General features: G+C 49.1%; 57 protein-coding genes, 2 tRNA genes and 1 pseudogene (2 of these 60 only partly in view). 38 read left to right on the forward strand and 22 right to left on the reverse strand.

Annotation, left to right across the window (positions count from 1 at the left end):
* The 5 genes from Mcas_RS16515 to Mcas_RS07305 form a co-directional block, all read right to left on the reverse strand.
* On the reverse strand, nucleotides 1-1210 hold the 5' portion of the coding sequence (locus Mcas_RS16515; RefSeq protein ID WP_052566981.1) for an Lcl C-terminal domain-containing protein. 593 nt of this gene lie to the left of the window's left edge; 1210 of the gene's 1803 nt are visible here — the first part of the coding sequence; it begins with the start codon at nucleotides 1208-1210; its stop codon lies beyond the left edge, outside the window.
* A 204-nt stretch (nucleotides 1211-1414) separates the two neighbouring features.
* A complete protein-coding gene (locus tag Mcas_RS07290) occupies nucleotides 1415-1819 on the reverse strand; it encodes a GxxExxY protein (RefSeq protein WP_040334867.1) in 405 nt (134 codons plus the stop codon).
* Nucleotides 1820-2126: 307 nt separating this feature from the next.
* A complete protein-coding gene (locus tag Mcas_RS16520; RefSeq protein ID WP_156033240.1) occupies nucleotides 2127-3905 on the reverse strand; it encodes a reverse transcriptase domain-containing protein in 1779 nt (592 codons plus the stop codon).
* A gap of 58 nt (nucleotides 3906-3963) precedes the next feature.
* Complete coding sequence (locus Mcas_RS07300) at nucleotides 3964-4272, reverse strand: four helix bundle protein (RefSeq protein WP_040334868.1); 309 nt, start codon at nucleotides 4270-4272, stop codon at nucleotides 3964-3966.
* 80 nt (nucleotides 4273-4352) lie between these two features.
* A complete protein-coding gene (locus Mcas_RS07305) occupies nucleotides 4353-4760 on the reverse strand; it encodes an Lcl C-terminal domain-containing protein (protein ID WP_162176274.1) in 408 nt (135 codons plus the stop codon).
* Between the two features lie 644 nt (nucleotides 4761-5404).
* Here Mcas_RS07305 and Mcas_RS07310 point away from each other — a divergent pair.
* Nucleotides 5405-5794 (forward strand): LA_3696 family protein, encoded by a 390-nt coding sequence (locus Mcas_RS07310; protein ID WP_040334869.1) that lies wholly within the window; start codon nucleotides 5405-5407, stop codon nucleotides 5792-5794.
* Between the two features lie 180 nt (nucleotides 5795-5974).
* On the opposite strand, the gene Mcas_RS07315 is transcribed toward Mcas_RS07310, so the two are convergent.
* The 3 genes from Mcas_RS07315 to Mcas_RS07325 form a co-directional block, all read right to left on the reverse strand.
* The gene (locus Mcas_RS07315; RefSeq protein WP_040334870.1) at nucleotides 5975-6364 is read right to left on the reverse strand and encodes a HEPN domain-containing protein; all 390 of its coding nucleotides are present in this window, start codon (nucleotides 6362-6364) and stop codon (nucleotides 5975-5977) included.
* On the reverse strand, nucleotides 6361-6687 hold the full coding sequence (locus tag Mcas_RS07320) for a nucleotidyltransferase domain-containing protein (protein ID WP_081853688.1): 327 nt from the start codon (nucleotides 6685-6687) through the stop codon (nucleotides 6361-6363). Before Mcas_RS07320 ends, Mcas_RS07315 begins: the two co-directional genes overlap by 4 nt.
* A gap of 187 nt (nucleotides 6688-6874) precedes the next feature.
* Nucleotides 6875-7372 (reverse strand): Lcl C-terminal domain-containing protein, encoded by a 498-nt coding sequence (locus Mcas_RS07325; RefSeq protein ID WP_052566985.1) that lies wholly within the window; start codon nucleotides 7370-7372, stop codon nucleotides 6875-6877.
* A gap of 490 nt (nucleotides 7373-7862) precedes the next feature.
* Here Mcas_RS07325 and Mcas_RS07330 point away from each other — a divergent pair, with 490 nt between their 5' ends.
* The 4 genes and pseudogenes from Mcas_RS07330 (at nucleotide 7863) to Mcas_RS07345 (ending at nucleotide 10963) form a co-directional block, all read left to right on the forward strand.
* Entirely contained in the window at nucleotides 7863-8252 is a 390-nt protein-coding gene (locus Mcas_RS07330) for an LA_3696 family protein (RefSeq protein ID WP_040334871.1), read from the forward strand.
* A 142-nt stretch (nucleotides 8253-8394) separates the two neighbouring features.
* A pseudogene (locus Mcas_RS07335) lies at nucleotides 8395-9825 on the forward strand (RtcB family protein).
* Between the two features lie 29 nt (nucleotides 9826-9854).
* Nucleotides 9855-10181: a nucleotidyltransferase domain-containing protein gene (locus Mcas_RS07340; protein WP_040334872.1), complete on the forward strand. Its 327-nt coding sequence runs from the start codon at nucleotides 9855-9857 to the stop codon at nucleotides 10179-10181.
* Complete coding sequence (locus Mcas_RS07345; protein ID WP_040334873.1) at nucleotides 10178-10963, forward strand: menaquinone biosynthetic enzyme MqnA/MqnD family protein; 786 nt, start codon at nucleotides 10178-10180, stop codon at nucleotides 10961-10963. The genes Mcas_RS07340 and Mcas_RS07345 overlap by 4 nt, the downstream gene beginning before the upstream one ends.
* Nucleotides 10964-11015: 52 nt before the next feature.
* Here the strand turns inward: Mcas_RS07345 and glnA are convergent, their stop codons facing one another.
* From glnA to Mcas_RS07365, 4 genes are all read right to left on the reverse strand, one after another.
* Nucleotides 11016-12428 (reverse strand): type I glutamate--ammonia ligase, encoded by a 1413-nt coding sequence (gene glnA, locus Mcas_RS07350; protein ID WP_040334874.1) that lies wholly within the window; start codon nucleotides 12426-12428, stop codon nucleotides 11016-11018.
* 42 nt (nucleotides 12429-12470) lie between these two features.
* On the reverse strand, nucleotides 12471-12809 hold the full coding sequence (locus tag Mcas_RS07355; RefSeq protein ID WP_040334875.1) for a P-II family nitrogen regulator: 339 nt from the start codon (nucleotides 12807-12809) through the stop codon (nucleotides 12471-12473).
* 68 nt (nucleotides 12810-12877) lie between these two features.
* Nucleotides 12878-12951: transfer RNA gene (locus Mcas_RS07360), tRNA-Arg, on the reverse strand.
* A gap of 30 nt (nucleotides 12952-12981) precedes the next feature.
* Nucleotides 12982-13054: transfer RNA gene (locus tag Mcas_RS07365), tRNA-His, on the reverse strand.
* A gap of 312 nt (nucleotides 13055-13366) precedes the next feature.
* Between Mcas_RS07365 and Mcas_RS07370 the strand changes: the two genes are divergently transcribed.
* Both Mcas_RS07370 and Mcas_RS07375 read left to right on the forward strand, forming a co-directional pair.
* Nucleotides 13367-13552, forward strand: coding sequence for a hypothetical protein (locus tag Mcas_RS07370; protein WP_040334876.1), 186 nt, complete (start codon nucleotides 13367-13369; stop codon nucleotides 13550-13552).
* Entirely contained in the window at nucleotides 13545-13727 is a 183-nt protein-coding gene (locus Mcas_RS07375; RefSeq protein WP_081853690.1) for a type II toxin-antitoxin system RelE family toxin, read from the forward strand. The genes Mcas_RS07370 and Mcas_RS07375 overlap by 8 nt, the downstream gene beginning before the upstream one ends.
* Nucleotides 13728-14077: 350 nt before the next feature.
* Here the strand turns inward: Mcas_RS07375 and ilvN are convergent, their stop codons facing one another.
* Both ilvN and ilvB read right to left on the reverse strand, forming a co-directional pair.
* Nucleotides 14078-14566 carry an acetolactate synthase small subunit gene (gene ilvN / locus Mcas_RS07380; protein WP_040334877.1) on the reverse strand — a complete coding sequence of 163 codons (489 nt, stop codon included), beginning with the start codon at nucleotides 14564-14566 and terminating at the stop codon, nucleotides 14078-14080.
* 19 nt (nucleotides 14567-14585) lie between these two features.
* Entirely contained in the window at nucleotides 14586-16319 is a 1734-nt protein-coding gene (gene ilvB / locus Mcas_RS07385) for a biosynthetic-type acetolactate synthase large subunit (protein WP_040334878.1), read from the reverse strand.
* A gap of 156 nt (nucleotides 16320-16475) precedes the next feature.
* Here ilvB and Mcas_RS07390 point away from each other — a divergent pair, with 156 nt between their 5' ends.
* Genes Mcas_RS07390 through mnmE form a run of 6 tightly spaced genes read left to right on the forward strand, consistent with a single transcriptional unit; the run spans nucleotide 16476 to nucleotide 22038 of the window.
* Nucleotides 16476-17672: a GAF domain-containing protein gene (locus tag Mcas_RS07390; RefSeq protein WP_040334879.1), complete on the forward strand. Its 1197-nt coding sequence runs from the start codon at nucleotides 16476-16478 to the stop codon at nucleotides 17670-17672.
* Entirely contained in the window at nucleotides 17642-18259 is a 618-nt protein-coding gene (locus Mcas_RS07395; protein WP_156033242.1) for a sensor histidine kinase, read from the forward strand. The genes Mcas_RS07390 and Mcas_RS07395 overlap by 31 nt, the downstream gene beginning before the upstream one ends.
* Nucleotides 18260-18261: 2 nt before the next feature.
* Entirely contained in the window at nucleotides 18262-18645 is a 384-nt protein-coding gene (locus Mcas_RS07400) for a response regulator (protein WP_052566986.1), read from the forward strand.
* A 15-nt stretch (nucleotides 18646-18660) separates the two neighbouring features.
* Nucleotides 18661-19752: an HD domain-containing phosphohydrolase gene (locus Mcas_RS07405; RefSeq protein ID WP_040334920.1), complete on the forward strand. Its 1092-nt coding sequence runs from the start codon at nucleotides 18661-18663 to the stop codon at nucleotides 19750-19752.
* Between the two features lie 5 nt (nucleotides 19753-19757).
* Nucleotides 19758-20591, forward strand: coding sequence for an HDOD domain-containing protein (locus tag Mcas_RS07410; protein WP_040334881.1), 834 nt, complete (start codon nucleotides 19758-19760; stop codon nucleotides 20589-20591).
* Nucleotides 20584-22038, forward strand: coding sequence for a tRNA uridine-5-carboxymethylaminomethyl(34) synthesis GTPase MnmE (mnmE, locus tag Mcas_RS07415; RefSeq protein WP_040334882.1), 1455 nt, complete (start codon nucleotides 20584-20586; stop codon nucleotides 22036-22038). The genes Mcas_RS07410 and mnmE overlap by 8 nt, the downstream gene beginning before the upstream one ends.
* A gap of 118 nt (nucleotides 22039-22156) precedes the next feature.
* Here the strand turns inward: mnmE and Mcas_RS07420 are convergent, their stop codons facing one another.
* The gene (locus Mcas_RS07420) at nucleotides 22157-23092 is read right to left on the reverse strand and encodes a chemotaxis protein (RefSeq protein ID WP_040334883.1); all 936 of its coding nucleotides are present in this window, start codon (nucleotides 23090-23092) and stop codon (nucleotides 22157-22159) included.
* Between the two features lie 448 nt (nucleotides 23093-23540).
* Here Mcas_RS07420 and Mcas_RS07425 point away from each other — a divergent pair, with 448 nt between their 5' ends.
* The 16 genes from Mcas_RS07425 (at nucleotide 23541) to Mcas_RS07495 (ending at nucleotide 36012) form a co-directional block, all read left to right on the forward strand.
* Nucleotides 23541-24491, forward strand: coding sequence for an energy transducer TonB (locus tag Mcas_RS07425; RefSeq protein WP_040334884.1), 951 nt, complete (start codon nucleotides 23541-23543; stop codon nucleotides 24489-24491).
* Between the two features lie 222 nt (nucleotides 24492-24713).
* Nucleotides 24714-25187: a methylated-DNA--[protein]-cysteine S-methyltransferase gene (locus Mcas_RS07430; RefSeq protein ID WP_040334921.1), complete on the forward strand. Its 474-nt coding sequence runs from the start codon at nucleotides 24714-24716 to the stop codon at nucleotides 25185-25187.
* Nucleotides 25188-25326: 139 nt separating this feature from the next.
* A complete protein-coding gene (locus Mcas_RS16525; RefSeq protein ID WP_052566988.1) occupies nucleotides 25327-26445 on the forward strand; it encodes a histidine kinase dimerization/phosphoacceptor domain -containing protein in 1119 nt (372 codons plus the stop codon).
* Between the two features lie 330 nt (nucleotides 26446-26775).
* Nucleotides 26776-27228: a hypothetical protein gene (locus Mcas_RS07440; protein WP_040334885.1), complete on the forward strand. Its 453-nt coding sequence runs from the start codon at nucleotides 26776-26778 to the stop codon at nucleotides 27226-27228.
* Nucleotides 27229-27244: 16 nt separating this feature from the next.
* Entirely contained in the window at nucleotides 27245-27427 is a 183-nt protein-coding gene (locus Mcas_RS17510) for an FmdB family zinc ribbon protein (RefSeq protein ID WP_162176275.1), read from the forward strand.
* A 34-nt stretch (nucleotides 27428-27461) separates the two neighbouring features.
* Nucleotides 27462-28685: an FprA family A-type flavoprotein gene (locus tag Mcas_RS07445; RefSeq protein WP_040334886.1), complete on the forward strand. Its 1224-nt coding sequence runs from the start codon at nucleotides 27462-27464 to the stop codon at nucleotides 28683-28685.
* Nucleotides 28686-28722: 37 nt separating this feature from the next.
* A complete protein-coding gene (locus Mcas_RS07450; RefSeq protein ID WP_200873654.1) occupies nucleotides 28723-28851 on the forward strand; it encodes a rubredoxin in 129 nt (42 codons plus the stop codon).
* A gap of 20 nt (nucleotides 28852-28871) precedes the next feature.
* A complete protein-coding gene (locus Mcas_RS07455; RefSeq protein ID WP_040334887.1) occupies nucleotides 28872-29246 on the forward strand; it encodes a class II SORL domain-containing protein in 375 nt (124 codons plus the stop codon).
* A 124-nt stretch (nucleotides 29247-29370) separates the two neighbouring features.
* Nucleotides 29371-29973 (forward strand): peroxiredoxin, encoded by a 603-nt coding sequence (locus Mcas_RS07460; RefSeq protein ID WP_040334924.1) that lies wholly within the window; start codon nucleotides 29371-29373, stop codon nucleotides 29971-29973.
* A 12-nt stretch (nucleotides 29974-29985) separates the two neighbouring features.
* Nucleotides 29986-30558 (forward strand): flavodoxin family protein, encoded by a 573-nt coding sequence (locus tag Mcas_RS07465; protein ID WP_052566989.1) that lies wholly within the window; start codon nucleotides 29986-29988, stop codon nucleotides 30556-30558.
* A gap of 37 nt (nucleotides 30559-30595) precedes the next feature.
* Nucleotides 30596-30853 (forward strand): glutaredoxin family protein, encoded by a 258-nt coding sequence (locus Mcas_RS07470; RefSeq protein WP_040334888.1) that lies wholly within the window; start codon nucleotides 30596-30598, stop codon nucleotides 30851-30853.
* Nucleotides 30854-30892: 39 nt separating this feature from the next.
* Nucleotides 30893-32089, forward strand: a complete 1197-nt coding sequence (locus tag Mcas_RS07475) for a beta-ketoacyl-[acyl-carrier-protein] synthase family protein (RefSeq protein WP_040334889.1) — start codon at nucleotides 30893-30895, stop codon at nucleotides 32087-32089.
* Nucleotides 32086-33396, forward strand: coding sequence for a nucleotide sugar dehydrogenase (locus Mcas_RS07480; protein WP_040334890.1), 1311 nt, complete (start codon nucleotides 32086-32088; stop codon nucleotides 33394-33396). The genes Mcas_RS07475 and Mcas_RS07480 overlap by 4 nt, the downstream gene beginning before the upstream one ends.
* Nucleotides 33393-34409: an NAD-dependent epimerase gene (locus Mcas_RS07485; RefSeq protein ID WP_040334891.1), complete on the forward strand. Its 1017-nt coding sequence runs from the start codon at nucleotides 33393-33395 to the stop codon at nucleotides 34407-34409. The genes Mcas_RS07480 and Mcas_RS07485 overlap by 4 nt, the downstream gene beginning before the upstream one ends.
* A gap of 52 nt (nucleotides 34410-34461) precedes the next feature.
* Nucleotides 34462-35436: a tetratricopeptide repeat protein gene (locus tag Mcas_RS07490; RefSeq protein ID WP_052566990.1), complete on the forward strand. Its 975-nt coding sequence runs from the start codon at nucleotides 34462-34464 to the stop codon at nucleotides 35434-35436.
* Between the two features lie 54 nt (nucleotides 35437-35490).
* On the forward strand, nucleotides 35491-36012 hold the full coding sequence (locus Mcas_RS07495; RefSeq protein ID WP_040334892.1) for a Uma2 family endonuclease: 522 nt from the start codon (nucleotides 35491-35493) through the stop codon (nucleotides 36010-36012).
* Between the two features lie 62 nt (nucleotides 36013-36074).
* Here Mcas_RS07495 and dapA read toward each other — a convergent pair whose 3' ends face one another.
* From dapA to Mcas_RS07525, 6 genes are all read right to left on the reverse strand, one after another.
* Complete coding sequence (gene dapA, locus Mcas_RS07500; RefSeq protein ID WP_040334893.1) at nucleotides 36075-36947, reverse strand: 4-hydroxy-tetrahydrodipicolinate synthase; 873 nt, start codon at nucleotides 36945-36947, stop codon at nucleotides 36075-36077.
* Between the two features lie 109 nt (nucleotides 36948-37056).
* Complete coding sequence (locus Mcas_RS07505) at nucleotides 37057-39738, reverse strand: response regulator (protein ID WP_052566991.1); 2682 nt, start codon at nucleotides 39736-39738, stop codon at nucleotides 37057-37059.
* Nucleotides 39726-40841 (reverse strand): SpoIIE family protein phosphatase, encoded by a 1116-nt coding sequence (locus Mcas_RS07510; RefSeq protein ID WP_162176276.1) that lies wholly within the window; start codon nucleotides 40839-40841, stop codon nucleotides 39726-39728. Before Mcas_RS07510 ends, Mcas_RS07505 begins: the two co-directional genes overlap by 13 nt.
* Nucleotides 40792-41169 (reverse strand): STAS domain-containing protein, encoded by a 378-nt coding sequence (locus Mcas_RS07515; RefSeq protein ID WP_040334895.1) that lies wholly within the window; start codon nucleotides 41167-41169, stop codon nucleotides 40792-40794. Before Mcas_RS07515 ends, Mcas_RS07510 begins: the two co-directional genes overlap by 50 nt.
* 20 nt (nucleotides 41170-41189) lie before the next feature.
* The gene (locus Mcas_RS07520; protein ID WP_052566992.1) at nucleotides 41190-42431 is read right to left on the reverse strand and encodes a PAS domain S-box protein; all 1242 of its coding nucleotides are present in this window, start codon (nucleotides 42429-42431) and stop codon (nucleotides 41190-41192) included.
* Between the two features lie 95 nt (nucleotides 42432-42526).
* Nucleotides 42527-44512 carry a tetratricopeptide repeat protein gene (locus Mcas_RS07525; protein WP_052566993.1) on the reverse strand — a complete coding sequence of 662 codons (1986 nt, stop codon included), beginning with the start codon at nucleotides 44510-44512 and terminating at the stop codon, nucleotides 42527-42529.
* Nucleotides 44513-45007: 495 nt separating this feature from the next.
* On the opposite strand from Mcas_RS07525, the gene Mcas_RS07530 reads away from it, so the two are divergent.
* The 5 genes from Mcas_RS07530 (at nucleotide 45008) to Mcas_RS07555 (ending at nucleotide 54159) form a co-directional block, all read left to right on the forward strand.
* Nucleotides 45008-46966 (forward strand): aconitate hydratase, encoded by a 1959-nt coding sequence (locus Mcas_RS07530; protein WP_040334896.1) that lies wholly within the window; start codon nucleotides 45008-45010, stop codon nucleotides 46964-46966.
* 278 nt (nucleotides 46967-47244) lie between these two features.
* Nucleotides 47245-48993, forward strand: coding sequence for a leucyl aminopeptidase (locus Mcas_RS07535; protein WP_052566994.1), 1749 nt, complete (start codon nucleotides 47245-47247; stop codon nucleotides 48991-48993).
* A 130-nt stretch (nucleotides 48994-49123) separates the two neighbouring features.
* Nucleotides 49124-49390: a UPF0175 family protein gene (locus tag Mcas_RS07540; protein ID WP_040334897.1), complete on the forward strand. Its 267-nt coding sequence runs from the start codon at nucleotides 49124-49126 to the stop codon at nucleotides 49388-49390.
* A gap of 260 nt (nucleotides 49391-49650) precedes the next feature.
* Nucleotides 49651-52959, forward strand: a complete 3309-nt coding sequence (locus Mcas_RS07545) for an FG-GAP repeat domain-containing protein (RefSeq protein ID WP_040334898.1) — start codon at nucleotides 49651-49653, stop codon at nucleotides 52957-52959.
* A 363-nt stretch (nucleotides 52960-53322) separates the two neighbouring features.
* Nucleotides 53323-54159, forward strand: coding sequence for an RpnC/YadD family protein (locus Mcas_RS07555; RefSeq protein ID WP_040334900.1), 837 nt, complete (start codon nucleotides 53323-53325; stop codon nucleotides 54157-54159).
* A gap of 298 nt (nucleotides 54160-54457) precedes the next feature.
* Here the strand turns inward: Mcas_RS07555 and Mcas_RS18475 are convergent, their stop codons facing one another.
* A complete protein-coding gene (locus Mcas_RS18475) occupies nucleotides 54458-54667 on the reverse strand; it encodes a hypothetical protein (RefSeq protein ID WP_162176277.1) in 210 nt (69 codons plus the stop codon).
* Between the two features lie 445 nt (nucleotides 54668-55112).
* Here Mcas_RS18475 and Mcas_RS18480 point away from each other — a divergent pair, with 445 nt between their 5' ends.
* The 4 genes from Mcas_RS18480 to purB all read left to right on the forward strand — a co-directional run.
* Nucleotides 55113-55511, forward strand: coding sequence for a tail fiber domain-containing protein (locus Mcas_RS18480; RefSeq protein WP_162176278.1), 399 nt, complete (start codon nucleotides 55113-55115; stop codon nucleotides 55509-55511).
* An 18-nt stretch (nucleotides 55512-55529) separates the two neighbouring features.
* Nucleotides 55530-56792 carry an FG-GAP-like repeat-containing protein gene (locus Mcas_RS17515; RefSeq protein ID WP_156033246.1) on the forward strand — a complete coding sequence of 421 codons (1263 nt, stop codon included), beginning with the start codon at nucleotides 55530-55532 and terminating at the stop codon, nucleotides 56790-56792.
* Nucleotides 56793-57035: 243 nt separating this feature from the next.
* Nucleotides 57036-57377 (forward strand): hypothetical protein, encoded by a 342-nt coding sequence (locus tag Mcas_RS07570; RefSeq protein ID WP_040334903.1) that lies wholly within the window; start codon nucleotides 57036-57038, stop codon nucleotides 57375-57377.
* A 147-nt stretch (nucleotides 57378-57524) separates the two neighbouring features.
* On the forward strand, nucleotides 57525-57671 hold the start of the coding sequence (gene purB, locus Mcas_RS07575) for an adenylosuccinate lyase (protein WP_040334904.1). Its footprint extends 1149 nt past the window's final position; 147 of the gene's 1296 nt are visible here — the first part of the coding sequence; it begins with the start codon at nucleotides 57525-57527; its stop codon lies beyond the right edge, outside the window.

Consider the following 57671-nt stretch of genomic DNA (forward strand, 5'->3'; position numbering starts at 1 on the left):
CGCCGCAGGGCGTCCCCCTGAACTTGCCGTTGCAGTCGAAGTCGTACCATCCGCTAGTGCCGTACTTTTTCACGTGATTGACGACAATCCCACGGGGCAGATAGAACTTCACCTGGTTGACCGTGCCAGTCTGGACACCCGTCAGTGTGAACGACAAAGTGCCCACGGGCAACTTTGTGCTCGCGTTGCCTGTAGTCAGGCCCAGGCCGCCGAGGTCGGGGGTTGTGACTGAGCTGATGGTGCTGATGTTGACGGATGGATCGGCTGCCACGGTTATGTACTGTGAGTTGGCCGCGTGGAATGACTCCACGTTGCCCTGTAGCCTGTCGGGGACGCCGTCGCCGTTGCCGTCGTAGTTGGGGTCGTTGCCGCCGGGGCCTTGCTCCTCTGTGGCTGTGTTAAACGTTGCTGTTACCTCCTTTGCTGCCGACATTGTTAGCGTGCAGGTTGAGGTTGTTCCGGTGCAGTCCCAGCTCCAGCCGGCGAATGTTGAGGGGGCGGTTGCGTTGTCGCTGGCCGTTGCGGTCAGGGTCACGGATGTGCCGGTGGCGAAGCTGGCGGAGCACGTTGCGCCGCAGTTAATCCCTGCGGGTGCGCTCGTGACGGTTCCGTCGCCTGTGCCGGAGATCGAAATGGCCAAATTGACCAAAGGATCAACATGTCCGCCCCGTACCGGCCACACGTAGTAGCCGTTGAAGGACTTACCGAAGGCGCCGACGTAGCCCCAGTGCATGTGGACGATCCACGCGCTGGACGTATTGTAAGCGCAGGACGTAGACGACCAGTAGTAGTCAGACTGCACATTAGTAAAGGGGTGGCCGGATGGAAGCGATGGGGCATACATTGCACGGTCAACCAGACTAAACAGCTCTTTCCGGTTTGGCAGCTGCCAGTCGGTATAGCCATACGTACCGGCTCCGGTGTTCATTGACGCGACATAGTCCAGGGCCTGCTGCCATATCCTGCTTCCGCCGGGAAGGTTGGCGTCCTTCGTCCACATCAGCCCCGTGAGGTTGTCGGTGACCGTTTGGTTGCCGTTGTCCGTGAAGCGCGGGCTGGGCCAGGCCACGCCCCTTTGTAATGCACCGTCATCGCCTGTGGCGTAACTTGTTGTCTGTCCCGTTTCGGGCAGGCTTACGGTAGCAGCCATGACTGCCACGGGCAAGATTAGAGAGAGAAGCAGTACTGCAAAAATAACCTTCTTCAACATTTGTTTCCTCCTTTTTTTATGCTCTACTTTGTTTGGTTGTTTTTTTGTCTGAACTAGGATTTAACGGATTCAAGGATTTACAGGATGTGTTAGAGAGGGCTTTATCCCTTTCTCCTGTTAATCCTTCCGTCCGGTTAAGACTGGTATAACCATCATGCTTCATCCTGAAAATCAATCCTGTATAATCTTGCATAATCAGTGTAATCAAGGTTCAGACAGTCTTTTATGGTTTGTGGATACATACTTCTTGTTATACAGGCGTTTAAACTCCAGGCTTCTACCACCGAAGTTTATCAATAAGCCTATTTCAAGATTATATGCTTCGAGATAATTTATCGCCTGTGCCATGTGAACCTTCTCCATTTCAATTATAGCCTTAAGCTCAACCATTATAAGGTCTGCAACTAAGAAGTCTACCCTACGTGTCCCTACCATATCTCCTTCGTAAAAGATTGACATCTCAAGCTCCCTCTGAAACGGAATCCCTTGCTTCAGCATCTCGATTTCCATACACCTTTGATAAATCACCTCTTGAAAACCGTTACCCATAATTGTGTGCACCTTCAGCGCACAACCAATTACCTTCTCCGTTATCTCACCATGCTTCATCTAAATTCTCTTGTCTGAACTAGGATTTAACGGATTCAAGGATTGACAAGATTTTCTTGAGAAGGCGTCATACCTTTTCCGTGGTAATCCTTCCGTCCGTTTGGACCTAATCTCACCATCATGCTTCATCCTAAAAATCAATCCTGCATAATCCTGTATAATCCGTGTAATCAAGGTTCATGCCTTTTTGTCTGAACTAGGATTTAACGGATTCAAGGATTTATAGGATTTGTTAGAGAAGGCGTCATACCTTTTCCGTGGTAATCCTTCCGTCCGTTTGGACCTAATCTCACCATCATGCTTCATCCTAAAAATCAATCCTGCATAATCCTGTATAATCCGTGTAATCAAGGTTCAGACACTTTGTTTCTACCCGGCGCACAGGCAGGCGATTTTTTATCCTGCCAATGTAACCTTCTGTCTCTTTCACTATAACTATCGACATTACCCCACTTTTCATGAGTTTTTGCAGATATACAGACTCATAACTCATCGGAAATCCATACTTCGTACCCCTTTGGTTATCTTTCATCCTTTTCAGACGCAAGGCATCTCGCACTTCAGTTATCGGTTCATCATAGAATTCATAGAAATAACCCACTTGGAAAAAGATCACCGAGTGTCTGAATATACCCGCGTAATAGAGGTACTGCATCTTTGAGGTCTTAAACAGGCCGGCAAACCGATAGGCCGGTAATATGCAGTCATACTCAAAGGAAAAGAACTCGTACAGGAAGCTATATCTCTCAAGTATGGCATTCCTCAAATCATGAGTATCGGCCCATTTTAGATGTCCAAAGTACGAGGCGAGCACACAGCGCAGACCTTCCAGCACATCGTAAGCGTATATGAACTGCCTCATTGTCTCATCTTCTATGACGAGCCGTCTTTCATACTCGTCAAGCCTTGCCATCAGGTTATTCACAACCCGCCTCCTTACAAGGGTATATTCTTGCCTGATTATGTATCCAAGGAAGTCTATCCCATTGGTTACCGGATGTACAACACCGTATCTCTCGTTTACAACAAGAGACAATCTGGTTTCAACAAATACCCTTACCTTATCTCTTACCTCCTCAAGCCATTGCCTGGACGTATGGAGGATCAGAAAATCATCGCAATACCGGACATAATACCTGCACTTGAGGGTGTGCTTTGCAAACTGGTCAAGCTCATTCAGATATACATTTGCAAAGAACTGACTCGTTAGATTACCCACCGGCAGACCTCTGTTTTCCGGGGCATGAAAGAGACTCTTATGGTGAGGCAAATGCCTCAATAGATTCACGTCGCCCTTTATCACGCAGTTTGAGGTAGGCTTATGGTGTATTATTGTGTATGCGAGATATAGCAGGTCATTGTCCTTTACCTTCTTTTGCAACATACTGTAAAGGATGTTCTTCTCGATAGTCATGAAGAAGTTCTTGATATCCATGTGCAGATAATAGAGCTTCCTATGTCCGTTGTCGCTCCCTTTACGTATGAAGGACTTGACCTTTGCAACTGCCCTGTGTACTCCCTTGTCTTTTCTGCACGCATAGGAGTCGTAGATAAAGATAGGCTCGTAGATCAGCTCAAGCCTTTCAACCAACACGTGATGTACAACCCTGTCCCTGAAGTCAGCCGCTATTATTTCCCTCATCTTGGGCCGCTCCAAAATAAAACAGACAGTGCGGGAGGGACTGTAGGTCTTTCCTGTTAATTCCTCAGAAAGATCAAATAGCTTTTCTTCTGCGTTTACCTCAAACCTCAGCGCATTCATCGTCTTTCTCTTATTACGCCTGCACTTGAGGTAACACCTGTAAAGGTCTTCAAAAGAAAAGAGAGGCGGTAACCATTCTCCGCTCCGTACCGGCCACACGTAGTTGTTGTTGGACTTATCGTTGGCGTTGACGTTGCCATCGTTCATGTTGACGATCCACGCGTTGGACGTATTGTTAGCGTAGGACGTAGACGACCAGTAGTTGTTAGACTGCACATTTGCCCATCCACTTGTGAGTATTTCACCAGGCAATCCACTGCGGTATGCCTGATTACCAGCCAATGCCTGTAAGGCGGGATGGGCGCACAATGATTTTCTATGCACACCCGACAATCTGTTTCGGCGGATGTTATACCGACAAAAAAGAAAGGCAGTTCCGGCATTATTTCTTACCTCTTACTGATTTCATCCACCCCTCGCACTGTCTGCTTAATGATATAGTGTCTTCAATGAGGCGCTTAAAGGCATCAAAATTCTTGAATGCCTTCACTTCCTTGCCCACCCTGAAAACAATCCTGAGTTCCTCGATCGTATCTCTTAGCACAGTGAGTGAGTTGATCTTGTCAACCTCTGAATTGGCCTTTATTATCAACCGTATAACCATTCGTGACAGGTCTCTCATATCACCTCCGATACTGTATTTATTGTATCGCGAAAAACCCCTCACCGTGTTATCAACGTATATCACCATGTCAAAGGCCCTCCTGTATATTGGAAGATGCTCATACTGTGCCATTGTAAAATATCCAAATAATCAAATTATCAAATGACCTATTGTCCGCTCCGTACCGGCCACACGTAGAGGCCGTACGACTTAACGTTGGCGTGGACGAAGCCAACGCCCATGTAGACGAACCACGCGCCGGACGTACTGTCAGCGAAGGACGTAGACGACCAGTAGTAGAGAGACTGCACATTGGTAAAGCCCTGCGAATTCAGCCATGTCGCCGGATTAGCTTGTTCGGCGTTGACAAGGCTCTCCAGTTCGTTGATGTTTGGCAACCGCCAGTCGGTATAGCCATACGTACCAGCTCCGGTGTTCATTGACGTGACATAGTCCAGGGCACCTTGCCATGTTACGGTTCCGGCAAGGTTGGCGTCTTTCGTCCACATCAGCCCCGTTAGGTTGTCGGTGACCGTGTTGGTAGCGGCGGTAAAGCGCGGGCTGGGCCAGGCCACGCCCGCCTGGATTGCGCCGTCGTCGCCCGTGGCGTAGGTGGTGGTCTGCCCCGTCTTGGGCAGCTCGATGGTACCGGCGTAGGCGGCTCCGGTAAGGCACGCGACTCCGAGTACCACGATTAACACCAGGGTGAGCAAGACCTTTACGCCGGGCGCGTTAAAGGTTTGGAGATGCTTCTTCCTTGGGTTGTTGTTTGTTTCAACCATAACTTCCTCCTAAAACAATTCTTGATTTTTGTCCCCTGCATGACCGGTAAAACCGGCCTGCTTATTCTATTAACGGATCGTGTTAAATGGCTAAAAGCAAGGAAATAGCCACAGGCAGCGATCAGGCAATATTCACGCGGCAAAAAAATAGGTATAAGGACGGACGTTGAAGGATTGGTGATAAGGAAACAGACTATTAAAGGATGCGTTATATGTGCTTGCTTGCTTGCTTGCTTGCTTGCTTGCTTGCTTGCTTGCTTGCTTGCTTGCAATAGGGATGCCAGAGGCCCTGGGCCTTTATATTTTTCTCCTCAGGTACGTTAAGTTTAAGCACTAGGATAGTTTAGCAATATATCGGGTGCAATTGTCAAGGGGTCGAAAAAATAAAACAATCCCCCGACTTGCGTTTTCGCAGGTACGGGTTGTATAATAAATCCATGAGCGTAATAACGATACCGCGGGTGTTAAGAGACAAGCTCGGCGAGGAGGCAACTGAGGCCTTCGTCAAGGTCATCAGCGAGGCGGGTCTGGACACCAGGAGAGACTTGGCTACTAAGGACGACTTGTTTAAGGTAGAGACCAGACTCAAGGAAAATATAGCTAAAGTTAAGGAAGACGTCAACAAGACAGAACTCAAACTCAAGGAAGAAATCGCAAAGACAGAGATCAGACTCAGGGACGAAATCGCAAAGGTCAAGGAAGACAGCGCCAAGATCAGGGAAGACGTTGCCAGGATTAGCGGTGAAATGGTCCTGCTCAAGTTGATGTTGGGCGGTATGCTGGCTGGCATGATATCCCTTATCGTTAAGACGTTTTTCATGCAGTAGCCGATTTTTTTCCCGCTGCATAACCGACCGACGTCCCACCCACAAACTCAAGGCTCTCGCAGGAAGGGGGCAAGGGGGGACAAAGCCCTTCTCTTCTTCGTTATTTCGGCTGCCAGTCGTCGGAGAGGCCAACCCACCGCTGGTCTTATTCACACCGTCCATGACGTACATCTATATATGTCACCGCTTGTGGTGTTCTGCCATATAACATCTTACCTCCAGCAGAAACTCCTTGGCTTGCTCGATCATAGTCTTAACGTCATCGTTGCTAAGGGTGGATTCTATACCATAGTCACCTAATACCCGTTTATCGTAAGCATCCAGTAGCCACCTGTGAAACCTTTTATCAAAAAGGTCGGTCTTAACGAAATGCTCCCCAAAGGCGCTGTGAATACTTCCGTGTTTCCTAAAATTGAGCGTTTTCTCATTCAGCAGCGCCTCCGTAGTATAAAACATCGCATAATAAGCCCTGCCCGCTGCAAAATCGACATCCCCTCTGCTTAAAAGGAATTGGGCAGCAGATATTGCCCTTGATGCTTTGTCCAGAAGTTTTTGGGTTACCTCCATCATGAGGCAACGGCCTCGCCACGTACATTCATTATAAAGGGCGTATTGCCATTGAGCCAGTCGCTATGGGAGACAAATATGCGACTGACACTGACACCATACTCAAGAGAGATGCCTGAAACCAGATATCCGGTACTATCCACTTCATGAGCGTAGTTTCCTATAGCATCCAGAACTATCAGTACGTCAACATCGGATTCCTGATCACTATCTCCGCGGGCATGGGAGCCAAAGAGATAAACTCCTCGCAAACGTCCGCCATACAACCTCCTAAGTCCCAAACTAAGCTCTCTCATCAATGTATCAATATTTTTTCTACTTGCCATCTAATATTTTATCATACTTGGGCTATGTTTTTGCGTAACATGGTTGCCATATTGCAACAGATCTGAAGGGGGCCAGGTGCGACCTGGAGCGTCAAGAAGCGGAGCCGCCCCCTTCTTTCTCTTCTTCGTTATTTCGGTTGCCAGTCGCCGGAGAGACCAAATGACACCATGCCTCCACTGGACATAGTCAAGCCGTCCATGATGTACATGTAGACGCCGCCACCGACCATGCTGACGACCCACGACTGCCAGCGTAGGACGTAGACGACCAGTAGAAGCCAGATTGCACATTGGTAAAGCCTTGAGAACTTAGCCATGTTGACTGAGGATATCTATGTACGTTGAATAGGCTCTCTAACTCGTTGATGTTTGGCAGGCGCCAATCGGTACTGCCAAGATAGCTTGCGGTATTTAGGCAGGCCACGTAATCCAGCGCCGCCTGCCAGGTCTTACCGCCGCCGGTGCAACTGCCCACCGTAGGTGTACCGGCATCCTTCGTCCAGACCAGGCCGGTGAGGTTGTCGGTGATCGTCTGGTCACCGTTGTCTGCGAATCTCGGATATGGCCAGGCCACACCCTTCTTTAGATCTCCGTCGTCGCCCGTGGCGTAGATCGTCGTCTGTCCCGTCTGCGGCAGGCTGACGGTTCCGGCGTAGGCAACGATCAGGCAATATTCACGCGGCAAAAAAGCAAAGATTAGGACGGAAGTTGAAGGATTAGTTATTAAGGAAACAGGCTATTAAGGATGCGTTATATGTGCTTGCTCGCAATAGGGGTGCCAGAGGCCCTGGGCCTTATATTTTTCTCATCAGGTACGTTAAGTTTAAACATAATGTAGTATAGAAAAAGATCGGGTGAATTTGTCAAGGGGTCGAAAAAATAAAACAATCCCCCGACTTGCGTTTTCGCAGGCACGGGTTGTATCGGATGTTCTGCGCAAAAAAAGGCTTACTTCCTTTAAATATAAGGTTTTATAAAAGAAAATGTGTAAACACGTAGACACTAAAACTTGATTTTATTAGTGAGGCATGGTATAATACATTTCATGATAACTTATTAATATAGCAAAGAATTTTAAAATGTAGACACTATCAATTTTGAATAATCGTTTAGTGTCAAGGGGTTACACGATTTTTTACAGTCAAAACCCAGAACATCCGTTGTATAATAAATCCATGAGCGTAATAACGATACCGCGGATATTAAGGGAAAAGTTAGGAGACGAGGCAACTGAGGCCTTCGTCAAGGTCATCAGTGAGGCTGGGCTAGACACCAGAAGAGACTTGGCGACTAAGGACGACTTGTTTAAGGTAGAGACCAGACTCAAGGAAAATATAGCCAAAGTCAAGGAAGACGTCAACAAGACAGAACTCAAACTCAAGGAAGAAATCGCAAAGACGGAATTCAGACTCAGAGACGAAATCGCAAAGGTCAAGGAGGACAGCGCCAAGATCAGGGAAGACGTTGCCAGGATTAGCGGTGAAATGGTCCTGCTCAAGTTGATGTTGGGCGGTATGCTGGCCGGCATGATATCCCTTATCGTTAAGACGTTTTTCATGCAGTAGCCGATTTTTTTTCCCGCTGCATAACCGACAAACGTCCCACCCACAAACTCAAGGCCCCTCCACCTTATTTCTTCTTCTTTCCAAATCGCCGGAACAAATGCTATCATAGAATTATACACAGGTATTAAGGAGGTCTACAGAGATGACGCAACTAAACAGATTAGACAACAACAGGCTTGAGGTACCCGTGGGCTTTAAGGAAGGTATGCGGGTGCGGGGGCTGATATACGTAAATAAGCATTTGGAGCAACTGCTTGAGCCCCAAGCTATTGCCCAAGTGGCCAACGTGGCCATGCTGCCGGGTATTGTGGGGGCATCGCTGGCCATGCCCGACATACACACTGGCTATGGGTTTGTCATTGGCGGGGTGGCGGCGTTTGACATAGACAATGGCGGTATAATCTCACCCGGTGGCGTGGGCTATGACATAAACTGAGGGGTCAGGCTCCTTAGAAGTAACCTTGACAAGAGCAGGGTGCTTCCAAGGATGAAGGACCTCGTTGGGGTCCTATACAGTCAGGTGCCATCTGGGGTGGGTTCACGCGGCCAACTCAGACTCAACAGTGACGACCAGCGCAGTGTAGTCGTCAAGGGTGCAAGGTGGGCGGTAGAGCATGGTTTTGGCAGTGCAGAGGACATAGAAAAAACCGAATCCGGTGGCTGTCTACAGGATGTTGATACTTCGGTCATAAGCGACAAGGCATACGACAGGGGCAGAAAACAGCAGGGCACCCTAGGGTCGGGAAATCACTTCCTGGAGGTGCAGTACGTCAGCGAAATATACGACGAGCGAACGGCAGATGCCTTCGGGTTGTTTAAAAACCAAGTCACTGTGATGATCCACACGGGGTCGCGCGGGTTTGGGCACCAGGTTTGCACGGACTTCCTCTCCACAATGGAGCAAGCCTCCAGGAAGTACGACATCCAACTGGCCGACAAGGAGTTGGCCTGTGCCCCGTTTAATACCCAGGAGGGTCAAGACTACTTTTCGGCGATGAAGGGTGCAGCCAACTACGCCTGGGCCAACCGTCAGTGTATCATGTACTGGTGCATGGAGGCAATATCACAGGTCTTTAAGGGCAGTCCCCAGGAACTTGGCCTGAGTCTGGTCTACGACGTTGCGCACAACATCGCCAAGGTGGAGAAACACGGCACCGACAACCTCGTGGTACACAGAAAGGGCGCCACGCTTGCCCTGCCCCCCGGACACCGGGAACTCTCCGACGTCTACCGCCACATCGGCCAACCGGTGCTCATCCCGGGGGACATGGGGCGGGCATCGTTTGTACTTGTTGGCACGGAGGGGGCGATGCAGCAGTCCTTTGGCTCCACCTGCCATGGAGCAGGTCGGGTGTTGTCGCGCCACCAGGCCCTCAAAAAGGCCAAAGGACGTGCCATCTGGCGCGAGATGGAGGACATCGGTGTCACGGTAATGAGTGCCGGCAGGGGCACGCTCGCCGAAGAAATGTCAGAAGCATACAAGGACATCTCGGACGTCATCGATGTTGTAGACTCCGCCGGTATCTCAAAAAAAGTGGCCATGCTAAAGCCCCTAGGTGTGATAAAGGGATAACAAGCCTCTGCTTGTGAATTGACAACTTTATGAATCGAAACTACTTAGCAGATTTAGATTTAATAGAAGTAATAAAGGATAGATTGGTAAGCGTATACGATCCAAAAGCTATTTACTTATTTGGGTCGTATGCGTGGGGTAAGCCGACATATGAAAGCGACATTGATTTGCTTGTAATAATCGAAATGTCGGATGATAAACCATACAAACGGCCAATCAAAGGTCTCAGGGTGTTAAGAGACTTAAAAATACCAGAAGACATCTTAGTATACACAGTGGATGAGTTCAGCAAGTTGTCAGATGATATGTCTACTTTGTGTTATAAGATTAAGCATGAAGGAATAAAACTCTATTGAGGATAGGCAGGATAGATTTTGCCAACCTATACCCGATCTTTCACTGTCTTGAAAGACTCGGAGACAGGGCAAGGTTGCGATATGAGTTTACAGGGGGCGTGCCTTCCCAGGTCAATGCACTCATGAGACAGGGACTCATCGACGTTGGCCCTGCCTCATCGATTGAGTATCTCAGAAACCGCCACCTGTACGACCTCATACCAGGGCATTGCATCAGTGCATGCGGGCAGGTGATGAGCATCATCCTATTCAGCACCGTTGAGATAGAGCGTTTAGACGGCGCCACGGTACTGACTACGACACAGGCAGAGACCTCCACGGTTCTATTAAGGATCATACTGAGGGAGTTCTATGGTCTTGACTGCAACCTCCGTGGTTCAACCGTACCCCTGATGGCGGGACTGTCACAACATCCAGCCTATCTGCTCATAGGCGACGATGCCCTCATAGAGGCTCAACGTCGTAGCGAACAGTTGTACGCCTACGACCTCAGTTCCATATGGTATGAAAAGACGGGTGAGTCTTTTGTCTTTGCCCTGTGGTTTGCGCAAAAGGGTTTTAATGCCGAGTTGCTCAATAGTCTCCGATGCGACCTCGACCAAGCCAGGGCCGAGGCCATGTCAAACCTCCCCGATATTGCCATCCAATCCCCCTACGCCGGCATAATTGCGCTGGATATCCTGCTCCGGTACTGGCAGACTATCGGCTACGAAATGGCAGAACCTCAAATGCGAGGGTTGAGGCTATTTGAGAAGTACGCAGAACAACTGGGGCTACTGTAAAAAACAGGGGGGCGGAGCAATCGCACACCACGCCGCACCCCCCATTGTGTTTCTATATATCGTAGTACAGGAAGAACTCGTATGGATGCGGTCTTAGTCTGAGGGCATCCACCTCTTTGTCTCTCTTGTAGCGTATCCACGTACTGAGGGCATCTTCCGTGAACACGTCGCCTCTTAGCAGAAACTCATGGTCTGCCTCGAGATTATTGAGGGCTTCTTCGAGGCTTCCCGGCATCTGCGGTACACGTGCCAATTCCTCTGGCTCGAGATCGTATAGGTCCTTATCGAATGCCTCGCCCGGGTCGATTCGGTTCTGTATGCCATCGATACCTGCCATGAGCATTGCAGCAAAGGCCAGGTACGGATTACACGATGGATCGGGGTAGCGCACCTCACACCTCTTTGCCTTTGGGCTGGGTGAGTACATGGGTATCCGGATAGAGGCAGAACGATTGCGTGCCGAGTAGGCCAGATTCACCGGGGCCTCAAAACCGGGTACCAGTCTCTTGTACGAGTTGGTCGTCGGATTGGTGATCGCAGCCAGGGCAATTGAATGCTTTAAGATGCCGCCAATATAATACATGGCCATTTCACTCAACCCCGCATAACCGTTACCGGCAAAGAGCGGATTGCCGTCCTTCCACAGACTCTGATGTGTGTGCATACCGGAGCCGTTGTCGCCAAAGAGGGGCTTGGGCATGAAGGTAACGGTCTTTTTGTGTTTAAGGGCGACGTTTCTGATGACGTACTTAAATATCATGAGCTTATCGGCCATGTTTACCAGCGGTGAAAAGCGCATGTCTATTTCGCCTTGTCCTGCCGTTGCCACCTCGTGATGCTGTGCCTCTACCTCTATGCCGCAGCGCTGCAGGGCCAGCACCATCTCCGTCCGGATGTCCTCCTGGGAGTCAGTGGGGGAGACGGGGAAGTAGCCTTCCTTGTGGCGGGGCTTGTAGCCAAGGTTTGGTTTTTCATCCCTGCCGGAATTCCATATGCCCTCGTTGGAGTCTATATAATAGTATCCGCTATGTGCGTTTTGATCAAAGCGTATGTCGTCAAAAATGAAGAACTCCGCCTCCGGACCAAAGAAGGCTGTATCGGCCAATCCGGTGGATTTAAGATAGTTCTCCGCCTTCTGGGCAATGAAGCGTGGGTCTCTGGAGTAGGGTTCCTTGGTGATCGGGTCAAGGATGTTACAAATGAGATTGAGTGTCGGGTATTGCCTGAACGGGTCCAGCATAGCGGTACTGGGGTCGGGCAGCACCAGCATGTCTGAGGCGTTGATTGCCTGCCACCCTCTTATGGATGAACCGTCAAATCCAAATCCCTCCTCAAAGGATGACGCATGCAATTGGGTTATGGGTACGGACAGGTTCTGCCATACCCCTGGAAAGTCAATGAAGATCAGATTCACCATTACCACATCATTGGCCTTGGCAAAGGCGATTACCTCGTTTGGTGTCATATTACCTCCTGATTTGCTTTTGATTTACTGTATCTGTTTAAATTAGAGAGCCTGCTCTCCTCTTTCACCGGTTCTTATCCTGACGGCCTCTTCGGCGTTGTAGACGAATATTTTGCCGTCGCCAATCTTGCCGGTCTTTGCCGTTTTTTGGATGGTATCTATCACTGTCTCCAGAATGTTATCAGATACGACAACCTCGATCTTTAATTTTGGGATAAAGTCTATCACATACTCCGCCCCCCTGTATAGCTCCGTGTGTCCCTTCTGGCGTCCGAACCCCTTGACCTCAACGACGGTCATACCCTGTATGCCGATAGCGTTTAAGGCATCCTTGACCTCGTCCAATTTGAACGGTTTTATTATGGCCTCGATTTTTTTCACAAAGCCGCCTCCTTTAAATTTTTTAACCGGTTATAGCATAGCAGCAACAGAATTGAAAAAGCAAGACATGCGCCTGAGAGGATTCGAACCTCCGGCCTGAGGTTCCGGAGACCTCCGCTCTAATCCACTGAGCTACAGGCGCGACATTAGAAGAGAAAAAAAAGACGAAAAGGGTGAACAAGGGGACTTGAACCCCCAGCCCCTGGAGCCACAGTCCAGTGCTCTGACCATTGAGCTATGCTCACCACATAATCCTTAAATATAATATTAACATAGCATATAGTTATCAGTGGTGTCAAGGGGGGTGGGTAGCACCACAACCAACCGTGGTTGTCAGGATTTAAGGCACTTTTATATTTTAGCAATATGGCATTGTCACTGTGTTTAAGCGATGTGATCACGCCGGACCGGAGTGCTACCTTTGAGGTTAAGGGGGATTTTTTTGCCGACATATTGTATAATGAGTTGAAAGGGGGTATGCCCCAGCGGTAAATAAGGATCGTAACGGTTCAGCCATAGGCTGTCAAGAAGCTACGCCAACTCATGAGGTGATCAAGATGAAAGTACAGGATATTACCACGGAAGATTTAGACCTATACATAGAACAAAAACTGATAGAGTTTTTAGGAGACCCTGATGCAGGTCTTAGCGTGAGAAGCGATTTTAAGGCCAGACTTTTAGAAAGCCTCAACAAACCCCGCACAACATATTCCCATGAAGAGGTGCTTAAAAGATTTGCATGAAATCATATGGACAGATAATGCGATAGAAGGCCTGGAGAAATTGGACAGGCCAATAAGACAACGAATACTTAAAAAGGTAACGTGGCTAAAAGAAAACTTTGATTCCGTCATACCGGAAAAGCTGATGTGGGGCTTTAGCGGGACATATAAACTCAGAGTAGGTGACTGGAAGTGAGGTATACGATTAACGATAAAACAGAGGAAACGTTAGATTCTCTGATGCGATTACCCTGTTGATTTGATTCTTTGACTTTACAGGCAAAATGAAGCAATTTTGGTAGTCCTGAACAAGTAGTGATACATGTAGACTAAACCCTCATTATTCAATCGTCCATGAAAATGAACATCACCTGCCCTTTGCACTTCTGGATTCCTGCTTACGCAGGAATGACACATATGAGCTAAAAAAGCCATAACACCTTATAACAAAAACCCAAGTTGAGCTATTTAGTTTGTTTATATACAGTATAAGGGATCAAGGGGGGCTGATCCCCTTGACCCCTTATATAGGCATTTCTGTGTTGCCTACTTGTTTCTGAGCATCTCTCTTGCGATGGCGATCTTTCCGGAACGAACGAACTCCTTGACGCCCATTGGCTTCATCAGCTCGATAAATGCCTCTATCTTCTTTTCGTCGCCGGTGATCTCTATGGTGTAGGTCTTCTGACTGGAATCCACGATGCGGCCCCTGAATATCTCCGCCAGACGCAAGACCTCACCCTTGAGCTCCTGCTTGGGAGATACCTTTATCAGAACCATCTCACGCTCAACGTGGTCTACCTCAAAGAGGTCCTGGACCTTGATCACATCTATGAGTTTGTTTAACTGCTTGGTTATCTGTTCTATAATCTGGTCGTCGCCCTTTGTCACGATGGTCATAATAGATATCTTAGGGTCAAGGGTCTCGCCCACTGAGATGCTCTCGATGTTGTAGCCGCGTCCGCTAAACAGACCCGACACACGCGAGAGCACACCAAACTTGTTTTCCACAAGAATAGAGATTGTATGTCTCATCTTTGAACTCCTCTATAGATTATTTTACCGCTTTTAGCTTCTTGTCTTCTTTCTTTGGTTCTTCCTCAAACATCATCTGGTCAATGGGCGCCCCTGCCGGCACCATCGGGTAGACCTTCTCCTTCCAGTCGATGAGGAAGTCCATAAACACCGGCCTCTTGACCCTCAACGCCTCCCTGATGACGTCCTCGACCTCCGACGGTTTCGTAGCCCTCAATCCCACGGCCCCATATGCCTCGGCCACCTTGACGAAGTCCGGGAAGTTGGAAAGATTACTGTATGAGTAGCGCTCCTTGTAGAAAAGCTCCTGCCACTGTCTGACCATCCCCAGGTAGCCGTTGTTGAGGATCGCCACCTTTACGGGCAGGTTGTATGCAATCGTGGTAGCCAGCTCCTGTATGTTCATCTGGATGCTGCCATCGCCGGCAACGTCTATGACGACCCTGTCGGGGTTGGCCACCTGGGCGCCAATGGCCGCCGGAAATCCATAGCCCATCGTGCCCAGTCCGCCGGAAGACAGAAAAGTCCTCGGCTTGTCGTACTTGAAAAACTGTGCCGCCCACATCTGATTCTGTCCAACCTCGGTAGTGATTATCGCATCGCCTCCCGTTATTTCGTAGAGCTTTTCGATGACGTACTGGGGTTTGATCACGTTGTCTACGTACCGGTAGGTCATTGGTCTGAGTTCCTTCCACTGGTCAAGTTGCTTGATCCACTGCTTTCTGATCTCATCCCACTGAGGCTTTTCGCCTTCCTTGAGCATCTGGTTGAGGGCGGTTAGTATCCTCCTGCAGTCGCCCACGATGGGGATGTCTACCTCGACATTTTTCCGTATGGTTGTGGGGTCTATGTCTATGTGTATGATGCTTGCGTGTGGGGCAAAGGCATCGAGCTTGCCCGTAACCCTGTCGTCAAACCTCATACCGACGGCGATGAGCAGGTCTGACTCCTGTATGGCCATGTTGGCATAGTAGGTGCCGTGCATCCCCGGCATCCCCAGGGACAGGTGATTGCTGGAGGGAAACCCACCGATACCCATCAGCGTTGTAGAGACGGGTATCTGCGTGAACTCAGCCAGCTCCCGTAGTTGCTCGGAGGCATTGGATAGGATAACCCCTCCGCCACAGAGAATTACAGGCTTCCTGGACTTTGAGATAACCTGGGCGGCCTTTTCTATCATCCACTTGTTGCCGTCAAGGGTGGGGTTATAGCTTCTGATGTTGACCTTATCGGGCCAGTGAAAGGCGCACTGGGCTGCCGTTATGTCCTTGGGCAGGTCTATCAGCACCGGCCCCGGTCTGCCCGATGAGGCAATATAAAAGGCCTCCTTGATAATGTATGCCAGGTCGTTGACGTCCTTGACAAGGTAGTTGTACTTGGTGCATGGACGTGTAATGCCCACAATGTCTGCCTCCTGGAAGGCATCGTTGCCAATGAGCATGGTCGGCACCTGCCCTGTGAATACCACGATGGGGATGGAGTCCATGGCCGCCGTGGCCAGGCCGGTGACGGTATTTGTGGCTCCGGGTCCCGATGTTACAAGGGCAACGCCTATCTTGCCGCTTGATCTCGAGTAGCCATCTGCCATGTGCGTGGCGCCTTGTTCGTGCCTGGTGAGTATCAGTTGAATGTCCTTATCGTCATACAGGTAGTCAAATATATTTAAGACAACCCCGCCGGGGTAACCAAATATATGCTTGACGCCCTCCTTCTTAAGTGATTCAATGACTATTTGTGAACCGCTGACTTTCATCTTCATTTACCTCTTAATAGAATTTAAACCAATAGTATAGCATAAATCTGTATTTAATTTAAGAGTACTGGACCACAATTAGCTCCCTTCTCTTATGAACAGATAATAAGTTACAATATAGCATCGGGTGAATATGGTAACATTAATGTGACAGGTATGGATGACAGTAAAAGACTCATAGAGCAACTCAAGAAGGAATTAGAGTCCAGTAATAGGCAGGTTGCCAGGTTCATGGAGCAAGAACGAGTACTCTGCCGTACCAGGGGTGCGCTGAAGGCCGTGAGAGAATGTCAGAAGGTCTTGTTTAACTCCACGGACGAACAAATATTGCTTGAGAAGACATGCCGTGTTATTGTCGAGAGTGCCGGGTATAAGTTTGCGTGGGTTGGTTATGCGCAAAATGACAACGACAAAACGGTCAGACCGGAGGCACAGTTTGGTTACGAAGATGGTTATCTGACCTCAATATATATATCATGGAATAATGAACCCATTGGCTGTGGTCCTACCGGCACCGCCATACGCACAGGTAAACCGGCCATATGCCGGGACATCCTGACTGACCCTCAATATGAACCGTGGCGCCAGGAGGCAACCAAAAGAGGCTTTGCCTCTTCCATCGCCTTACCCCTGACCTCTGACAAGGCGGTCTATGGCACATTAAATATATACGCAACCGAGCCGGATGCCTTCGATGAGGACGAAACAAACCTCCTGATGCACATGGCCGAGCTGCTGTCCTTTGGAATAAACGAAATCAGAATGCGTAAAGAAATAAACAGGATAAACGAGCAAAACACAAAAAACGCACACCTCTTGGACCTGATATTCAAACACACGTTAGACAGCATCGTGCTCCTTGACAGGGATTTTAATTTCCTAAGGGTCAGCCATACCTATGCACGGGTATGCCAGAGGGACATATCAGACTTCATCGGACGCAATCACTTTGAAGTATATCCGACTGACTTTAGGGATGAGGCCGAGGCTGCCAAAGCCGGTAAGTATGTCTACAGCAGGGTTGAACGTCCGTTTGTGTTTCCGGACCATCCGGAGTGGGGTACAACCTACTGGGACCTGGCCCTGGTGCCTATCCTCGATGACACCAATGAGATAGAGTTATTTTTGTTTACCCTCAAAGACGTCACTTTGCAGAGGCGTTACAAGGACGAATTGATGGCCCTAAATGCAGAACTCCACAAGATAATACAAGAGGAAGTGGAAAAAAACAGGCGCAAGAACCAGATCATGTATGAACAGTCGCGACACATCGCCATGGGTGAGCTACTGTTTAACATTGCCCACCACTGGAGACAACCCCTGTGTTCAATAGGCCGATGGTACAGGACATAGAGGACGCCTACAGGTTTAAGGAACTCGATGCCGCCTACATCGCAAACTCCTCAAAGGTCATCATGAAGGAACTACTGTATCTGTCAAACACCATAGACGAATTCAAGGCCTTCTACACCGACGGCAATAGCGAAAAAACACGCTTTAACCTCTCAGACACGGTACACAGGGTCTTGTCGATGATGACGGACTATTTCAGAAGTAAAAAAGTGGCCGTAGAAATTGACATTGACAACAGTATCAATATTGATGGCTGCGTTAATGAGTTCTCACAGGTGCTCCTGAATATCCTGGCAAACATAAGGGATGTCTTTGAAAAACGCCATGTTGCAAATGGAGTAGTAAAGATCGTATCATATAGACAGTCGCAGACCGGGAAAGTGATCCTGACCTTGACGGATAACGGCGGCGGAGTAGACAATGATATAATAGGGAGGATATTTGACCCATATTTTACTACCAAAGACAAGAGCAGAGGAACCGGCCTTGGGCTGTACATCGCCAGGGTGATAATAGAGAACAACATGCACGGGACGATAACGGCGGTAAATACAGCAGATGGTTGCCAGTTCAGGATAGAGATTTAAACATGTCAGATGCACATATAAATGAAAGTGTACTAAAGGAGTTAACCGTCCTCTACGTTGAGGATGACAACGTTCTTAGGGCTAACCTAGGTAAATACCTCAAGAGGCGTTTTGGTCAGGTGTTCCTGGCCTCTAACGGGAAAGAGGGGGTTGACATCTATAAAGACACCAGGCCGGATGTGGTCATAACGGATATAAACATGCCGGTGATGGATGGCAACGAAATGATAAGGCAAATCCTGGAGATAGATGACGCACAGCCAATTATAATAACAACAGCCTTCAATGATGATGAACACACCAGCAGCCGTTGTATCAACCTCATAAAGCCAATAGATATGAACAAGTTGCTGGAGGCAATTCTTTACTGTATGGGCTTGCAATAACAAATGGATATAGATATGGATTATAGTGACAAGTTAGACCTGCTGTTGAGACTTGGCAGTGAGATATCAAGGGAGAATAACCTTGGGAGACTGCTTGAGAAGTTTGGCGACTTCTCGAGGGACATTGTGGACGCCGAGAGGTGTTCGATCTTCATACACGATGACAAGCGCAATGAGCTATGGACGATGTTTTCCCACGGGGTGGAGGAAATCCGCCTGGCGGTCAATCTCGGCGTCGCAGGCTATGCCGCAAACACCAGGGAGATACAAATCGTCACGGATGCCTATAAAGACTTCAGATTCTCAAGTGCTACGGACAAAAAGCTCTCCTATGTCACCAACACCATCCTCGCAGTACCGCTCTTTGACAAAAAGGACAACGTCATAGGGGTCATTGAGGCCATCAACAAGAAAAAAGGCCTCTTTACAAACCTCGATGCCGAACTGCTGCTTTTGTTGTCCCAGTATGTAGGCACTACGCTTGAAAACGTATTTCTCTACAACAAGCTCAAAGACACAAACACAAAGCTGATCAGCAAACTCTCAACCACCGTCGAGTTCAAAAACCTAAACACCACCAAACATACCACAAGGGTCTCCCTGTATGCAAAGACGCTGGCCGAAGCCTATGGTATCGAAAAAGACGACGTCGAGATTATCAAACTCGCCTCCCCCCTGCACGATGTCGGCAATATAGGTATCCCCGACAGCATTCTAAATAAACCCCAACAGCTCACTATTGAGGAGTTCGAAATTGTAAAGACACACGCAACCCTCGGCTACAATATATTAAAAGATGAGGACAACGAAATACTTCAAACCGCCGCTATCATCGCCAGGGACCACCACGAAAGATGGGACGGCACCGGCTATCCCAACAGAACAAAAGGACACAACATATCCATACACGGCAGAATAGTCGCCATTGCAGACGTCTTTGACGCACTGACATCAAAGAGACCATACAGAGACCCCTGGAGCATTGAAGGGACTGTTGAACTGTTGAGATCCGAAAAGGGCAAACACTTTGAACCCTACCTCGTTGACGTTTTTGTAAGAAACATCGCCAATATCAAAGAAATCTACAACGAATATAAGGATGAATAAATATTATGGATGAACACATACAATCTATCGCACATAAGGTGAGGTCGCTCCCCCCGCTTCCGGAGACTATCATAAAGATACAGCAGATATGTCAGGACCCAAATTCGGGCTTAAAGGAGCTTGCCAACGTCGTGGAGCATGACCCCATGCTTACGGCAAACCTGCTGAGGCTTGCAAACTCACCGTCCTATGGCTTTTCAGGCAACATCAAGACCGTCGAACACGCCGTAGCCATCTTTGGTATGACTGTGGTATTTGGGTTCGCTCTGGCAAGTGCCGTCAGAAACTCCGTAAAGATAAATCTCTCTCCTTATGGCGTAACACCTGCTGCCTTTATTAATTCCTCACAACTGCAAAGCGCACTTATGTATAACTGGTACTATAATGTAGACAAGAACAAACTGGATATACTGGTTCCGGCGGCCTTTATCAACGAAGTCGGAAAGATCATCATCGCCACCGAACTCATAGCATCGGGCAAAAAGGACAACTTCAACCGGGAGATCAGGTACCTGCAGGATGAGGATGCAATATATGAGGTGGAGCACAAGTTCATTGGTATCAATAACCTCGAAGTCAGCGCAGACATCTTTGAACACTGGCGTCTTGCCACCTCCATGATAAAGGCCATCCGTGCAAGTCTCAATCCCCAAACTGCTGACAATGAGATTATGCCCTATGCCTGGGCGCTAAAGATAGTACGCACGGCCGTGTTGCCATGTGGCAGGATTACCGAAGAGTCAATCGAAAAAAACACGGAAAACCTGACCCTGGCTGCCCTGGATATGTCCGTCTTTCGTACTGCCGCAAACAAGGTACGTAGAAGCACAGGTGGATGACACCATAGTGGCCATATCGACGCCTCCAGGGCATGGGGGTATCGGTATCATTAGGCTCAGTGGCAACGGATCAGGTGGAGAAGGTGCGGCGGATGGGGCAATAGCAATTGCCGATGTCCTCTTTGTCTGTGGTAGTATCAGTAGTAAAGCCGGCAAGGATGCTAAGGTTGGCAAGGCGGTCTCATCTCTGCCCTCACACACGGTAACATATGGCCACATCGTGGATGGTCAGGGCGTTCTTGACGAGGTGCTTCTGACGCTCATGCGTGCCCCCAACAGTTACACGAGGGAGGACGTGGTTGAGATAAACTGTCACGGTGGTCTGATCCCCCTGAGGAGGGTGCTTGATGCGGTGCTTAGGTGCGGGGCACGGTTGGCCAATCCGGGGGAATTTACACTGCGCGCATTTCTAAACGGCAGGATAGACCTGGCTCAGGCCGAAGCCGTGTGTGACGTCATAATGGCCAGGACTCAGCAGAGCGCCGCCGTTGCCATGCAACAGCTCAGTGGAGGGTTGTCGCAGCGATTGACCGATATATCGGAGAGGCTTACGGAGGTCTGTGCACACGTTGAGGCATACATAGACTTTCCGGAGGAGGACATAGAACTCTCTACGCACCAGGAGATACTGGAGCAGGTGCATGACCTCAGAGACGAACTCACCCAACTCTCCGGCACCTACGACCGGGGACGACTTTTGCGCGAGGGGCTATCAGTTGCCATTGCCGGCAGACCCAACGTCGGTAAGTCGTCGTTGCTAAATGCCCTTGTGCAGCGTGACAGGGCAATAGTCACCGCCTTCCCCGGCACCACGCGGGACACCATCGAAGAGTACATCAACGTCGAAGGCATCCCCGTGCGGATCATCGACACGGCAGGCATACGTCCTACCCCGGAGGACCCCGCTGAGTGCCAAGGGGTGGACAGGAGCATCAGGGCGATTGAGGTCGCCGACCTGGTGCTGGTGGTGCTTGATGGCACAGACAATGGCCTCAGCAACGAGGATATCTCCGTTATCGACAGGACCGCGGCAAAGACGTCTATCGCAGTCGTAAATAAGGCTGACAAGCCAATCCTGTTATCGCCCCAACTCGTCAGAGACGCCTTTGAACGTACCAACTCGCCGACCATACCGCTCGTAACCCTATCGGCAAAGACCGGCCAAGGGATCAACGAACTAAAACAGGCCATCTTTAACCTGACCTTGAAGTCCGGTATTGACTCAAGGGAGGGCGTACTTATCACCAACCTCAGACACAAGACGGCCATAGATAACACCATCGCCGCACTGACTCAAGCCATCCATTGCCTCAGAGACGCCACCCCCATTGAAATAACAGCCCTGGAACTAAGAAACGCCCTAAATCACATCGGCGAAATCACAGGCATCGTCACACCCAACGACATCCTCAAAAAGATATTCAACAACTTCTGCATCGGCAAGTGATAAAGAAAAAAGGAGGGCGGCGGAGCTTCTTTTCCGCTCCAGGGGGTGAGGCACCCCGGCCACGAAGAAGTCCCCTTGACCCCATTTTACCATGCCTTTTAAAGTTGACGTTCTTTTCTTATGCAGTGCCCGATATACGATTTAATATTGTCTTTGCAATTGAGTCGGGGTTGAACTTTGATATGAAGTCATCGGCGCCATATTTTTTGGTCTTCAACACGGTGGAGGAGTCACTCAGGGAGCTGTGCAGCACAACGTAGAGGTCAGAGAGTTTGGGGTTTTCCTTTATTCTCTTGGTAAACGTAAAGCCATCCATGCCTGGCATCTCTATATCAGAGATGATCATGAAGAATTTTTCCGATAACGGTGTGTGTTCAACGGCAAGCTCTTCAAGCATGGTAAGTGCGTTGACGGCGTTTTCCATAAACGTGTAGGTGACGCCCAACTGTTCCAGGACGGATTGCATCATAGCCCGTGCCGTTTTTGAATCCTCTACAATCATTATGTGGAATTGCTTAAAGTCGATGTCAATTTTTTGTTTTGTCACTTCCTCCGATATATGTTCATCGACTCCGATTATCTCTGTCAGGATTTTCTCTATGTCGAGTATTTGGACGGTTGTATTGTCCGTCAAAAACGCCAGTGCCGTGAGATATGTGGAGTTAGTCATTATTCCGGAGGGGGCTTTAATGTCCTCCCAGCTCTTGTTGATTAGCGTATCGGGCTCACTAACCAGAAAGCCTTGCGTTGTCGTGCTGTACTCACACACAATTACGTAGCTGATGGTGTTTTTATAGTCAACGGGTTCAAGGCCCAGCACCTCCGATAGGTCTATCACTATAATGGATTTTCCCCTGAAGTTAATAGAGCCCTTAACGGCATAGTGCGAATTAGGCATCTTGGTTATCTTCTTTGGACACTCAAAGACCTCAACGATCTTAAACACATTAATCGCATACAACTGCCTGTCGCTTAGATGAAAGGTCAGCATCTCCATCTGGTTGCCCAGGGATAGGTTGGTCTGTCGCTGTACTTCTTCTATCAAGTCGCTCATATCTACACCTCCTAAGTGTCTGCCTTTGCTCCCTTTCTCTTGTAGGCTAAACGAGTATACTCATGGTGCCACCAGGGGCTACTGTGCCAATAGAACATCACTATAAATATATAGCAAAGAGGTCAGCAATGTCAATGCACGAAATTGCCTGTTGCATAGGTGCATAAAGTTGGCTCTTTCGTAAAGTGAGTGGGTGATAGTATAATATAAGGTATCCTCTTAAAAAAGCATGGTAAAATTAAGATACACTAATTCATATCAAACCAGCCCTTTATGGGGTCAAGGGGGCTTCTTTGTGGCAGGGGCGCCTCGCCCCCCCTTGCGGTGGAGGTCTGAGGAGGGCCAGGTGCGACTTTTATGGCAGGGGTGCCTCACCCCCTGGAGCGGAAAAGAAGCTCCGCCGCCCTCCTTCTTTCTTTTACCATGAAATATAAAGAAGATACAAGACATGTTTAAACGTTACCTGGCAATATCCATGACGATCCATATACTTGTAGTTTTTCTACTGCTTTTTGTCGTCAAACCAAAGAGGACAACTCCAAAGTACACAAAGGATAAACCCCTTATAGCGCAGATAGTCCCGCCGGAGACAAAAGCGGCACCCCAGACAAACATCCCGCCTGCAACAAAACCTCAACCGGACAAACGTTCATCATCCGCCCCTGAGGCCAAAAAATCTCCTCAATCCGAGGTAAAACCTTCCGTCCCTGCCAAACCGCCGGAGCCTCCACACAAGCTATCCCACCCCAAACCAAAGGTCTACGAACCAGACAGGCCAATTGCCAAGGCCCCACAGCCTCCCGCTCCTCACCAGCAGACTACACCCAAGGGGCTTGAAGCACCGGTACCAAAAGAGTCGGCACCATCCAACGTTTTATCGCCTGCTGCCCCACCCGCACCCGAAAAAACGGAAGATTCACAGGCATACGTACAACCACCGGCACCATCCAAAAAACCTCCCACCCCCTCACTGGGTAACCTCTTTGACAGTGATGTAATAGAAAAACATGCCATGGCCTCCCGCAAAAAAGACGAAACAACAAGGCACGGCACCAACACTTCTGACAGTAAAAACAACAGTCTGTCACTGGATGTCGATGATATGCGATACGCCATATATATGAGACGCGTAAAGGATAACATCGAAAGTGTCTGGCAGTACCCCCAGGCAGAGGCACGTAAGAAGATATACGGGGACCTGTACATCAGCTTTACAATAAACAAGAATGGCACCCTGGGAGCTGTTGAGGTTGTCAGAACATCGGGACACAAGGCGTTGGATGAGGCCGCCGTGCGTTCTATTAGAGATGCCGCACCGTTTTGGCCATTACCCGATGAGTGGGGGAAGGAATCATTTACTATACGGGGGCATTTTGTCTATAATATGTACACTCTTTAAGTGCACTATGGGACGGTTATTTCTGAGAACAGGCGACAAGGTAAGACATCTCCGGTACGATAACTGGGGAATGGGGGAGGTTATCGAAGAGATGCATTCAAATCTGTCCGGGGGTGGATGTTTTGTAAGGATCGCCTTTCAGGACGGTAATGAACGCTCCTTCATCAATGACCTTGACCATCAGTGTTGTTGTTATTATTCGGGGATAAGGTTATTGTTATAGTGTATTACGACGTCATAGATTCGCCTGTTGGTATTGTTTACGTTGTTTTTATGGGAGACGTGCTTAAGGCCGTAACTTTAGAGAAGCCACGGTGCAGGAATTATCCGATAAATTCCCGCATAAAGGATCAGTTTTACGAGTATTTTGCCGGTAAGAGACAGAATTTCGATGTCGGGTTCTATTTGGATGAGATAACGCCTTTTTGTGCGGCTGTGTACAAGACCCTGAATCGGGTATTGTATGGGGAGGTCTGTACGTACAAGGAGCTTGCACAATGGGTTGGTATTGTCGGTGGAGCCAGGGCAGTAGGACAGGCGTTGAGAAGAAATCCATTGCCTATTGTTATTCCATGTCATAGGGTAATAGCTTCGGACGGTTCTTTGGGCGGATTTTCTCTTGGACTACACATCAAGAGATGGCTCCTTGAAAGAGAAAAAGTATCCGTATCATTGTTTACTCAGGCTCTTTCTTAAAAAATGAGGAATCCCCCTCCCTTCATGGGAGGGTTCTTAAAAATTTTATGTAAGAATTTTTTTGTGCAAAAACAAGCCACTTTGTTTTAATATATAAGCGATACAGGTAAACCCCAAAAGCTATGAATAGGGAGCGTAAATGGAATTGAGAGAGATAGTCAGAAAATTAAAAGAAATATCAAAAGATATAAGGGTCTTGTTCGTGGAAGATGATGAGAACCTTTTACGTATAATGTCAGGTATACTTTCAAAGTACTTTAACAACGTAACATGTGTGTTAAATGGTCAGGAAGGTCTTGATATGTATAAATCCGGCAAATATGATATTGTTATTACGGATATACGCATGCCGGTCATGAGTGGGATCGAAATGACAAAACAGATCAAGCAACTCAATGAAGAGCAAATTATAATCGTAACCTCGGCATACAATGATTCTCAGTACTTGACAGAGTTAATAGAGATCAATGTGAACCATTTCATATTAAAACCAATCGATACAAACAAGCTATTTGAGGTTCTGTACACGGCATGTAAGAGGATTGTCAACGAGCGACAGCTTGAACAATGGCACAAGAACCTTGAAGATGCCGTAAGACAACGTACCCTCCAATTGTCTGAAGCAAACGACCTGTTGTCAGCATCTCTCATGGATAAGGCTGTCCTTCTCAAAGAGGTCCACCATAGGGTAAAGAATAATTTGCAGATCATATCCAGCCTCTTGAGTCTTCAGGCAGAAACAATCGAAGATAAGAAACTTCTAAGTATATTCATGGACAGTCAGCAGCGTATAAGGTCAATGGCCCTGATACACGAAAAACTGTATCAGTCTGCCGATATGTCCAAGCTGGACTTTGCTCAGTATATTGAGGAACTAACAACGGAACTGTTGCAGTCCTATCGGATATATCATAGTAGTACTAGTGTTTGTTTGGACCTGGATATAAGCATAAAAATGCTCGATGTTGATATCGTGGTTCCCTGTGCATTGGTTGTTTGTGAGCTTGTCTCCAACTCTCTTAAGTATGCCTTCTCTACCGGGCAGGAAGGTTGTATACATATTAAGTTCTTTAAAACTTCAGAGGATAAGTACGAGTTAATCGTTGGTGATAACGGGAGGGGATTACCGGAGAATATGGATATAAAAAAATTGAGTTCATTGGGAATGCAGTTAGTATGCGACTTGGTAACAAGAAAACTCAAAGGAAATATAGAGATAGAGAGAACTCAAGGAACTACATTTAGGATGCTCTTCTAAAAACCTTTTGTTCTTTCAAAGTGGAATGTTCTATGATCAAAATATATATTAAATAAATAAATAGTAGTAGTTATAGGGGCTGTTAGTATGTAGAGAAATGATCATAACTCAATACCAAAGCGGATTTACGTTGCTTGTATCCCTGTTAATAACCGTATCCTTATTGCCCCCAAAAGTGAATATTTTTTGCCTGTGATCTTATCTACTTTTAAAACACGGTTTATTAACAGGTTGCAAGCGTACTTATCAACAGACATTTTTAACATCCCTTTGTGGTAAAATATAATTGTAAGAGCAATAAGAAACTTAAGGCTAAGGAGGAAAAGACATATGTGCATGGATCATAGTTTTAGATGCAGTTGTGGGCAGTACGAGGTCAGCATGACCTTTAAGAATGAGATACTGCCACCGGAGACATTAAGTGCCCTTTATTGTCCTAAGTGTTCAACGAGCGTGGAGTTTAATCCCGATACGATGATCAGGGACAATGGCTGGGTTATCGAGTACGATATGGAGATAGCCCGCCTGATGTCTAACAGCATGCCGGCAGAACACCTTAGACGTCTTAACCCCGATATGATTTTCGTCGAGGACTACTGTTCATGGCGGGGGATATATCCCGGTGACCATGTAGACAGCTTGAAAGAAAAGGAATCCATTGTGTCTATGGCCAAGGTCAACCCAAAAAAATACATAACTGAAATAAAGGACTGGGCAAACAGACGCACGGAACGACTAAGACAAGAGGGATGGCGCAAGGCCCATGAGCGGGTGGCAGTCTGAGGTAAGGAGGAGTCAAATGATGAGTCTGGATAACAGTTGCAATACGTTTAGTTGTGGTTGTGGTGGAGACGTGAAAAGCCCTACGCTAAAACTACTTAAATGCCGTCAGTGTGGTCACGAAAACGAGGTCTGGAGCGATGACGATCAACCCGTATGTCTCCAATGCGGAGATGCCCTCGGCGCAATTTCCGTAGCATGACAGAATAAGGATATAAGGAGAGATACGGCAGATTATGAATTCCATAGAGATTAAACCGGATATTTTTTGGGTTGGAGCCATAGACTGGGCTATGCGCGACTTCCACGGCATTGCCACACCCACCGGTACCACATACAACAACTACCTGATACTCGATGAGGATATAACCCTCATTGATACCGTCAAGTATGACTTCTCAGACGTTGGCATCAACAACGTCAAGGGGATGATTGACCCCAAAAAGATCAAAAACATCGTCATAAACCACATAGAAGATGATCACATGGGGGCGCTTGAGAGGTTTGTTGGCCTTATCGGTGCCGATAACGTTACCATCTATGCTTCGGCAAAAGGCAAGGAGGGTATCGGCAAGTTCTTTGATGCCACGCACTGGAACATAAAGGTGGTAAAAACCGGCGATGAGCTGAAGATCGGCAAGTACACCCTGTTATTTATAGAGACCCCTATGCTGCACTGGCCGGACTCTATGATGACATACGTTAAGGGGGCAAAGCTGCTTATCTCTCAGGATGCCTTCGGACAACATATTGCCACAACGGCACGGTTTGATGACGAGTTTGTAAGCGGTCCCTGTCTCAACGAACTTGATGCAGCCGTGATCGACTACTACGCCAACATACTCATGCCTTTCGGTAAGCTGATAAAGACCAAGATCGCCCAAATACAGGGCATGGGGTTGGATATAGACATGATAGCCCCCGACCATGGCGTGATATGGAGGACATACCCCCAGAGGCCCTTGGATATGTACATGGATATGGCCAATGGCAAGGCCCTGTTACGTGTCACCATTATCTACGACACCATGTGGAAGAACACCGAACAGATGACCTTGCCAATCATACAGGGGATCAAGCAGGAGGGGGTAGAGTGCAAGGTCGTAAAGCTGACAACAACACCCATCAGTGTAGCGATTACGGAATACTGGAAGTCACGGGCGTGTCTGATAGGTTCCTCTACGCTTAATAACCTGGCACTACCTTCCGTGGCGGAGTTTGTGTACTTTCTCCAGGGACTTAGGCCCAAGGACAGGCTAATGGGTGCCTTTGGAAGCTACGGTTGGGCAGGAGGGGCCGTCAAGTGGCTGTACGACATGTATGACGCCATGAAGTTGAAAACCGTTAAACCTGGTATGCAGATACAGTTTCATCCATCCTTGGATGATGTAAATACGTGTTATGAGTTTGGCCGTAACTTTGCCAGAGAGGTAAAGCAATATCACAAGGGATTTGAGTAAAGAGTCAATCCCTGCAAGATTAAGGAGGATAATATCTATGTATAGGTGTACAGTGTGTGGTTGGATGTATGATGAGTCTAAGGAGGGTACGAGCTTCAACGATCTCCCTGATGATTATACTTGTCCTGTCTGTAATGCCCCAAAGGAAGCCTTTGAAGAGGCATAAGATTTTAAGGAGGCAGTTATATGTCTGAAAAGAGCCTGTTTTGCGGAATGAACAAACCCGCAGACCCAAACAATCTGACCGATTCGGAAAAGAAGCATATGCCGGTCATTGAATGTCCCGATGTCGTGAAGGCCGGTGAGCCTTTCAAGGTAAGCATTAAGGTGGGCTCAATCCCGCACGTCATGGAGGAGGCCCATCATGTTCAGTGGATAGACGTGTATTCCGGTCAGAACTTTAACGTTAGAATAGACCTGACGCCGGTGTTTACCAAGCCAGAGATCACGGTGACACTACTCAAGAGCGGCAAACACCGCACCACCACACTGAGGGTCGTGGAGAGATGCAACTTGCATGGTCAATGGGAGGCCTCAAAAGAGATTACCGTAAACGAGTAATTTACGTATACCGGGGGGCCAGTGTGTCCCCCTATAATAGATTTATTGTCCTGGTAGTGACCGGGGCTAAAGAAGGAGGGTTTTTCTGGTGTCTGAAGATTTTGATGATGATGATATGGACGATATGTGTTGCAGTTTGAGGGTTGGTCAGAAGGTTCCGGATTTTAAACTGGAGACTTATGAACCGGCAAGGGGGCAGTTTTCAGAGGTATCCCTGGAGGACCTCACGGATAAAGGTAAGTGGGTAGTGCTGGTGTTCTACCCTGCGGACTTTACGTTTGTGTGTGCCACGGAGTTTGAGGCCATTGCGGAACGCTACGAAGAGTTCAAAAAACTGGGTGCAGAGGTCATAACCATCAGTACGGATACCAAGTTCGTACACTTGGCCTGGCAGAGGGATGAGAAATCTCTGGCCAATGTAAAACACATCATGGGTGCCGACCATACGGCCTATGTATCGAGACTCTTTGGCGTCTATAACGAGGCCAATGGCCTGGACCTCAGGGGTACCTTTATTATCAGTCCCGATGGTACACTTTTAAATTCCGAAATAAACTTCTACAACCTTGGCAGAAACTTCGACGAAGTGCTGCGCAAGCTCAAGGCCAACACCTATCTGTCAAAGCACGGTGAGGAGGCCTGCCCGGCCAAGTGGCAGAAGGATGGTGACAAGACGCTTAAGCCATCGGCAGACCTGGTTGGAAAGGTCTTTGAGGCGTTACACTAAAAAGGTTAATTAGTGAGGGTTGTAATTTTTCAGTCTAGCCCCAGGGCAGGTGGAAACACCGATCTGTTGTTGGATGTGGCCGTGGGGGCAATAAAAGAGGCGGGGGTGCAGATGACCATCTTTAAACCTCACATGATGGACATTGCCCCCTGCAGCAACTGTGGCGGATGCGATGACACGGGTGTGTGTGTTGTCAATGACGACATGGCAGAGGTCTACAGGGCAATCTATGAGGGAGACAAGTTTATACTGGCCAGCCCTGTGTTTTTTTTTGGTCTGCCGGCACAGGTCAAGTGTCTCATTGACAGAACTCAGGCCCTGTGGTGTGAGAAGTACTTGTTGAATCGACCAATTGCTGAGACCGAACATGTCAGAGAAGGGCTCGTAATTCTGGTTGGCGGGATGAAGAAGGAGGTCGGATTCAATTCGGCGGCGGCTACGGCAACAGCTTTTTTCAGGACTATCAGTGTTGGCAAACATCACAACTTGTTCTTTACGGGGATTGACAAAAAGGGTGCCATTAAGTCGCATCCAACCGCTTATAACGATGTCCATGCCGCTACTGTAAAGCTGATTGGAGGTTAGTTTAGTGCCCGTCTGACTGTAATTATGGAGGTAGTCAATGAGAAATATAGTCCTGTTTGCCTTAAGCACATGTCCGGCGTGTAAGAAGACAAGGGAGTTGCTTGATACAAACAAGATAGAATATGTGCTTGTAGAGCTTGATCTGGTTGACCTTGAATCCAGAAATAAGCTCTTGGATGAGGTCAGGAGGTTTAATCCTCGCGAGACCTTTCCCACGCTTGTCATAAACAAGGGTGAGAAGGTGATTGTGGGTTATGACGAGTCGGAGCTTAAGAGTGAATTTGGAGGCCACTGACATGCCACCCTTGCAACGGGTTAGCGACAGACGGGGGGAATGAGGAAGAGACGTGTTGTTATAACGGGCATCGGAGCGATAACCCCCCTGGGCAATAACTTCAGACAGTCCTGGGAGGGGTTAATCAGTGGCAAGTGCGGATTGGATGTCGTTGAGGGCATAGGCTGTGGCAGGATTGCCGGAGAGCAGTTTCAGTGGGAGGACTATCTTTCGGAGAAGCAACTAAGGCGCCTGGACCCCTTTGTCCATTATGCCCTTGTGGCTGCCGCAATGGCACTTGAAGACAGTGCCTCAGACCGTGCTAGTATAAACAACTGTGCCATAATCATGGGAACAAGCAGAGGTGGAATAACCCGCCTTAACGAGGCACTCAGAGACATTAACAACCACAAACGCCTCTCAAGCTACCTGATGTCCGGTACAACGTCTGGGATGGCGGCCTCCTACATCGCCGAGGTGTTTGGCAGTGGCGGGTATACGTTGGGGATATCAAATGCCTGCGCCTCGGGGGCCAATGCCGTTGGTGAGGCATACCGCCTGGTTAGTGATGGCTATGCCGAGGTGGCTATTAGCGGGGGCAGTGATGCCCCGCTGTGTGATATATGCTTTATGGGATATGAGGCGTGCAGGGCGCTCTCCCGCAGTCATGTCTCAAGGCCCTTTGACGTGAAGAGGGACGGGTTTGTGTTGTCTGAGGGTGCGGCGGTCTTGATCCTTGAGGCATATGACAGGGCGCTTGGACGTGGTGCTCCAAGCTATGCCGAAATAGTGGCCCATACAAACAGCTCCGACGGTTACAATCAGGTAAGACCAAACAACACCGCTCAGGCGAGGGCCATGCTCCAGGCCATCAACATTGCCTCCCTGACTACCGGGGATATCGATCACGTCAACACCCATGGTAGTTCAACACGCCTGGGTGACCTCTCTGAGGCAATGGCTATACGAGAGGTGTTTAAGGAAATGGCAGAGGGTTTGCCCATAACGGCCAATAAATCGGCAACCGGACATATGCTGGCGGCCTCCGGGGCGTTTGAGCTGGCCACCGCAGCCATGACCATCAGGGAGGGTGTCATACCGCCAACCATAAATGTCGATGAACCTGACCCGGAGTGCTCCATTAATCTTATCAGAGAACCCCTTAGAATGACCGTCAAGACAGTCATGTCCAATTCCTTTGGTTTTGGAGGTGGCAATGCCGTAACAATACTAAAAAAATATCAGGAGAACGTATGAAGCTGGTTGAACTAATACGAAACAGGGACGCAAAAATAGGAATTATCGGTCTTGGTTATGTGGGACTACCGCTGCTTATTGAATTTGTGAGGGCGGGATTTAACGTTACGGGCTTTGACATTGATGAGGCAAAGATACGTTTGTTAAAAGAGGGAAATAGCTACCTCAAGCATATTGACGTCAGCCGTATCAAGCAGTTTACGGGCAAACAGTTTTTGCCAACCAGCGACTTTTCCGGCCTCTCTGATATGGATTGCATAATAATTTGCGTCCCTACGCCTCTTAACAAGTATCGTGAGCCTGATTTGACGTATGTCTTTGACTCCACCAGGCTTATTGCGAAACATCTCAAAAATGGCCAACTGATAGTGCTTGAATCCACCACGTATCCTGGTACGACCAGTGACGATGTACGGGCAATCCTGGATGAGACGGGTTTGAGTGCAGGGGTGGATTACTACCTGGCCTACTCCGCGGAACGGGAAGACCCCAACAACGCCGGCTTTTCTACCGCAACTATTCCAAAGGTGGTGAGCGGTCATAGCCCTGACTGCCTGGTCGTTGTACAGACATTGTATGACACGATAATTGAAAAAACTATAGCAGTGTCCTCAACAAAGGTTGCCGAAGCGGCCAAGCTCCTGGAAAACATCTATCGGGCTGTCAACATTGCCCTGGTAAACGAAATGAAGATGCTCTTTGATGCTATGGATATAGACGTGTGGGAGGTGATAGAGGCGGCCAAGACGAAACCCTTCGGTTTTCAGGCCTTCTATCCCGGCCCCGGACTCGGTGGACACTGTATCCCCATAGACCCCTTTTATCTGACCTGGAAGGCCAGACAGTACGACTTTCCAACCAGGTTTATTGAGCTTGCCGGGGAGATAAACACGCACATGCCTTTTTTTGTTGTTGAAAAGGTCTGGGGGGCGCTTAACAAATTTAATAAGTCTGTGAAAGGTTCAAAGATACTGGTTTTAGGCGTAGCCTACAAGAAGGACATCGACGATCAGAGGGAGTCTCCTGCCCTGAAGATCATACAGTTGCTCATAAAGGATGGCGCCGAAGTGTGCTACAACGACCCCTACGTCGGTGTATGTCGTGGGCATCGGCATTATCCCGATATAGATATGAAGAGCGTTGAGTTAACCGCCGAATTGTTAAAGGAAGCAGACCTGGTACTCCTTATCACAGACCACAGTATATTTGATTACGCATTTATAGAGCAGTACTCAAGGTGTATAGTTGATACGCGGGACGCATTCAGACGAAATAACATAAGGAGTGAGAAAATCTGCAGGGCATGAAAAAAATATTGGTAACAGGGGCAGCGGGATTTATCGGTTTTCACCTGTGCAAGAGATTGCTTGATATAGGGCGCAACGTTGTTGGCATTGACAACCTAAACGATTACTATGATGCCACACTGAAATTAAACAGGCTTAAGCAGATTTATGGCAGAGGCGGGTTCAGGTTTGTAAAGATGGATATATCGGACAGAGATGCCATGCGGGCCTTGTTTGAGACGGAGGTCTTTGACTGTGTTGTAAACCTTGCAGCTCAGGCGGGTGTCAGATATTCGCTGGTTAATCCCTATGCCTACATACAGAGCAATGTCAACGGTTTCCTCAACATCCTTGAGGGTTGCAGGTTTAACGGGGTCAAACACCTTGTCTTTGCCTCATCTAGTTCCGTCTACGGTGCAAACAGGGACAAGCCCTTCAGCGTAGAGCACAACGTAGACCATCCCATATCACTATATGCTGCGACTAAGAAGTCCAACGAGTTGATGGCCCATACGTATGCAAGTCTGTACGGGATACCTTGTACGGGGCTTAGATTTTTCACGGTATACGGGCCGTGGGGCCGTCCGGATATGGCACTCTTTCTCTTCACCGATGCAATCCTCAACAACAGGGCCATAGACGTGTTTAACTACGGAAAGATGGTCAGGGACTTCACCTATATAGACGATATCATAGAGGGGGTTGTCAGGGTAACAGACCGTGTGCCCCAACCTGATCCACACTGGAGCGGCGGTGTATCAAACAGCTTTGCCCCCTACAGGCTCTACAACATCGGTAACAATACACCCGTTGCCCTGATGCGCTTTATCGAGTGTATAGAGGATGCCCTTGGCAAGAAGGCCCGGAAAAACTTCATGGCAATCCAGGCCGGCGATGTGGAAGAGACATATGCCGATATTATGGGCCTCGAAAGGGATGTCGATTTCAGACCGTCAACCCCCATAGAGATTGGTATCAGGGCGTTTGTCAACTGGTACACGACATACTATCAGGATAATGAAACACCTATGTAATCTTGTAATACATGAGGTAAGGTAAGCGAGTCAACAGTGGAGGGACTGACAGTTGGATGCCAATGAGTACTTTAATCGTGGCATAGCCTGGGGCAGAGGAGGAGACCATGACAGGGCTATCGCTGATATCACCAGGGCTATTGAGATAAACCCACAGGTGGCGGAGATGTATTCCTTTCGAGCTTTTTCCTGGCTTGAAAAAAACAACTACGACAAGGCGATTACTGATTACACCAGGGCTATAGAAATAAACCCACAGTTTACCTGGGCCTACTTTAGCCGTGGCTTTGCCTGGGATAAGAAAGGCTACCATGACAAGGCTATCGCTGATTGGACCAAGGCGGCAGAGCTTGGCTCCAAACATGCGCGGGAGCATTTAGCGTCTATCGGTTACAGGGCAGACAATGGTGCAACGAGTCCTCATGTGTCAGGCAACACCAGGCCAAAGGTAAGCAATATCGATATAACCCCGCGGGATGCCGATACGTATGTAAAGCGTGGTCGTGACTGCTTTGACAGGGGAGACTACGATAAAGCTATAATTAATTACACCAGGGCGATAGAGTTAGACCCGCGTCGGGCTGAGGTGTACTTTTATCGAGGTCTTGCCTGGGTTGAAAAGATGGAATACGACAATGCTATTGCTGATTACACCATGGCTATTGAAATAAACCCGCAATTTGCTTGGGCGTACAATAACCGAGGTCTTGCCTGGGTTGAAAACGGAGAATGTGACAGGGCTATTGCCGATTACTCTAAGGCTATAGAGTTAGACCCGCGGTATGTTGGTGCGTATAACAATCGTGGCACTGTCTGGAGCAGAAAGGGGGACCGGGACAAAGCCATTGCCGATTATACCAAGGCCATTGAGCTTGACCCGCGGGATGCTTATGCCTACTACCACCGTGGCATTGCTTACGACAAAAAGGGACGCTATGACAAGGCTATCACAGACTGGACCAGTGCGGCGCAACTTGGCTATACGAACGCACAGGACAAACTGCGCTCCCTGGACCGCAAGTGGTAACTCAGGGAGAAAAGGGATTGTCAAAAACACAACTCTGTGTGGTAGAATACACTTATGGAGACACAAACTTTAGAGAGAGATTTTGACCTGACCGAAATAATCAATGGGGTGGAGGTTATGGGGCCTAGTCCGTTTGGAAAGCATCAAGATGTGGTTGGCAATATTTATGACCTTATACGTCAGCACATAAAAAAGACCAGGACAGGAAAAGTCTTCTGCTTACCGCTTGACGTTATCCTCAAAGATGGCCAACAAAGATTGCAACCCGATATCTTGTTTATCAGAAAAGAGAACATGGGCATCTTCCAGGACTGGATCAGGGGAGTGCCTGACATGGTGTGTGAGATTGTATCCAAGTGGTCTCACAGCAAGGATACGGTCATAAAAAAAGAAATATATGAGAGATACAAAGTTCCCGAATATTGGATAGTCATACCTGAGTTTAATACTATAGAGATTTTTATAATTGATGGGGATAAATATAAGATATTCTCAGAGGCTACAGATGAGGGGCTGGTCAAGTCCAGGGTGATTGAGGGGCTGGAGGTAGACGTCAGGGACGTCTTTGAGGAGTAGAGGGGGGATTGTTACCCCCCTGCTGCTTATCTGCAAGTAGTTGCCGGCGGATGTTTGGATATCTATATTAACTTGTATGCGGTGAGTATGGCTTTGAGTTTTTCCCTGTTATCGTGGGACATGTCGCAGAGGGGGAGTCTGAACTCCTCGTTGATCTTGCCCATGAGTGCCAGGGCAGTCTTTACCGGTATGGGGTTGGTCTCAATAAACATGGCATTGCTTAATATTTCAAGGCTGTAATGCATCTCTCTGGCCTTGTCAATCTGTCCCTCCTGGATAAGCGAGCACATCTTTGCAACGGCCCCCGGCATCAGATTGGCCGTCACCGATATGACCCCCTTACCACCAAGCATCATCAGCGGAAAGGTGGTAAAGTCATCCCCTGAGAGGATGGTCATGTTATCACCACATAGGCGTATAACCTCACTTACCTGTTTCATATCCCCGCTGGCCTCTTTTATGGCGACTATGTTGTCAATCGCACTAAGACGCGCTACCGTAGAGGGCATTATGTTCAGTGCAGTCCTGCCCGGGACGTTGTAGAGCACCTGCGGTATATCCACGGCCTCGGCCACTGCACGGTAATGACGATACAACCCCTCCTGTGTGGGCTTGTTGTAGTAGGGACACACCAACAGCACACCATCAGCGCCAAGGGCCTTGGCCTTTTTCGTCATCTTGATTGTTTCATCGGTGGCATTGGCACCTGTGCCGGCTATAATCGCAACTCGCCTGGCCGCCGCCTCAACTGCTACCTCTATTACACGATAGTGTTCCTCGTACTCCAGTGTGGCCGATTCCCCTGTGGTGCCACAGGGGATTATAGCACTCGTGCCCTCTGCTATGTGCCACTGTATCAGCTCTCCATATGTCTTTTCATCAAAAACTCCGTTCTTAAAAGGTGTAACCAGGGCTACCATTGAGCCTTTAAACATGTCTTCCTCCTGTATTTATACTTAAGGCTATTATTTTAGCAGGAACGGGGTTTGGTTATCAACATCGCAAGGTTCGGTGCATAAAATTTGTATTTTCTGTTTATGTCACTTATGTGGCGTTGTGTGCCTGGGCCTCGCGCAACGCTGCCAGGGCACTTTCGAAATCGAATCCCCGTATTGCGTCATCGATCTTGCGATAGTGCCGGGGAAATACCGCATTGAGCATATCCGCGTTTGCGTCCAGGACATCTCCGGCCTCGGCATTGTCATCGGCAAGCAGGGAGTCAAGTTGTGCACAAACCATCTTAAGTTTTTCCGGGTCAACCTGACTCTGCACGGTTAGAGTCGGATCGGGCGGCAGCGCATGTTCCAACGCTGCTATTATTGTCGTAAGCTTGCCCTCGACAACCATAAGCTGTTGCTCAACGTATTGGCGCACCTGTTTTTCTTTGAGCATGGCCTCGAGTCTCTCTGCTTCCGATTGCACTTCCAACGCCCCGATGTTGCCCGCAACACCTTTGGTAGTGTGTGCAATACGCTCGGCGGTTTTCCAGTCATCTACGGTCAATGCCTCACGGACCTGGACAGGCATATTCTTTTGGCCCGCAACGAATTTTCTCAACATCGACAGATATAGTGAACGCTTGCCCAATACCCGCCGCAACCCGGAGTCCATGTCCAGTCCTGGCACGTTTGAGGGCAAATCGGGATTATCTGAAGGCTTGACCTCCTGCTTTGTTGCAAGCGAAATTCCGATACCCTCACGTGGCTTGACCCATTTCAGTAACGCTTTCCACAGCTCCTCGGGTTCGATAGGCTTGGCAATATGATCGTTCATGCCCGCCGCCATGCACGTGTCTTTGTCAATCTGCATGGCATTAGCCGTCATTGCCACAATGGACAAATCCCTCAGCCGCTCGATTTTGCGGATCTCTACGGTTGCACTTACTCCGTTCATAACCGGCATCTGCATGTCCATCAGCACGATGTCGTAGTCTATGATCTGCGCCATACCCACCGCAATCTGTCCGTTGTCTGCAACGTCAACTACGAACCCTGCATCCTTTAGCAATTCCGTGGCGACTTCCTGGTTTAGCTCGTTGTCTTCCACAAGCAACACGCGCGCACCCTTGATCGTTGCCAAGTTCTCCATGGTCAGCGAGACACTCTCCAGGGTTGATTCGCGCCGCTCGATCTGCTTGTCGCCCATCACGAGCGCAATACTGTCAAATAGCGTGGAGGCGTTGATCGGTTTGATTATAAAGTCTGCAATCCCTACTTGCTCGGCCACCTTAATGATATCCTCCCGGCCATATGCAGTCACCATTATCAGGCGTGGCTGCTTTTGCAACGGGGCATTGCGTATGCGCTCGGCTACCTCGATACCGTCCATCACTGGCATCTGCCAGTCAATCATAATCAATTCGAAGGGCTTCCCCTGGCGATCGGCTGTGGCAATTACATCGAGAGCCTGACGACCACTCCTTGCCTCTTCAGCAACAAGAAACATGCCTTCCAGGAGAGTACACAGCACCAGACGTGCGTTGTCGTTGTCGTCCACGACCAGCACCCGTTTGCCGTGCAGGTCAGTGCCCAGTACACGCACGTGTGATTGTCCGGTTGCCTTGCCAAGGCGGACGGTGAACCAGAACGTGGAACCTTTGCCGTACTCGCTTTCGACTCCCACCTCCCCGCCCATTAATTCGGCGAGTTTCTTGGAAATGGCCAGGCCCAGACCGGTGCCACCATACCTGCGAGTGGTGGAGGTATCGGCCTGCTGGAAGCTCTGAAACAGCCTGACACGCTGCTCTTCTGTAAGCCCGATGCCGGTGTCTTTGACTGAGAAATACAGCAAGACGTTCTTGTCGGTCTCCTCGAGCTTGCGCACATGGACGTCGATCTCTCCATCTTCCGTGAACTTGACTGCGTTGTTGACGTAGTTGATCAGGATTTGCCCCAGCCGCAACGGGTCTCCGATCAAGTTGTAAGGAATGCCACGCTCCACGTCAAAAACAAGCTCCAATCCTTTAGTCGTCGTTTTTTCCACAATAAAATTTGCAACGTTCTCCAGGAGCTTGTCCAGTTGCAGTTCGATGTGTTCGACAGTGAGTTTGCCTGCTTCAATCTTGGAGAAATCAAGAATGTCATTGATGATGCCAAGGAGGTGTTGCCCCGAACCATGTATCTTTTTGATGAAGTCCCGTTGGCGTGGGGTCAGATCAGTTTTGAGTACCAGATGCGACATGCCGATGATGGCGTTCATTGGTGTGCGAATTTCGTGACTCATGTTAGCGAGGAAGTCCGACTTGGCTTTCGTGGCGTCCTCGGCAACTTCCTTGGCCTGCATCATCTGTTCGTTTATCTTCTGCATTTCGCTGAAGAGTTCGTCGCGTGACTTTTCCGCGAAAACCTGTTGTAGCCGGTTGATTTGTTCTGTGGTGAGTGAGTGGTTGGTTAATTTACAACTGAACTGCAATGCCGGAGCACCTGAGTCGTCCGTTGTCCCTTGGGTAAGCCCAATCCTCGGCGGACAGTAAGGATGTATTGATGGCCTGGAAGGAACAAAAAGGATTACAAGTCGTGCTGCGTTGTCATTGTCCAATCTGAGATGAACAATAAGTGGCGGGTGTTTGGTCAGAGCGATTGCGCAATCTGAAAGCCATGCCGCTGTGAGTGCGCTCTCTAAATCTGATGTAACACACATCATGGCATTGATCAACTTGCGCCTGAACCCGATACAGGAGCGCTTGCTGCCAAGCGTTATGGACCCCAGGTTTTCTATCGCAGGCATTTGACCACCACACAGGAGGCATCGTCCGTCATTTTGCCGGTCTGAAGTATCACTTCCTGAGCGATTTGCCTTGCGGACAGTGACGAGCCGCGGACAAGGATGCTCGCCCTGGTGCTCTCCGATACTCCATCAGAAGCTATCACAACCAGGTCGCCGGGTGTCAGTCCAAATGTTTGAGCAAGAATACCCGGCAGTCTTTCACCGACAATGCCATCACGTGACACCCCTCTCCATGACCGTCCTCCAATCACTCGAATATGGACATTGCCGATACCGGCAAAAGCAAGCCGGTGGCTGACGCAATCGAAAAAGGCCAATCCCACAGCCGCACCGCGCGTACCGGTTGCCATCCCATGCAGCATCCGCAGCAGATGCTCTATATCTGTCGATGTTGCCGTCATCACAGCCTGGCCGAACTTCTGCGCCAGAAGGTGGGCCTGAGGTCCATGTCCGGAGACGTCGATGATGCCAAAGAGCAACCCTGCCTCCACCGGGCGCAATACGGCTATGTCACCGCTGACGGTTTCACGCGGATGTGGGCGCACCTCTTGAGCGTACTCGATCTTCATTATTACACCGGTGGCTTCGCCATGAGATTGCCGCCCGGATGCGCCGGGTCGTCCGGAGACACTAGCACCATTGAGCCATTTGCAGGCAACAACCCTGGTTCCTTTCCCCACCGCTGTATCAATCTTCATCGTTGACATAATGCGCCCAACCGCCGGAAGTCCCAGGCCAAGCGTGCCGGCGCTACTGTATCCGTCCTGCATAGCCCGTTGTACATCACGAATGCCGGCTCCGTTGTCTTGCGCGATCACCTGGATTGCATCGTGTCCGTTATCAAAAACTCGAGCGAGTGATATCGTACCCTTACCGGCAAACTTCAAAATGTTTGTGCCTAACTCTGAAACAACCGTGGATATAAGTACCTGGTCTTCGACACCGACATCCTTCATAAATGGCAGTGTCTTGGTCATAGCGACTGCCACGTGCAGGCCGGCCATGCTGTTGAGGTTAAAGCTGACGGAGGTAGACTCATTGGTGTCGCACATATCAGCAGGCTTCTCTGTCCCCGAATCGTTGAAGGGCCTCGTCCAGGTCAAAAAAGTAGTTGATGCCTTCCGTTTCTGCCTGGACTTCGGTGAGATAGACAACGCTGCCGGCCTTGAGACTTACAATTGCTGTTTTGGCACCAAGTAAGCGGACTGAGGCGAGAAATGCTTTTACGCTCTGGAACTCCAGCAGATTGAGTACGTCCACGGCGGAGAAGTCGAGCACCACTGCCTTGATTTTGGTTTTTGCGGTTAGCTCAAGCACCACCTTGCACATGGTGTCAAAACCCTCCTCATCCAAATCCGGTTGCATTGTCACGACTATGACGCCTTTAGTCTTGGTTATTGCAACCTTGGAGTACAGGTCATGCGCAGACATGGACAAACCACTCACGCATCCTATGACTTCCCTCTGTGATCATCAGGTTGGAGGGTTCTTTTGCCGACAAGCAACTCACCAACCATCGTTAGTGCTGTCTCAAAGGCGTCTCGCAGCGTGGCTGTGGTACGGATAGACTCGACATTCACTCCAAGTTCCACAATCGTGCGAGCGATGGCTGGAGAGAGTCCGGAGATTATGGCTTCGCAACCCATAAGTCTGGTTGCCTTGGTAATCTTTATCAATTGATTAGCCACCGCGGTGTCTACAGTGGCCACTCCGCTGATGTCCAGAACGAACACTTTTGCGCGCATATCGGAAATCATACTGAGCGACTTGTTCATTATGTCCGAGGTGCGCATTGAATCGAGGACGCCGACAAGCGGGAGCAGCAGGATGCCCTCCCAGATCGGCGTCACAGGGGTGGACATCTCCGCAACGGCGCGGTCCAGTTCGGTTCGGACTTTTTCGGCCTCTTGCGCTTCTAAAAGTGCGGCCTCGAGCGCTTCGCCCTGCCGGACGTTTGCGGTAATGTCATAAGCGAACTTGACGACCTTTACGGGTCTCCCCTTTGGATCGAATATCGGAGAGTAGGTCGCCTCCAGCCAAATCGACTCCCCTGTCTTGGTGAACCGCTCAAACCGGCCGCGGTTGAAGTTGCCTTGCGCAAGGGCAGTCCAGAATTGAGCGTATTCCTCAGAACCGGCATATTCCTTGCTCACGAACATCCGATGGTGCTTACCTTCGATCTCGTGGCTGTCGTATCCCATGCGCTCCAGGAATATGTGGTTAGCCCTAAGAATCGTGCCATTGGTTGTAAACTCAATGACGGCCATGGACTTTTCAATTGCGGCAATCTTGCCTGAGTCGTTGGCAATTGCGAGCTTCTGGTCGGTGACATCGGTGGCGAATTTAATGACCTTGAGTGTCTTGCCGTCGGTACCGAGTACCGGGTTATAGGTTGCCTGCAACCAGACCTCGCGTCCACCTTTGGCCAGACGCATGTATTGAGCCGCGCTATACTGACCACCCTTGAGTTTTGCCCAAAATTCAACGTATTCGGGTGATACTGCAAAACCGGGGTCAACGAATATCCGGTGATGTTTGCCACGGATTTCGTCGATGGTGTACCCCATGCATTGAAGGAACATGGCGTTGGCATCTATAATTTCACCGTCAGCCGTAAACTCGATGATAGCGTTAGAGCGGTCAATGGCACTGATGAGGGCCTTTGCCTCGTTCAAGTCACCCTTGTATTGCATGTGGTCCTCCTTACTTAAGGTCTTATTCTTAGATATAGTATAGCATCACAGGATTTTTTACGGCAAGAAAGTTTTGTATCTCCGTCATTAGTTTCTTATTTCTTTTTTTTCAGATTTTGCAGGAACAGGTCGAGGTTTTTCTGTGCATCGGGATGGGCCGGATTCAATCTGATAGCTGTTTTGTATTCCCTGATAGCCTCATCTGCATTGCCCCTGACGGAGTATAGTACGCCAAGATTGTTGTGAGTGTTGGCGTGGTCGGGGTTGAGCCTCAGTGTCTGCTGATACTGCCTGAGCGCTTCGTCAAGATGCCCCTGCTTGTGGTAGATCACACCGAGATTATAGTACGCCTCCGTGAAGGAAGGCTTGAGTCTGATGGCAGTCTGATACTCTCTGATGGCGTCGTCAAATCGCCCCTGGTCGTGATAAAAGTCGCCGAGATTCTTATGGGCATCCGGAAAATCGGGATTTATCTTCAAGGCTGCCTGATACAGCCTGATAGACTCATCCAGATTGCCCTGCTTTTCGTAGACGTTTCCCAGGTTGAGGTATGCGTCAAGGTCGTCAGGGTTGAGTTTCAGGGCGATTTCGTACTGCCTGATGGCGTCGTCAATGCGTCCCTGGTCGTAGTAATCGGCCCCGAGGTTGTTGTGCGGACGAACTTTGCGAGGGCTTTTGCGGACGATATCCTCCCAGAGTGTTACGCTGCTTTGCCAGGTGTTGTTTCTGGCGTATGTCGCTGCTGACAGCGCCAGTGCGATCAAGACCGCAACGGGGACTATGAGCTTCCGTTGCCCCCCTTGCAGTTTGTTTGCCATATACACGGACAACAGGACAAGAATAAATCCCACCGATGGCAGATATACCCTGTGTTCAAAGATGACATCTGCTATGGGGATTATGCTGGATTCTACCGACAGGGTAACAAAAAACCAGAGTATCCCAAAGGAGGCCGGTCTCAACCAGCGCCTGTCCCCTCTGTCAGCCCTGTTTGACAGCAAATGCAGCCACACCCCAATCCCAGCAAGAGATATTATGAACAAGAGTGAAAGAATCACCTCCGCCCTGAACAGGGTAGTGTATACAGGATAATCGTAATCGAGGTTTTGGTGTACGGGTAACAGCAGCAGCCTGACATAGGTCGTTATCACCCTGAACTGTGTAAAGAGGTAGTCCCATCGTGATATGTCCTGCGCACTTGCCAGTTGCATTGACTCCTGCATCTTGTCTGCGTCAAGTACGGAGCCGCCGTGTTGTATCAGAGAGACGGGGATGATGATCATCGTCAGGAGAAACGGCAGTAATAGGGAGGCTCTTTTTTTGAGGCTGCCCTCGAGGAACATAAATTCATATGCGACTATCATCACGGGCAGGGTAAAGGCAATCTCCTTTGTCTTCATGGCGCACACTGCACAGATAAGGGCGACGCCGTAGAGGGCATACATGTGGTTTGCTTTAGCGGCAAGTCGTGCCCTTATGTAGAACACGACAGAGAGCAGGTAGAAGAGCGTTGCCAGCGATGCAAACCGCTGAATGATATATGTAACGGCCTGTGTTTGGATCGGATGGGCAACAAACAATATCCCGCCCATGAGCGCCAGGAGGTCAACCGGACAATCCCGTGGATAATCACCGGCAGGGGTGTTTCGTGCAAAGAACGGGGTCTGGGTGGTGAGCACTATCAGGTAATACACGGAGATGGCGTTAATGAGGTGAATGAGGAGATTGAATGCGTGATAGCCTATGGTGTTGAGGCCGTGCAGTTTGTAGTTTAGCGCAAACGTGAAGTATCCCATCCACCTTGAATAGAAGAAGTCCTTGACGTTATAGATCACGGGGATGTCCCTCACCATGGATTTATCCGTAAAGTAGCGGAGGTCTTTGATCAGTGGGTTTTCGGATATGTTGGGGATGTCGTCAAATATAAACTGGCTTGTCAGGGTGTTTGAGTAGACAGCTATGCCGATGAGCAGGATTAGGGCAATATGCACAATTGGTTTGTGCAAGGGGTGGGTGGGTGTTATTGCCACCCTGGGTGTTTGTTGTTGCGTGGTGATTTTCCTGTCTTGTTTCTTCTTCATTTAAGCAAGGATATTTCAGACTTGTATAGAGTCATTTTAATCCAAAGATTTTGTATCTGTCAATACCTTCGCCATTAAGCAGCTTTAGAGCCTAAGCATAAACTCAAATTTTTACTTCCGTTATAAGAATAACTTGACAATGTCATATTCCAATCTCTGCAATTAAAGATGTCTGAACCACGATTTAACGGATTAAGAGATTATCAGGATTTAGGTTAAAGAAAACAGTATATTTTTTCCTGTAAATCCTCTAATCTGTGTAATCTTGGTCCAGACAATCCCCATCTTAAATATGACATTGTCAAAATAGAAACGGCAAAGGAGTTAGGACGTTCTATACCAAAGCCCAATGGACGACTTATGTTTGCGTAGGTTATGCAGTTCAACGCAAATGTGTTTACTTAAGTCTGGCGAAACTTTTAGAAGATTTGGTAAACTTAAGTTTGAAGAAGATGCTGAGTTCATAGACAATTAAGATTTCTTGGGAGGTTTTTGTTGGCGTTTAACATTGTACAGAAGATATTCAATGCACACCTGGTTTACGGACAGGTGAGCAAGGGGTCAACCGTTGGGCTGCGGGTTGATGAGGTCTATACGCAGGATGCCACGGGGACGATGGCGTGGTTGCAGTTTGAGGCGATGGGTGTGGACAGGGTCAAGGTGCCAGTGGCGGTATCCTACGTGGACCACAACATGATACAGTCCAACTACATGAACGCCGACGATCATGCGTTTCTGCAGAGCGTTGCGGCCAGATATGGGGCATGGTTCTCCAGGCCCGGCAACGGTATATGTCACCAGGTCAACCTTGAGCGTTTTGCCACCCCCGGCAAGATCGTCCTGGGTACGGACAGTCACACGCCCACCAACGGCGGGGCCGGGATGATTGCCATTGGCGTGGGTGGACTGGATGCGGCTACCGTGATGGCGGGTGCCCCCTATGAGCTAACCATGCCCGCCGTGATGCTCGTGCGCCTCAGCGGATGGCTCCAGCGACCGTGGGTCACGGCAATGGACGTCATACTTGAGATACTGCGCAGGTTGACGGTCAAGGGGGGTGTTGGGCGTATTCTCGAATATGGCGGAGAGGGGGTCGGCGACCTTAGCGTTACGGAGAGGGCAACGATCACCAACATGGGTGCCGAGTTGGGCGCTACGACCTCCATATTCCCAAGCGATCAACAGACGCTCCAGTTTCTGAGGGCACAGGGCAGGGCCAATGATTGGGTGGCACTTGAGGCCGACGATGGCGCCAATTACGACGAAGTGCTGGACATCAACCTGAGTGAGATCGAACCACTGGTGGCACAGCCACACAGTCCGGACAACGTTGTGCCGGTGCGGAAGATTGCGGGGACAAAGGTCAATCAGGTGTGCATCGGCAGTTGCACGAACTCCTCCTACCAGGCCCTGGCAACGGTGGCGGGATTGTTGAGGGGCAGGGTGGTGGCCGAAAACGTCAATCTGCTTATCAATCCCGGCTCCAAGCGCGTGTATGAGATGTTGGCACGGGATGGCACGTTGGCGGTTATGATTGGGGCCGGGGCACGCATCCTGGAGTCTTCGTGCGGGCCGTGCATCGGGATGGGTGGGGCACCGGGAAGTGCTCACGTATCGGTGCGGAGCTTTAATCGCAATTTTGAGGGGCGTTCAGGTACCAAGGATGCCAATGTGTACTTGGCCGGTGTGGTTGTCTGTGCGCTTAGTGCCCTGCATGGGCAGTTTGTAGACCCAAGGGATGCCGGGTTGGAGCCTCAGAGGATCGTCGAACCCACAGATGCGGCAGATGGGGAGTCGCTCCACAACATGTTGATCGCCCCATTGGAGGACGACAAACGTACCTCAGTCAAGGTCGAAAAGGGTCCAAATATAAAAGAGGTGCCAGTAAAGTCTCCCATCGGTGATGAGATCAACGCCGAGGTGCTCATCAAACTCGGCAACAACGTCACCACCGATGACATCATGCCCGCCGGTGCAAAGGTGTTGCCGTTTCGGTCAAATATTCCGGCCATTTCGGACTTCGTCTTTACCAACATCGATGCCGGCTTTGCAAGACGGGCAAACGAGGCTAAAGGCAAGGGTGGCGGTATCATCGTCGGGGCAGAAAACTACGGACAGGGTTCATCGAGGGAGCACGCAGCCCTTGCGCCAATGTTCCTGGGGATACAGGCGGTGATTGCCGTGTCCTTTGCACGCATCCACAGGGCAAACCTCATAAACTTTGGCATCCTGCCTCTGGTGTTTAGCCAATCCTCAGACATTGACCTCATAAGTCAGGGCGACAGGCTGATAATCTGCGACATCAGGCGTTGTTTGGCGGGCAATCAGGTCTTCAGGGTTGGAGAGAGCGCAGGCAAGTACTCCTTTACATGTGCGGCGAACCTCAACGAGCGTGAGGCAAAGGTCATCCTCCAGGGAGGTCTGTTGCCATACACCCGCAGTGTTACGGGATAGGAGACAGTAAATAGAATACAAAAAAGAAAGAAAGGGGCGGCTCCGCTTCTTTTTCGCTCCAGGACGCTCCTGGCCCCTTCAGAACCCCCCGCAAGGGGAGGGGTGAGCCACCCCGGGCACGAAGAAGTCCCCTTGACCCCGTAAAAATGCCACGTTTGTTGTATTTAACCCAATCGAAACGTGCTATATAAAAAAACTACGCTTGAAAGAATATGAAACAAAATGCTACCTTATAGCTAAACATGACAAGCACATATATATATTGAGGAGATTCAGAGATGGAGATCAAGATAAGTGGAGAATCGGAGGATTCCGTAAGGGCCGAAGTATTGGTTCTGCCTTTTTTTGAGGGCGACAGGACTGATTTCTATGCCGGTATAGACGAAAGGACAGGCGGTTTGATAAAGAGGGTGTTTGATACCAGGGCCTTTAGCGGCAAACACGGCCAAACTACCCTGCTGTACGTAAATAACATCAACACTCAGTGCCTGCTCCTGGTGGGATTGGGCAAATTGTCGGAGCTATCGCAGGACAAACTCAGACGCAGCGGAGGCAAGGCGTTTTCCGCCCTCAAGGGTAAGGGGTTTTCCTCCGTGACGGTAGCCACGTCTGTTTTGAAGACCGATGGGGTTGCCCTGGATGCCCACTTCAGAGCGGCGCATTACTTTTTAGAGGGAGCGCTCCTGAGTCAGTACCAGTTTAAGAGATACAAGACCCCAACCGATGACGACGCCAATGACAGGGAGATCGTGGAAGTGGTTGTCCTGGCTTCCCCCGATGACGTCTCAGTGCAGTGGCTGGAGGTGGTTGTCAGTGCGGTGGGTTTTGCCAAGGACCTCACCAACACACCGGCAAACGACATGACCCCAACGCAGCTCAGTAATGCGGCCCTGGCACTGAGGTCTGAGGACGTCACGGTAAAGGTACTCGAACTTAGTGAGATCGAACAGGAGGGGATGGGGTCGTACCTGGCCGTTGCCAGGGGATCAGCGGAACCGCCAAAGTTCATTATCCTTGAATATCTCAGAGGCACAGGAGAGCCTGTTGCCATTGTGGGGAAGTCGGTCACCTTTGACAGCGGCGGATTGTCCCTGAAGCCGGCAGATGGCATGGAGCAGATGAAGTACGACATGGCCGGAGGGGCGGCAACGCTGGGCATAATCAAGGGTGCAGCCCGGTATAAGTTGCCCGTTAATATTGTAGTCGTGTTGCCGGCAACGGAAAACATGCCCGGAGGCAAGGCCACAAGACCCGGCGATGTCGTAAAGGCCATTACCGGCAAAACCATAGAGATACTCAACACCGATGCAGAGGGACGTCTTGCCCTGGCAGATGCCCTCGGATACGTGATTAAGCACTACAAGCCCAAGGAGGTCATCGATATGGCCACGCTCACGGGTGCATGTTCTGTGGCATTTGGTAACGAGGCCATTGCCATGATGGGCAACAATGACGACCTTATGGGCAGACTAAAGAAGGCCTCTGCCGAAACCTACGAGCGTGTATGGCAGATGCCCCTGTACGAGGAGTACAAGGAGTATCTCAAGAGCGACACGGCGGATATCAAAAACATAGGCGGCAGAGAAGGAGGTCTCATGACGTCGGCGGCTTTTCTGAAGGAGTTTGTTGGTGACACACCGTGGGTACATCTGGATATAGCGGCCACGGCATGGAACAACAAGGACAAGGACTACGCACCCAAGGGGGCCTCTGGCATTGGGGTGAGGTTGTTGCTGCACTTTTTGAAGATGCTTGTCAGTATATTCATCGTGCTGGGGTGTATGTTTACACCCGTCTTTGCGACGGATACCAAGGACCTTCAGCAGGAGATGCTACAAAACCCTGATATCTTAAACATCGTGATGTCGCTGAAAAATGACCCGGATTTTCAGCAGGTACTAAACGATCCGGAGATTATTCGCGCCATAAACGCCAATGATGTCGCTGCGCTTTCGGCAAACCCCAAGTTCACAAGATTGATGGAGCACCCAAAGGTCAGAGAAATCGAAAGAAAACTGAAGAAGTAAAAAACTACTAACAAGAGATAAAAGGGGGCAAACTACAAAGTCTTACCACGATACCGGGAGCGCATTGAGCAGGAGGGGCACTGACCCCCTCCTGGAGCGTTAAAAAAGAAGGCAAGAGGGGGTTAATAGAATGTTGCATAAGGTTATAAAGGTAGATATTCCAACGGATGTATTTACAGCATTAAACGAGACGGAAGTCGAGATAGAGAACGACCTGAAACTTTTTTCAGCAATCAGATACTACCAGATGGGTAAGTTAACGATTGGAAAGGCAGCAATATTAGTCGGAATCTCACGTTATGAGTTCGAAAGGATACTTGCAGATAACCACATACCGATCTCAAATCTTGAGATAGAAGATATTGAAGGCGATATTCAGAGATTAGGGAAAATATGATGTCTCTTTAACCTCTCTCCCCTTGTGGAAGAGAATGAGGGAGGGGAATACCTAATTTACCCATTCACCTTAAGAAAGAGTCAGAAGATACATATATCGGTATGTGAATTCACACAGACAAGTAACTTTTGTCATACACGTCGCAATCGCATTTGACCGGAAGACAAAAATAAAAGCCTTTGACAATCTGTTGCAAACTATTTGATAATAACCATATAGTGCGAGTAAGGACATGTCTGTTTTTTGTTGCGTTACTGTTGATGTTACCTGGCAGAGTAAATGCTACGGCCAACAGTCAGTGGGTGTTTCCCCCGGAGAGCGGCTCCTGGAATAACGACTTTGGCGACATCTCAACCACCATCCAGTTTGGCGACATAGATGGCGACGGTAGCAATGATATAATCTTTGGTACTACCAAGGGGTATATATTTGCACTCAGACCGGGCGGCAAAAAGTACCGGTTCCTCAAGATCGGCAAATCCGTTAAGGCCAACCCTATCATGATAGACTTCAACAGGGATGGCAATGCCGATATCCTGGCCTTTGGCAGGGATGCCGAATTCAGCGATCCAGCTCAGAAGAGCACGATGGTCATCATATCGGGCAGCGACTTTAGCAAACTGGTCGAGGTTGAACTCGATGGCAGCATTGTCTCCCGCCCTGCCCTGGCCGACTTCAATAACGATGGCAACATCGATATCCTTATCCCGGCAAGGGGACTTTACCTCATAGACGGCTCCATAAGCAAAGGACAAAAGGACGTCAGTCTGCACAACTACAAGGTTGAGGGCATTACCTTTTCTTCGCCAATAGTTGAGGACTGCAATGACGATGGCGTCTACGACTTTATGATCCCCTACACCTACAAGAACAAACCCTACGCAGACGTCTTTCTTTCGGGCACTTCCGACTTTCAGTACGCAAAGTATACCTTTGGTCTCAAGAACGAGCTGCGCGTAATCCCAACCCTCATCAAAGAAACAGACGGAGACATTATCACCTGGCGTATGATAGCGCCATCATTTAACAAAACCATAGACTTCTACGTGATCAAGTGGGACTCAACCGTCCAAGAGCTATCCCTGCAATCGTTAAAGGAGTTCAATGAACACGACTACCGGTTTAACAGTCAACTGCCGGCCCTGATGCTCCCGGGCACTCCCCCTGCCCTTTACCTGCCCCTGCCTGAGAAGAACTCCCTGTGGCAACTCAATGCCTTTAGCGGCGACCTTGTCTCAAAGTCATTAGTGGGCGGCTTGAGCAACAATATGCCCATATATCTCAGAAAGAACGCAGACACCTCACTGACCCCTCTTGTCATCCTCCAGGATGACGATGGCCTGTACCTCCACACCCTCGGCGACAACTCCAGGCAACAGCTTGGTCAACCTGGCGCCACCATGCCCCCCTTGCAGGAGATATATCTGTATCCTCAACATGCAGGCAAAAACCAATACGTCCCGCTGGGCATAACAATCCAGAAACAGGTAAAACATCCAAAGCAGATCGTGTGCGACCCCGATGTGGTACTAAACCTGTCCCTGCTGTATCCCAACATAACCGGATACCTCAACCAGGGGACGTATCCCTCCCAGGAGATGGTCGCCATACTTAAAGAGATGGCAAGCACGCTGGACTGGAGAAACCTCCGCGGCATGGCCAGGATCGCCTCCCTGGTGACCCAACTCTACCCCTCCGACAACGATTTCCAGGGCGTACTGGACAGGTTTAAGAAGGCCGTAAAGGAAGAAAAGTCTCTGTTCTTTCAGATTGTCAGGTTGAAGCAGGATATCAGGAAAAAAGCCGCCAAATACGACTACTCCACACTCATGGACTGGATAATGACTGGCAGGATAGAGGACGAGCTTGCATATATACTCAGAAACGACCCCGATTTCCTGGAAGACAGAAACGTGGCAGGGCTGTATAAGGACATCTATCTGCTCAAGGGGCTGATAGATGCCTTTGTCCCGATCATGACCGGCATAATAGCGTTGTCGTTTTTTGTTTTGTTAATATTTAACTATCAAACATTTATAAAGGCATATTATGTCATATTTTATTATTTTAAGGTAAAGAGGGCGTGGTTGCAGGCTATTGCGCAGCATCCGGAGGCCGAATACTATGTCGAAAGTCTGCTAAATGAAGGGGTTTCCTTAAGGCGGCCATCGCATTTCTTCAACCTCAGACTAAAAACGCTCTTGGCACTGCTCATCTGCAGGGATGACTTTCTGTGGCATAAGGTGTTACTGTTGCTGGAGGACAGGGTGATACTCAACCGTGTCTTTAACGAGGAAGACAGCAGGGGGTTTTATCGTTACCTGCTGTATCAGTACAAGCGGTTGTTTTATAAGAAGCTGCGCAGAGAGTCCTTTATTGGCTGGGTGTTGTTCCAGCTCAGACACTTCACAAAGCGCGATTACTACGAGTACACGACAACCAATCAGGCCATTGTTACCATCAAGTCCGAGCTGGCACTGAAGTTTCTCAAGCTCAACGACTACAGACCGGCATTTAACTATCTGCACAGGCAAATACTTGCCGCTAACAAGGATGTCCCTAATCCCGGATTTACGAGATTTCTGAGTCAACTGGCCGACTACAAGATAGAGAGTTATTTTTACAAGTACGAAAAACACTTCTTTAAGAGGATACGCACCCTTGAGGAACAGGTCAGGATACTGACCTTCTACAAACGTCAACGACTCATCCCCCGCGTGGAGGTCATTGTCAACAATATGCTGAAGAAGGCGCTTGTACATGCCGGATTCCCCAGGCACGTGGCCAACGACTACATCCCGATAGCGCCGATAAGAGACCACGGCCTGTTTTTGACCATAATGGCCTACAGCCACATGCGACGTTGCCAAGTGGTGCTGCGTTGTATCCCCCACAGGTACAAGCACATAGACCTGACCTCGGATGCCAGGATAAGGAGCCTTTCAGGGAATTTTACCCCCATAGTCAACGTCCACCGCAACCTGCGCTGGAGTGTCCAGGTCGAGACCTACATTGCTGCCACCCCGTTAAAGAGGATGTTGGGCAATCTGCCGTTAAACGTCATACAAGGGGTATTGCTGAGTCTGGCCACACTTGTAAGGCGTCATTCTCCGTTGTGGTTTATCCCCAACCTACATCCCTCTAATCTGTTCTGGGATGGCGAGTCGGTCTACCTCTCCTGCACGGGCATATCAAAGCTGTCGATGGACAAGGACATAGTAATGCTTCACAGGAAGCTCCACAAGTTTTTAAGCCATAACGTCTTTATGACGCCCGAATTTCGCCGCGTACCAAATCCGCAGAAGGTCTTATCCGACGGCTTTCAGATAGAAAAAACGGTTGTCTATCTGCTTGGCACCCTTGCCTTGTGGCTGCTTGAGGGACGGCTTTTGACCTTGCAGGGGGACAGGCCCTTAGAGGAGCTTGAGTCTCTGAAGAGGTACAACGGTTCATACGAGCTGGTGAAACGCTGTATGTTGCCCTCCACCGAACGGGCCACACTCAAGGAGTTCACCGACATGGTGCTGTCCCTGCACGATAAACATGCCCTCAAATGGGAAAAAGAATAACTACACAGGGTTTTTTATATAAATACCAAACTTTTTCTTGCTGTAAAAAATCCTGTGATGATTATGTATAGCACGGTTCAAAAAAAAGAAAGGGACGGCTCCGCTTCTTTTTCGCTCCAGGGGGTGAGGCACCCCTGCCATAAAAGTCGCACCTGGCCCCTTCAGAACCCCCTGCAAGGGGAGGGGCGAGGCGCAATCTTGTCGCAGCGGGTCGCACCCGCCCCGGGCACGAAGAAGTCCCCTTGACCCCATAGGGCTTAACCTTCTATCATCACAGAAATATTTACAGTAACAAATAAATTCACCGTGTGTGCAAAAATTAACTGTTGACATGGATACTCCTTTGGTATTATCATAATAGTCATGCACCAGAAGTATGATATAGTCTTGAAGGATATCGTTAAAGATGCGCCGCGGAGGTTTCTGAAGCTGCTGACGGGGTATGATACGGGCAAATTCATAGATATCCAGTTCCCCGATATTCAGATAAGGGAGGTCGATATCTTGATTGAGCTGCCTGATAGCAATATAGCCCACATTGAGATGCAATCGTCAAACGATAGCGATATGTTGGGGCGTATGTATCTCTATTCCGGGTTCATATACAACCAGTACAAGAAGTTACCGTTACAGATTGTCTTGTATATCGGTAATAAGCCGTTAAACATGAAAAGCAGTATGAAGTTTAAACGAATAAAGTATTCCTACGAATTGATAGACGCCCGTACTCTTGACGGCAACCAACTCATTGACAGTGATGACCCTGATGATATCATATTGGCTATTCTGTGCAGGTTCGACGATGCCGATGTTACGATAAAGAGGATTCTTGCTAAACTCTACCGGTTACAACCCAGAAAAAGGGAGAATTATATAAGGAAATTTCTATATCTTGCCGGATTAAGAAATCTGGCCGCCAAGGTAAAACAGGAGGTACTGAACATGCCGATAACAATTGATTTGGATGAATACGAGTTCTTTAAGGATATATTTACAAAGGGCGAACTCAAAGGCAGACAGGAAGGCGAACTCAAAGGGATAGAAGGGATGCTTGAAATCAAGTATGGTCCGGAGGGACTGGAGCTTATGGATATGCTCAGGGGCATTGATAAGGTCGATAAACTTGATGAATTCAGGGCGCTTATCAAGAGGTCCACGTCAGTAGCCCAGTTGAGATTGTACCTGCAGGGTAACGCTTGAGCTTGCCGTTGAACAATGTCTGCCGCAGCTACAGGTTTAAATGAGATTCTGCGATATAGTAAAGAATGTGAAGAAGGAGATTTTTTTATGCGATTGAGAGATTATTTTCAGCCTGATATGCCAGGATATTCCAGTTTTGGCGCATGTCTTGCTCTCTCTCTAGCGCACCTTCAGCAACCTTAAGATTTAAGACCCCTATATTTTTTCTTTTTCACGGTATTTTTGCGTCTAATTGGACTACCACTTATCAACGTCATTGTTGTATCTTGTACGGCCTTTTTCATCAGCGAAGTAGCAATCAAAGGGCGCTCACGCATTTTGCGTGCAAATTAAACACAGTTCGGAGGTACTTTAAGATGAGGTTTAGTAACACAGGTTTAAAGAAAGTAGTTGGGGCTAACGTAGCGCTTGTTGCGTTGCTGTTTCTGACGTTGTCGGCATACGCAGGATCGGTGCCAAACGTGTTCACGTCGGGGACGGTCGCCAAGTCCAGTGAGGTCAATGCCAACTTCACCTACCTGGGGGAGAGGAGTTGGGATAAGTCGGGGAGTAACTTGTTTTATGGTGGTGGGAAAGTTGTCATTGCACCACACACCTATACTGGAAGTATGACCGATAGTTTTCTAACTCTATCAATCCAGGGAAACAAATCAGATGGGTTAGGAATATCGATTTTAAATTCTACAGATGAAGGAGGGATATATTTAGGTGACTTAAACGGCTATTTTCAATATGGTGGAACTGGTCAAGGATTTGTTCCAACTTTAGTGGGAATGGTCCGTTATTCATCTGATTATATGACGATAAGCCCATCGATAAATTACTATGCAAATTCAGGCAGCGTACCAGCATTAATAATAGGACCCGCTGCTGCAGGCTGTACCAGTTATAATGGGTGGTCTTGCGGAACGTCAGTAAATAGGCCGCTTTTGGGGATTGCCAACTATAACTCGATGAAGATTATAGTTGACAAAGACGGTCAACTTGGCATCGGCCAAACGACCCCCGCCTACCCCCTGCACATGGGCAGCGGTGCCTACGTAACCACCGGCGGCGTATGGACAAACGCCTCAAGCCGCGAGTACAAGAAAGACATCCAGAGCCTTACATCCGAAGACGCCATGCTTGCGTTTAACAAACTCGAACCGGTTTCATTCAAGTACAAGGCCGACGACGAACACCACATCGGCTTCGTAGCAGAGGACGTCCCTGATCTGGTAGCCACAAAGGACCGCAAGGGTCTAAGCCCAATGGACATGGTCGCACTGCTTACGAAGATAGTCCAGGAGCAGCAGAAGACTATCGCTGAATTATCGGACAGGGTGAAGTCGCTTGAACATCAAACCAAGTGACATAATGGAGACGACAGGATGAGAAGAATTGTCTTAACACTAATGATAGGGCTGCTGATGGCGTCATCGGTATGGGCGGTCAGTACGTGGGACGGCATGACGTGGGATGTGGGCTATTGGGACGTTTCACCTACAGCAACGTCTACACCGACTCCCACACCAACACCTACTGCAACACCTACTGCAACCCCTACGCCCACACCCACGGTAACTCCCACGCCGACACCTACTCCAACGCCCACTCCTACGGTGACGGCAACACCCACACCAACTCCTGCACCTACTGTAACACCTACGGCAACACCAACGGCAACACCAACGCCTACGCCAACAGTAACTCCAACCCCAACTCCAACGCCCTCACCGACACCAACCCCGGTAACGCTGACGGTCACAAAACAGGGCACCGGTGATGGCACTATAACAACGTCAACTGGCAGCCTCAACTGGAGCGGCAACACCGGTACCGCACTGTATGCGCTTAACACACAGGTGATAGTCACGGCGGTGGCGGATAACGCATCGACCTTTAACGGCTGGACTGGATGCGACGTAACCATCGGCAATCAATGTACGGTGAACATGACGGCAACAAGAAGCATCACCGCCGATTTTACCGGTGCATGCAAGAAGACGAAGAAGGACTTTGACGGCGACGGCAAGAGCGACATCCTATGGCAGAACTCAAATAACGGCGACGTTGCAATCTGGCTGATGAACGGCGCTTCAAAGAAATCCGCGGCCTTCGCGGCCAACGGGGTGCCAAAGAACTGGAAGGTCATAGCGTCGGATGACTTTGACGGCGACGGCAAGACCGACATCCTCTGGCAGAGCAAGGACACCGGCGACGTCTATGTCTGGCTCATGGACGGTGTCAAGATACAGGGAAGCAGCGGCTTTGTGGCCAAGGGGATACCACATCAATGGCAGATCAGGTCAATTGCCGACTACGATGGCGACGGCAAGAGCGATGTACATCTCCAGGACGTCGATACCGGCAAGATATACGTCTGGCTGATGGACGGCATAAAGATCAAGGGTGGAGATTTCGTTAAGCCCAAAGGCGGTGCCGATCAGTCAGCGGGTGTGTCGGTGCGTGGTTCCGGCGCTGATACCTGGAGCGTGAAGTCGGTTGGGGACTACAACGGCGACGGCAAGACCGACATGCTTTGGCAGGACGGTTCAACTGGCGACGTCTACATCTGGTTTATGGACGGCACGACGATTAACTCCGGAGACTATGCCGATCACGGCGTGCCAAGCGACTGGAGCATCTACTAAAAAAGAGTAAAGAAGGGGAGCGGTTTACGGCAGGGGTGCCTCACCCCCTCCGTCCTCCCCTTGACCTCATTATTTTAAACTCAATTATCATGCCTGAAAAAACGGTGTCATTTCAGTATATATATCATCACAGGATTTTTTTACAGCAAGAAAATTTATACACCCACATCTCACAGCACAGTTGTCAATCGGTTACGGAACATGCTACCATAGATGAATAGGGCATAGAAGGAGAATAAGAATATGCAGATGATATTGGAAGCACGTGTTGATCGCTTAGAGAACCTCATGGCGGAGGTAATTGAGCTTCATAGGGATTTGGTGCAAACCAACGAAACCTTTCGTCAAGAGATGAAAGCAATCAAACTCGATGCAGCAGAACGGGAGCAAAAGTTCGAGGAATGGCTTAAAAAGGATAAGGAAGAAAGGGAATTTGTTGCGGATAACACTATTGCATACGCCACCAGAAAGGGTTTACATGTTGTCGCATACAGAGAGTGGGAATACCTGGACATCCTCAATTTCGATGAGATAAACGAAAAGAACCAGTATAACGATACTCCTCTGACCTTAAAAACTCAGTGATCAGTATAGCTAACCTGATTCTTGAGCTACCGTAACAACTTTTTATATCACAAATTCACTGCAATGTATGGTATCATAGATAGTTATATATATTGCGGTTGAAGTGGCAACATTATAAGAGATTAATAAGGATAAGGCTTAATAGAGATGATAGACAGATATGCACGAAAACAGATGAGGCAGTTGTGGGAACTGCCGATGAAGTATCAGAAGTGGCTGGATGTGGAGTTAGCCGTGTGTGAGGCATTTGCGCAGCGGGGCATGATCCCGCCGGGGGATATGAGGGCTATCAGA

The organism is Candidatus Magnetobacterium casense (assembly GCF_000714715.1).
In the GTDB taxonomy this organism is placed as follows: Bacteria; Nitrospirota; Thermodesulfovibrionia; order Thermodesulfovibrionales; family Magnetobacteriaceae; genus Magnetobacterium; species Magnetobacterium casense.

What these genes read in the sequence shown, in the direction of transcription:
- Mcas_RS07475 (WP_040334889.1), top strand. Translation starts at nt 30,893, where the DNA reads ATGAGGAAGAGACGTGTTGTTATAACGGGCATCGGAGCGATAACCCCC.
- Mcas_RS07520 (WP_052566992.1), bottom strand. Translation starts at nt 42,431, where the DNA reads ATGCAATACAAGGGTGACTTGAACGAGGCAAAGGCCCTCATCAGTGCC.
- Mcas_RS07290 (WP_040334867.1), bottom strand. Translation starts at nt 1,819, where the DNA reads ATGAAGCATGGTGAGATAACGGAGAAGGTAATTGGTTGTGCGCTGAAG.
- Mcas_RS07420 (WP_040334883.1), bottom strand. Translation starts at nt 23,092, where the DNA reads ATGAGCGACTTGATAGAAGAAGTACAGCGACAGACCAACCTATCCCTG.
- Mcas_RS07445 (WP_040334886.1), top strand. Translation starts at nt 27,462, where the DNA reads ATGAATTCCATAGAGATTAAACCGGATATTTTTTGGGTTGGAGCCATA.
- Mcas_RS07300 (WP_040334868.1), bottom strand. Translation starts at nt 4,272, where the DNA reads ATGGTGATATACGTTGATAACACGGTGAGGGGTTTTTCGCGATACAAT.
- Mcas_RS17515 (WP_156033246.1), top strand. Translation starts at nt 55,530, where the DNA reads ATGAGAAGAATTGTCTTAACACTAATGATAGGGCTGCTGATGGCGTCA.
- Mcas_RS07480 (WP_040334890.1), top strand. Translation starts at nt 32,086, where the DNA reads ATGAAGCTGGTTGAACTAATACGAAACAGGGACGCAAAAATAGGAATT.
- Mcas_RS07545 (WP_040334898.1), top strand. Translation starts at nt 49,651, where the DNA reads ATGTTACCTGGCAGAGTAAATGCTACGGCCAACAGTCAGTGGGTGTTT.
- Mcas_RS07320 (WP_081853688.1), bottom strand. Translation starts at nt 6,687, where the DNA reads ATGGCAAGTAGAAAAAATATTGATACATTGATGAGAGAGCTTAGTTTG.
- Mcas_RS07390 (WP_040334879.1), top strand. Translation starts at nt 16,476, where the DNA reads ATGGATGACAGTAAAAGACTCATAGAGCAACTCAAGAAGGAATTAGAG.
- Mcas_RS07470 (WP_040334888.1), top strand. Translation starts at nt 30,596, where the DNA reads ATGAGAAATATAGTCCTGTTTGCCTTAAGCACATGTCCGGCGTGTAAG.
- Mcas_RS07535 (WP_052566994.1), top strand. Translation starts at nt 47,245, where the DNA reads ATGGAGATCAAGATAAGTGGAGAATCGGAGGATTCCGTAAGGGCCGAA.
- Mcas_RS07340 (WP_040334872.1), top strand. Translation starts at nt 9,855, where the DNA reads ATGAATCGAAACTACTTAGCAGATTTAGATTTAATAGAAGTAATAAAG.
- Mcas_RS07405 (WP_040334920.1), top strand. Translation starts at nt 18,661, where the DNA reads ATGGATTATAGTGACAAGTTAGACCTGCTGTTGAGACTTGGCAGTGAG.
- ilvN (WP_040334877.1), bottom strand. Translation starts at nt 14,566, where the DNA reads ATGAGACATACAATCTCTATTCTTGTGGAAAACAAGTTTGGTGTGCTC.
- Mcas_RS16525 (WP_052566988.1), top strand. Translation starts at nt 25,327, where the DNA reads ATGGAATTGAGAGAGATAGTCAGAAAATTAAAAGAAATATCAAAAGAT.
- Mcas_RS07505 (WP_052566991.1), bottom strand. Translation starts at nt 39,738, where the DNA reads ATGCCTGCGATAGAAAACCTGGGGTCCATAACGCTTGGCAGCAAGCGC.
- Mcas_RS07455 (WP_040334887.1), top strand. Translation starts at nt 28,872, where the DNA reads ATGTCTGAAAAGAGCCTGTTTTGCGGAATGAACAAACCCGCAGACCCA.
- Mcas_RS07540 (WP_040334897.1), top strand. Translation starts at nt 49,124, where the DNA reads ATGTTGCATAAGGTTATAAAGGTAGATATTCCAACGGATGTATTTACA.
- Mcas_RS07440 (WP_040334885.1), top strand. Translation starts at nt 26,776, where the DNA reads ATGTGCATGGATCATAGTTTTAGATGCAGTTGTGGGCAGTACGAGGTC.
- ilvB (WP_040334878.1), bottom strand. Translation starts at nt 16,319, where the DNA reads ATGAAAGTCAGCGGTTCACAAATAGTCATTGAATCACTTAAGAAGGAG.
- Mcas_RS07370 (WP_040334876.1), top strand. Translation starts at nt 13,367, where the DNA reads ATGAAAGTACAGGATATTACCACGGAAGATTTAGACCTATACATAGAA.
- Mcas_RS07330 (WP_040334871.1), top strand. Translation starts at nt 7,863, where the DNA reads ATGAGCGTAATAACGATACCGCGGATATTAAGGGAAAAGTTAGGAGAC.
- Mcas_RS07310 (WP_040334869.1), top strand. Translation starts at nt 5,405, where the DNA reads ATGAGCGTAATAACGATACCGCGGGTGTTAAGAGACAAGCTCGGCGAG.
- Mcas_RS18480 (WP_162176278.1), top strand. Translation starts at nt 55,113, where the DNA reads ATGAAGATTATAGTTGACAAAGACGGTCAACTTGGCATCGGCCAAACG.
- Mcas_RS07400 (WP_052566986.1), top strand. Translation starts at nt 18,262, where the DNA reads ATGTCAGATGCACATATAAATGAAAGTGTACTAAAGGAGTTAACCGTC.
- Mcas_RS07525 (WP_052566993.1), bottom strand. Translation starts at nt 44,512, where the DNA reads ATGAAGAAGAAACAAGACAGGAAAATCACCACGCAACAACAAACACCC.
- Mcas_RS07555 (WP_040334900.1), top strand. Translation starts at nt 53,323, where the DNA reads ATGCACCAGAAGTATGATATAGTCTTGAAGGATATCGTTAAAGATGCG.
- Mcas_RS07315 (WP_040334870.1), bottom strand. Translation starts at nt 6,364, where the DNA reads ATGATGGAGGTAACCCAAAAACTTCTGGACAAAGCATCAAGGGCAATA.
- Mcas_RS07410 (WP_040334881.1), top strand. Translation starts at nt 19,758, where the DNA reads ATGGATGAACACATACAATCTATCGCACATAAGGTGAGGTCGCTCCCC.
- Mcas_RS07515 (WP_040334895.1), bottom strand. Translation starts at nt 41,169, where the DNA reads ATGTCTGCGCATGACCTGTACTCCAAGGTTGCAATAACCAAGACTAAA.
- Mcas_RS07485 (WP_040334891.1), top strand. Translation starts at nt 33,393, where the DNA reads ATGAAAAAAATATTGGTAACAGGGGCAGCGGGATTTATCGGTTTTCAC.
- glnA (WP_040334874.1), bottom strand. Translation starts at nt 12,428, where the DNA reads ATGACACCAAACGAGGTAATCGCCTTTGCCAAGGCCAATGATGTGGTA.
- Mcas_RS07425 (WP_040334884.1), top strand. Translation starts at nt 23,541, where the DNA reads ATGTTTAAACGTTACCTGGCAATATCCATGACGATCCATATACTTGTA.
- Mcas_RS07495 (WP_040334892.1), top strand. Translation starts at nt 35,491, where the DNA reads ATGGAGACACAAACTTTAGAGAGAGATTTTGACCTGACCGAAATAATC.
- Mcas_RS07450 (WP_200873654.1), top strand. Translation starts at nt 28,723, where the DNA reads ATGTATAGGTGTACAGTGTGTGGTTGGATGTATGATGAGTCTAAGGAG.
- Mcas_RS07570 (WP_040334903.1), top strand. Translation starts at nt 57,036, where the DNA reads ATGCAGATGATATTGGAAGCACGTGTTGATCGCTTAGAGAACCTCATG.
- Mcas_RS17510 (WP_162176275.1), top strand. Translation starts at nt 27,245, where the DNA reads ATGATGAGTCTGGATAACAGTTGCAATACGTTTAGTTGTGGTTGTGGT.
- dapA (WP_040334893.1), bottom strand. Translation starts at nt 36,947, where the DNA reads ATGTTTAAAGGCTCAATGGTAGCCCTGGTTACACCTTTTAAGAACGGA.
- Mcas_RS07460 (WP_040334924.1), top strand. Translation starts at nt 29,371, where the DNA reads ATGTGTTGCAGTTTGAGGGTTGGTCAGAAGGTTCCGGATTTTAAACTG.